This window comes from Prevotella sp. MGM2 (assembly GCF_002933955.1).
GTDB lineage: Bacteria > Bacteroidota > Bacteroidia > Bacteroidales > Bacteroidaceae > Alloprevotella.
In genome coordinates, this window is sequence record NZ_BEWW01000322.1 from 57672 (window position 1) to 115342 (window position 57671).

Here is a 57671-nt window from a genome sequence, read left to right on the forward strand (position 1 = left end):
GGTTTGGAACACCTTGCCGATAAGAGTGTTTTCGATAAGTTCCTTTCCTGCGGCCGACAACGCCGTGCCTGTCCGCAGTTCGGGCATCTGCATATCGTTGATGACTCCTGCCTGCATGAGTGCGCCCAGTGCGTGAGCTACGGCTTTCTCGTCAGCATAGTAGTCCGAGAGGCGGTCGTAACGGCTGATGTCGTTGACAATGACGTTGAACACATTGTCGGGGACAATCTTTCCGAGTTTCACGGCGGCTTCGGGCTTGCCCTGCGATTTCTTCTCCTGCGCGTTGAACCGAGCAAAGGTTGTGGCATCGTAAGGAAGAGCCTCGTCCGGCACGAACACCACGCGCGGATTCTTCATACTTGCCACCTGCTCCGGGGTAAAGCCGTATTTCTTGTGTCCGAACTGCGCGAGGTAGTCATTGTATGCCCTATCTGTGCCTTGACGCGCTGCGAGGTCGCCCGACATGGTGCGATTGTTGCCCGACAGCACCACGCCGTCCTTGCTCACTATTACTGGGTCTTGCAGGGCGCGGTTGTCATAGTTGCCTGCCATACCCTCAACTTTCTGCTGTGCGTCCTTATCACGCTGATAGTCGCGGTCGTTGACGCTTTGGCCGTTCTCATCAATCGGGAAACCCTCGGTGGGTGCATAAGCATTGTTCACATCATGGCTCGGCGAGGCGGCTCCTGCCTCGGTCAGAATGTATCTGCCGGAGATAGTAGAGCCGTCGGGCAGGGTCAGAGCGTCCTCGTTACCCTCCACCTTAGGAGCGGACTCCCAACGCTCGCGTATCTTCGGATTGACGGCATGAACGCCGATGCGCTCCTGCTCGGCCTGCTTCTCTGCCTTGATGCGCTGTTCCTCTTCAAATCGGGCGACAGCCTTATCATGGGCGATTGCGTCACGCTGACGGCGTTCCTCTTCCTGCTGACGGCGCAGCTCGGCTTTGCGCGTGTTGTGGACGGCAACAATGCCGTTCCATGCGTCAATGCGTGCCTGCGCCTCGGCAATCTGCTGATTGTACAGGGCGAGGTCGTTCTGATACTGCTCGGCTGCCTTGCGCTTGGCTTCTGCCATGGCCATGGGCGAACCTTTCAGTTTGGGGGCCTTCATTGTCGGCGGCTTCTTATTGAGAGCTTCGAGGTCGGCGGTCGCCTGCTGAACCTGCGCCAAAGCGATTTCAACGGCATCATCCTCACCGCCGACAGCCTCAACAAGACCATCCCAGGCCGTTTCCTTATCCACGGCTTCAAAACTCGGCTCTCCTTTCTCGTTGAGAGGAATGCGCGAGAGTGCGGTCTGCTGTCCGTTTTCTACACTTGGGACCGTTTCGGGCGCGGTTTCTGCGTCTGAAACTGGGTTTTCCGTAGGATTGGGAACGCTTTCGGGCATTTCGGGAACGCTCTGCGCTTCCATAGCCCTGTTCTGCTGTTCGTATTCGTAAGCCTCAAGCAGACCACGTCCGAAGTCAGTCAGACGGTTGGAATCGGCGCGGAGGTTCTCAATCTCGGCGTTTAGTTTGACATCATCGAAATTCTTTGCATCGTTCAGTCCGCTTTCATAGCCTCGGTCATACGCCTCGGTGTCGGCGGTCGCAGGTGCTTCCGCTTCGGGCTGGGCAAATGGGTCTATATCGTCCTGCTGTGGCTCTTCTCCCTCGGCAGATTCTTCGGGGGCAACGGCATTGTCGCCAAAGATATTCATCTGCTCCTGCTCGATCACCGACAAAGCGGTGTCCAGTTCGTCCTGCGGATTGACAGCCTCGGACACTTTGAAGATTTGGTCGGGGGATGTAAACTGATATTCCCCGGTCTGCGCGTCCATGACAACGACACTCTCCGAAGAGTTGTGTACGTCAACGGCTGTGCCATCGGGGAACATTACAACATCACCCTTGACAATATAGACCGGTCGGTCATCCACTTTCATGGTGGCAGGAATAATCACGCCATTGTCCTTGTGGGTGCGCTTGGCAACACTTTCCTCAACCTCGGCACGCTTGCGGTCGGCAACCTCGTTGGATGCGTCCATAACGCCGTCAAGAGCCGCCTTCGCATTGATGTAGTAGAGGACAGCGTCTTTCTGCTCAATAGTCAGTTCGGGGTCATTGACCAACGCCCACGGATTTTCATTCACATGGAACATATAGTATTCGGCTTCAGAACCGAAAGCGTCCTCAACCGCTTGGTATGCTTCCTGCATACGCAGGGCGATAGCGTCCACGTCTGCCTGCACGGTCGGGTCGCCCTCTTCAAAGCGTCCGAACAACTCACGGCCCTGCTCATATTGGCTTTGCGCCTCTGCCTGCTCCGCAGTAGGCTCTGCGGCCTGCTGACGTACCTCTTCGGGAAAGAGCCGTTCAAGATACGTCTTGACGGCATCCTGCTCCGCTTTGGTGCGCTTGCTTGGCATCTTGCGCAGGACTGCATCTACATCAATGCCAGTTTCCTCTTTCAGAGCCTCGCGGATTGCTTCGGGGCGATAGCGGTCGGCAATGTCGCGGTTGCGCTCCATAGCATCATCAAGGAACTCAACCAACTGCTTCTGTGATTCGGTCACGTCCTTGTTACCGGCCTTGACTTCGCGATAGATTCTCTTGATGGTTGCAGGGTCGGCACCGGGCGACACCTCGCTGATAGCGGCATCAAGCACCATGTCATCGGCAACGGCCTCCTTGTACCGCTCACCAACGTCCACCGAGTTGAGTTCTGCCTGACGCATGATGTTGTCGGTTTCCTGCTTGGCTTCCTGCTCGTTCTTGAACGTGCGACTGGTAACGACCTCGCCATTGGCGGCTATGGAGTTGACGGTCACACGTCCGTCAGCGTCCGTGTTGGTGGTGTAACCAGTAACGGAAGCCATCGGAAGTCTGCGCCCAGTAAGTATGTAGTAGGCTTTTGCGCGTGCGGACTGGCTCACATTGCCGTCCTGCATGAGTTCTTCCATTGAGGAATAGCCGTCAAATTCGGGATTACGGCTGATTGTTTCAGCCTCAACGCGCTCTGCTCTCAACTCAATCGCTCCCTCGGTAGGGTTTGGTTGAGATACTTCCTGCACTCGGTCACGGCTGAACAGGTCGGCGAGTTCGCCATAGCCTGCCCTGCGCAGCTCTTCGCGCTCATCGGTGGTAAACCGCATTGCCTCTGCTACACGTCCGGCATCGTCAGCCCCTGTGAGATTGTTTATGTTGGCAGGGTCAAGAGCCTTGCGGATTCTCTCCTCGAAGTCCATGCGGTTGTGGTTGCGCTCTGCCTGCGTCAGCGGTCGGCCGTTGACTGGCTTGACTGGGCGCAAACTGGCGATAACTCGCGGTGCGCTCTTGAGTCCGTGCTGTGCCTTGAAGCCTAACATCATCGCCATATTGTCAGTCCACACGTCCATTGCATCGGCATCGCCGTTTATCCATTCGGGAACGGAGAATATTGTACCCTCGGCAAGGGTCGATACTGCAACCTCGCCGAGGCGCACGCCTGCCTTGCCTGCTGTGGAGGTGGTTGCCTTGACAGTTTTGTCAGCGACATTGCCGATGACTGGCGACAATGTGCCAGTCACGCTACCGAGTATGAGGCCATGACCGCCTGCGCTCAACACCGCTCCTGCTGAATAGCCCTCGTTCTCTCCAGTTTCGGGGTTGATGTGACCGCCGTGCAGGAACTGGCTCTCGCCCTCTTTCAGCATTTCGTATGTGGCGAAGTTGCCACCGCCTGCGGCTGCCCCGGTGATGATACGACCAGTTAGCGAGGACGAGAAGAGGCGTGAGCCTACCTGCGTACTCATTGACGTGGCGGCTCTGCCTGCTACGATACGACCGCCGATGTTGATTGCTCCTTTGCCTGCGAGTGAGCCGACACCGCCCGACACCCATGTCACGGGGTCAACCGCCATGCCAGTAACGGTGCCTGCAATCTGTGCCACGTAGTGATTCTTGCCGTACTCGCCCATAGCGGCCTCGTAAGCTGCAAGGTCGCCACTCGTTCCTGCTTGGCTTCGGGCAAGACCTTTGCTGATTGAGTTAATCACGTTCATGTCGGCGACTATCCGACCGAAGTATTCCAATGTGCTTTTGGGCGTGTTCTGCTGAACGGCATACTGATACACGGCATTGTCGGTCAACTGGCGTGCCATCTGCGATGCGGTTGTCTGCAATTCCTCTTCGGATGCGTCAGGATATTGCTGACGCAGGCGGTTGTAGCAGTTGGCGGTAACCTTTGAGCCTGCACGCGCCCACGCATTGTCCATCATCTTCTGAAGGTCAAAGCGTGTCATGTGGGAAATATTATCGGCATGGCGGTTCATAGACGTTGTAACGATACGCATTTCACGTCCACCGCCCATAGCCGCATAATTGCTCCATTCGCGGTCGGCATTGCGCTCTTTGTCTGCCTTGTGCTTTTCCTCGGCTTCCTGCCAAAGTTCTGCTACGGCATCATAGGCAGGAGCCTGTGCGTCATACTGCGCCTGCATTTCAACATCTTCGGGCTTGGCAGGGTCAAGTCCATTCTGCTTCATGCGGTTCTCGAACTGGTGGCGCAGGCGATTTTTACGAGCGGTATCCTCGGCGCGGTCAGCCGCGAACTGGCTTGTGGTCAGACTGCCATCGGGCATGAGCCACTGGGTTACTGGCTTGCCGTCAACATACTCCACTCCATAAGGCTGTGGCGAACCGCCGTCATAAATTTGACCAGATGGAACATTAAGACCCAATCCTGCGGTCGTTTTAGTCCCTGCGAGTTGTGCTTGGAACTTTTTGGCGGCTCTCTTCTTCCTGCCCTCGGGTGTGAACGGCTCGGTCATGCGCTGAACCTGCGCGATGCGTGCCTTTGACTTCTGATTGAAGTCGTTGAGCATTGTGTGAATCTGATACGACATCCGTATCTTATCCTGCTCGGTGGGATGCCATGCAGCCTGTTCGGGTTGAGACTGGACCGGTGCCTGCTCTTGCTCTTCCGCAGTTGCCGAAGCAGGTACGGAAGTAGGGGCTGCGGTCGCGGCAGGTTGAGCCTGCTGTTGTGGTGTCGGGGCGGTGGGCGCAGGCGCAGGTGTAGGTGCGCCAAATCCGATATTGCTCTCAAAGTCGGCGAACGGTTCCATGTTGTAGCCGTCAGCAACAAGAGCGTCATAAGCGGCTTTGCGCTTCTTGGGGTCTTTGAGGTTCTCGCGGAACTGCGCCTCTGGCTCCATCGCATAGCCGTTCTTGACAAATGCGTTATATAGATTGGTTACTTTATCTTCTGCCATAGTGGATTATGATTATGCGGTTGGAGATTGTCTGCCGGTGGGGCTGGGTTTGCCTGCATGACCGCCTTTCGTGGTCTTGGTCGATGTACGCTTTTGAGGCTTGGATTCGGGCGTGCGCCTTGTTTCGGTTGTCGTTGTTTCCGTTTCGTCCTCTTCTTTCCATGTGCCGTGCTGTTTGGCATAGGCTTCTGCGGCTTCTCTTGTGCGAAACTTATGCTCGTTGCCATGCTCATCCCATGCAGAGAACTCATTTTGATTGGAGCGGCCGTGTGCAGCCGCAGAGGCGCGAGAGTTGGCGGCCGAAGCGTCCAAACTGCCTTTTCTCGCTTTTTCGGTGGCGATTTTAGCCCGCTGGAGTTCGGGAGCTGCCTCGGCTTCTGCTTTCGCTGTGATAGCTTCCTGCTCGGCTCGGTTGGCCTTGCCTGCCTGCTCACGCTGTTTGTCAGGTTGCAGAACAGCCGCCCAACCGTGCGCCTCAGCTTCACGCTGAGCCTTTTCGCGTGCCAGTTTCTGACGCTCCTGCTGTGCTTCCAGTTCGCGCAAGGTCTTGGCACGCTCATTTTCAAGGTCTCCGAGTTTGAGCGAGAATTGCAGATACTTGTCGGCATTCTTCTCACGCTCCGCTTTCAGACGTTCAAGGCGTGCGTCAACGGCATTAGTCATGCTCCCTTTCTCATGGTTGTACATATCGGGAGCATACTGCGATGTAAAATACAGATTGCTCAACGCCGATATGCCGTCACTGACAGCAGCGATAATACGCTTGGATTTCTCCCTGCGCTCACGCTTCTTTCGCTCTTCCTCGGTTTCGGGGCGGTTGCCCTCCGCGTCCATCCAGTCTTGAATGGTCTTGATTTGTCGGTCAGTACCTGCGGTAGCGTCCACGCGCTGTTGCTGTTCGGGAGAAACAGCAGGCGTTTGGTGTTCCGTGTCGGTTGAAGCCGCAGGGGAATCCGCAGGTGGCGGTGGTGTGGGCGTAGTGGATGCACCGCCAGTCGGAGGAGTGACGGTCTGCTGTGCTTCGTAAGCCTCTAATGTGCCGGGGGCAGGGTTGGGTGTCGGTGTCAGTTCGGGTGCGTTGTCACCGCTATTCTGCGCGGCCCAGTCCGCTGAACCTCTTGGGGGGTCAACTGGGGTGGCAGCTTGGCTCTGCTCATATTGTTCTTCAGTATATCCTGCCATATGTCACAAAGGATTAGAAAGCACCTGCTATGCCTGCGCCTGCCTGTGCCACACCCTGCACGGCTGACGAGATAGCCTCGGCCTTTTTCATTTCAAAATTGTTGAGCGCGTCATTAATCTGCGCGTCACGTTGCTGATACGTTTGCTCGATCTGGTCTTTGCGTGCCTCTGCATTGACGGCAATCTGCGATGTGGCATCGGCGAGAGCCTGATTGTTGGCGGCTTTGGCGGCCGCAACACTCTCTTCCGTTCCACCCATCACAGCCTGCGCTCCGGCGGCTTGTCGGTTGCGGTTACGGATTGATTCCTCGGTTTTGGTTAGGATACGCTGTGCGTCCGCACGCTGGGTCGCGTCCTCATTATATCGGCGGTCATACCAGTCTTGGTTCGCCTGCTTCTGCTGTTGCAGATTCTTCTTGACCTTTTTCATTGCTTTGCTTGCCGAGATACCGCCGAAAATGCTCCCGACAGCCGACAAACCTGCGCCTACTAAACTTCCTATCATGATAGCGATGTTTCAAAAGTTATAATTCGTGCGCTAATTTACAGCACTATCTTTGCAGGCAACTTTTAAGTTTTGTATCATGGCAAAAGGTAAGAAAACAGGTGGGCGACAAAAAGGTACGCCCAACAAGGAAAACCCTCTCAAAGGGTATCTTCGCGCTCATAGCCTCGCATACTTTGAGCCGCGTGTACAGACCGACCCCGTAACTGGAGGATTGCGTGAGATTCAGCGTCAACGCCTCACGCAGGACGCCGAGGGAAATGTTTACAAGGTCATCGACCTTATTCCACTTACTGACTCCAAAGGCAACCCTGTCACGATGTCAGACTTCGAGGCCGACATGATTGCGCTCAATCCCAACGAGCGTGTCAGCGCGGAACTGCGCCTGCTTGAGTTCCATACGCCGAAGATGAAAGCCGTTGAGGTGGATATGGAAGTACACTCGGCAGTCACCATTGAGGACAGATTGCGCGAACTCTGCGGAGAAACTGACGAGGAAGAGGACTGACGCGCCCGGCCGTCTATCCAATCTACTTTTAGACACAACCATAGGTTTTTGCTCATAGTGAATAACGTGAATAATTAATAAACTCGAAAGCGACCCGTCCGTGAGGATATGTCGCTTTTTTCTTCCACCGACACCGCCATTTCAATAACCGAGATAGAACCAAACGAAAACCAAAAGCAAACCAAAGTGTAACCAAACACAAACCAAAACCTAACCAAAATATAACCTATGGTTTCCACCGACACCGCCATTTCAATAACCGAGATAGAACCAAACGCATACCTTCACGCGCGCGCGTGGGAATATCCTTTATGGAATTCCTCTATGGATTAGGACGTATATATTAAGTCGAATATATACTATGGATGTAGAAGAAAAATTTAAATCAAAATTTTTCTATGGAGTAGGAGTCGGAATATAGTTCGCTTCGCTCCGACGACGCCGACATTAAAAAATTTTTTTTGAAGATTTTTTTCTTTTGGCTGACGCGCCATAACCTGCTCCGCAGAAAAGAGAAAAAGAAAAAAGTTCCGCGCAAAAAGAAAAAGAGAAAGCCCGGCTCTGCTGTGAAACAAAGTCGGGCGAAAAACAAAAGTTAAAAGGCAAGGGGGCCGGGGTGCGTGCTATCTTTGCAGGTGAAATTTCAAAATCATATAGCGATGAATAGAAACTACAACTCAATCAAGGCTCTTGTTGGCGTAACCAACATCATCATCACTTCCGAACTTAGATACTCGGAGTTGCACGCCCTCGTTGAAAAATCTGCTGTCCTCGAAAATGGCATTCTCACAATCAAGGTCAAGGAATGCACCCTCGGCACTGAAGAGATAAACGCCCTTGCAAAACTGGGAGGAAAATATGTCGCATTTGATTTGACCGAATGCTAAAACCCTTTCCCTTTCGTGCGCTCATACACCGCCTCGCGGTCAGCGTCCACGTCCTTTATGCGAAACTGCACGGCACACCCGGTCGGGATTGTGTCGGGCAACTGCCCGGCAAGCCGGGCGATGACCTCATCAACGGTCCCGAAGCCGATGTCGCTGACCTCGGAAAGAACCTCTCCGCGAAAGTAGGCACGGGCATAGACCATCCGCTTGGGAGAAAGCCTGAACAACTTGTCGGCAGGCTCATCGACCCCTCGCGCCATTCCCTGCTTGCTCTTTGCCGTGGAGAAAAAGATAAAGTCAATCACTTTGGCATTCAACTCCCAGGCCGGAGTGAAATCAATCTTGATGTAGCCTCGCGTTATCGTATGCCCATGCGAATGATTCATACCAAACGCCACCTCCGCAATGCTCGCGCCACAGTCGTTCTGCGCCACAGTACCCCAAGTGTGACGGAACGTGTATGCGCTGTACCAACGCTCCTTCGGTATCCCCATGCTCTTGCAGAGCTGCTTTATGCCATTGTTCACATTCGCGTTGAACGAGTCCGAGGACGTGAACCGCTTGTGAAAGTTCAGCAAGTAGGGGTCGTCAGCCTCGGCCAGATATTTCTCAACTAAAGGCTGAATGATAGGCTCGACACGAATCTCAAAGTAAGCGTCATCGGCGCGGAACTTCTTCGTCTTGGCTCTCTTGTAGCAGATACAGCCGTTTCGGTAATCCTCCTTGCGCAGCTCGTAGATGTCGACCGTGTTCATGCCTGCGAGACACAGCACCATCTTCGCCACATCGCGCCCCAGTTCGGGCAACGGATCGACCATGCGTGTATCCGGGAGAGGTGCGGTAAAGAACAGCCTGCAATCCTCCGGGCTAATAGCTTTCTTGACCGTGCGGTCACTCTGTGGAATCTTTACCTTTCCCCACGGATTGACCTTTATGCGCAGATTGCCGTTGTCATAGTCATTGTACTCCTCAACCGCAGCCTTGAACACCTGCCTCATACACACCGGGTACATCTCCTTTGCCCTGTGCGTATGCTCCAGCGACTGAATCCACCTCGTTATCTGCGTTGAGGTAAGTTGCGCGAACATGATTTTGTTCGTGCCATAGAACCGCTCCATGTGTCCGAGAGCCTGCCGATAGTTCTGCGCCGTGCGCAACTGGTACCGGTCCACCATGCGGTCGATATGGTGGCGTGCGTAGTCGCTGAAGCAGATGTCAGCGTCACCTTGTGTCACATACTCGATAATCTGACGTACTGTCCACTTTGCGCAATCCTTGCGGTTGAGTTTGTCAGTATAGAGCAATATCATTCTCGCACAATACTCGTTCACGAAAGGGTCATTGATATTGCCGTGCTTGTCCACCATCTGCTTGGTGACAATCTTGTCGGTCTTGATATATCCCGGCTTGGTGTTCTGTGTCACCCGAATATAGACCTGATAGAACCCGTCCTTGCGCGGAGTTCTTACAACTGCTTTGAATGTTGCCATTTACGTTTGTAATTATGTTTGTAAATTCTTGTAAGTGCCTTGCTCGAATGATATAGCCGATTTTGTAAGTTTTGCCGACACATTCTGCATGATTATCGTGCAGAATGTACGAATCTCCCAAGCGCAACTTAGGCGGTAAGCTCCTTTTTATCGGAGCGTTACCGCCTAAGTATCGGATTACGTTAAGTTACGCTTACTCTTCGATGGCAGCCTGCGCCCTTTCGATATAAACTTAACAATCAAACACTTGACTTTTTGGTGTAAGCCTACAGTAAGCGAATATTTGTTTAATGTTTATCTAATTGAAGAACTTAATCTTCGAGGGCGGCTTGGGCCGCAGTAATATGGTACTAATATACAGAAACTTACATCTTATATGTAAGCGTTTTGTAAACACCACATAACAACAAAATCCCTTTGCATCTAAGAATGAAATGACGAGTTTAGTGCTAAAAAGACCCTGCTTTTTCGTCATTAAAGCGACTCATTCATCATTCAATGGCAACATTAATTTCTAATTCTTTATCTCCTTTCTTTTAATAGTTCAATGATAGCGTCCTTATCCTTTAAGTTGGAGTCAAGACGATTTATTTGTGCATTAAGACTATCAATCTGCTCCTTCAAGAGCTTGATGGTCTCTTTTAGATTTTCTGTATTTGATTGTTCTTTCTCCAGTTGAACTGCAAGTTCTGCATTACCTATTATATTATGGGCGTTTCCCTGTAATGAGACTGCCCCCCAATTAGCGGAAATCGGTTGCGGAATAGGACAGAACAAAGAGAAGAAATTACAATCCAAAGCCTCACTCACCTTGACGAGACGGTTTGTTTCCATGGTCTCCCTCTCCAAGATGCGATTTACGTGCTGTTGTGGTACGCCAATCCTGCGCCCCAACTCGGATTTGGACAACCCAAGTTCGACACGCCGTTTCTCGATTTCTGCACCCACATGCACGTGCTTGATGCTTATTTCCATAGGTTTCAATCATTAAATAGAGATTAAACCAAAAAATATCAAATATTTATTTGGCTACCTAAACATTATTGTGTTACTTTGCAAGCGTTATACACTTGATTAGTATATGCAAAGTTAAACATTAAACATTAAACAACCAAGTATTATGGCAGAAATTATTGTAAAAATCCGTCCCGCCCTCACTGCGCTCAAAATTGGAGAGTCCATCACTTTCCCTATTTCCAAGTTGAAAAGTGTCCGCACCCAAGCCTCTGAACTGGGAGCCATTTACAACCGGCAGTACAAGACTCAGACCAACAGGGAGAATATGACTATCACCGTGAAGCGTATTGACTAGCCGGTTTAATTATATGGATATTAAAATACTCCAAGTCTTAGACCGTTTGATTCCATACGACACCTTTCTGAATGACCTCGCGGCCAGAATTGTCAAGATGATGAAGGCTGACAACAACGACCCTGAATTTGTTAGCCAAAGAAAGGCATACGAGCTGTTTGGACGACGCAATGTAGAAAGATGGAAACGGCAAGGAAAAATAGAATCCTATAAAAGACCGGGAAAGGTGGAATACAGGACTTCCGACCTCCGCCTTTTGCAGCGTACCACCCAGGATTACTTCAAGACTCCTCCTTTAAAGAACAACAGGAAGAACCCCGAAAAGTAAACACTATTATGGCTATATATAAGAAAAGCCCATATAATAATATCCATATTTGATATGGAACAATACAAATAAACTGATTGGTAAGCATATTATGAAAGAAGTAATGCCAACTTGCAATCCTAACGGTGTTTATTCGGTAAAACGAACTTGTGCCGAACTGGGCATAAGCCATAAGACCCTTCATAAATATAGGAACAATGGTTATATCAAGCCATTGAATCCCCAAAACATTTACCGTCCCAAATACTCCGGCCAATCCATCATAGATTGCTGGAACCTCATGAAAACAATATGATTAGCGACTCCACCATCAACCAGGTCAGGAATCTTACCATTGAGGATGTCCTTCGTCCATACGTCAAACTTTCAAGGAAAGGTTCGACATTGATGGGACTTTGCCCTTTTCATCAGGAAAAGACAGGCTCGTTTGCGGTTACGCCAGCCAAAAATCTATTCCATTGTTTCAGTTGCAACCGTGGTGGGGATGCCATCACTTTCATCATGGAGAAGGAGAACCTCTCCTTCATGGAAGCCGTGGAGTTCATCGCCAGGCACAATAACATTGCCATTGAATATGTCCGGGAAGAAAAGAATGAGGAGCAGATAGCCGAGGCCAGACACAGGGAATCCCTCCTTGTTATTCTCGACCACCTGCAAAACTATTTCACAGAAAACCTGAGAATGGCAGACAATGCGGAGTGCAGGATGGCACGTGACTATGCCTATGGAAGATGGCCGGAGGAGTTTTGTTCTGTAAGCGGTATCGGATATGCTCCAAAGAATGGCAGCGACTTTATAGAGTATTGCCGTAAGCTTTCGCTTAACGAGGAACTGTTATTCGAGTTGGGTATGCTCAAAAGGGCGGAAGATGGTAGCACATACGCCATGTTTCGCCAACGAGTCATGATACCCATCCGCAATCGTTGGGGACGAATAATCGCTTACACCGCAAGATACATAGGAACTAATCCCCAAGCCCCCAAGTATATCAATTCATCCACAAGCATTGTTTATTCAAAAGGAGAGACCATCTTCGGCATAGACAGAGCCAGCCGCCAAAGGAACGCCGACTATTATATAATAGTAGAAGGTGCACCGGACGTATTGAGAATGCAATCCGTTGGATTCGAGAACACCGTGGCGGCATTGGGCACCGTATGGACGGAAAGCCAGTTTGAGCAACTAAAGAAGTACACCAACTCCCTCTGCTTCATTCCGGATTCGGATATAACCGAGGGAAAAGCGTTTGGCCCGGGTTTTGAGGCCGTGATGGAGAATGGATCTGCTGCCCTCAAGAAGGGATTTCATGTGACGGTCAGGGAACTTCCATTTGCGACAGCACCCATAGAAGATGACGAAGGACTATCTGAACCGGATTCTGGTTACGAAACAGACTTAAAAGCGACAAAAGTCATCAAGAATGATGCGGACAGTTTCATTCGCTGCAAAGAAGATTACATCTCACTTGTAGAAAAACATTTCATCACTTGGCTGGCTCAAAAACGATTCTATATCGCCTCTTCATTAGTTGAAGAACGTAAATGCGTTTCAGAGATAGCCGACCTCTTGCGCTATATCAAAGACCAGTTGGTATTTGACCAGTGCATCGAACAACTGGCCAAAATCCACGGCAAGGCAAAACTATGGAGGGATGCCGTAACACAGGCACGTGGCGAGGCAAGAAAAAGGAATGACCGTATCTCCTCCATGAACGACATGCAGCGTGAAGCGGAATTATTGCGCCAGTTCGGACTCTATATCCGTGAGAACTGCTATTATTCCGTTGGTAATGAAGATGAAGACCCGTCCAGAATATCTAACTTCATCATGGAGCCATTATTCCACATTGAGGACGAGAACAACGGCACACGTATCTTCAGAATGCGTAATACTTATAATATCTGCAGAGTCATCGAACTCCGGGAATCTGAAATGTGCTCATTGAGCAACTTCCAGCAGAAGGTCGGCTCACTGGGCAACTATGTATGGCTTGCCAAGATTGATAAGCTCAACCGGGTCAAGGAATACCTGTATTCCAAAACAGACACAGCCGAGCGCATCCGCAAGCTGGGCTGGAACGGCAATGAGAATTTCTTTGCCTTCGGCAATGGGATTCTGACCGATGGAGTTTTTAAGGAAGTAAATGAATTGGGTATCGTAAAAAGCCCAAACGGAAAAGCATTTTATATTCCGGCCACCTCAAAAATATACATCCACAATCAGGAAATCTTCCAGTTCGATCGGTTGATGATACACGAGAACAGAAACGGAGTGAAGCTACACGGCTTTGCATCCAAACTGATGGACGTGTTCGGTGAGAACGCTTCCATAGCCTTGTGCTACCTCTTCTCCACTCTTTTCCGTGACATCATTTTCAGACGTACCCGGCATTTCCCGATACTCAACCTGTTCGGAGAGAAAGGAACGGGCAAGACCACCTTAGCCACTTCCCTCCAGTCCTTCTTCCTGCACGGAGTAGATCCGCCAAACCTCGGTGTGACCTCCGTGCCGGCAATGAACGACCGGGTATCACAAGCCGTAAATACGCTTGTGGTACTTGACGAGTATAAGAACGACCTCGACATACGAAAGATAGCCTACCTCAAAGGACTATGGGGAGGTGGTGGCCAGACCAAGAAGAACACCAGTACGGACGGGATGGCTACCCAAACCATCGTGACCACAGGCGTGGCACTTTGCGGGCAGGATAAGCCCACGCAAGATATGGCACTCTATACCCGTGTCATATTCCTGGCTTTCTCAAAGACCTCCTTCAATCAGACAGAGAAGAAACACTATGAGGATTTGGTATCACTCTGCAATTTAGGCCTAACACATCTGACAGTAGAGATACTGAATCACAGAGAACTCTTTGAGAAAAACTTTCCTGAAACATACGCCATCACCAAACGGGAACTGGCTACGAAGTTGGAGAACGAAACCATCCACGACCGCATCTTTGGGAACTGGGTCATACCATTGGCCACGTTCCGCACGTTGGAAACGGTAGTAGATGTACCATTCAGTTATACCGAACTCTTTGAGACCGCCATCAAGGGAATACGCAATCAGAACGAGTTAGCCCAGGAAAGTTCAGAGATAGCCGACTTCTGGAATATACTCCAAGGCTTCCAGACATCAGGGAAATGTATTGACCGGGCGCATTACCGCATCCGCTATATGAAGTCATTCCGTCCCATATCAGCCAAAGAGGACATCGAGTTTCAAGAAGCCCGACCTATCCTTTATCTGAATATGGCAGCCATATCTTCACTGTTCAACAGCCGGAACATGAATGCGACCGCCAACCGTTCCAACTGGTCCACCATCATGTCGTACTTGAAATCCCATTCTTCATACTTGGGATTGAAGCAAGACCGCTTTACTATCCTGCTGCCAACTGGCTTACCGGATTTTACCATTGAAGTGATAGGCAACAACCAAACTGTTAAGAAGGTCAAGGTCAATCGTCCAAAGGCGTTATGCTTTGATTATCTGCAACTGAAAGAGATGTTCGGATTGGATTTGGAAACAGAAATGGTAACGGATGATGTGGATTTTCAAGAGGAGAATACTGCAACTCATAATAATCCCACTTAAAAATGCCAATTCTAAGCAAAAACGCCAAACCAATAGCCACTAAACATCATATTAGCTTTGCAAATACGCATTTCTTATGTAAATATCACAATCTAATAGATGAAATACCGTTTATTTTATGTAACTTTGCCTCAAAAGTAAATGACATGATAGCTGAAATTAAGTTTAAGAACATGTACTCATTCAAGAATGAGACTATTCTAAGTTTTGAGGCCGACAAGAGTGAAGATATGGCATCCTACCACGTAGTTGAGCTAGCTCCTGACGTGAGGCTGCTCAAAGTAGCTATTGTATATGGAGCCAATGCTTCGGGCAAAAGCAATATTGTGAAGGTGTGCGATTTCATCAAATCGTTCATCACACACACACCGCTCAACAAAGCAGAGCAAGTAGGTGTAGTGCCTTTTTTGTTGAATAAGACAACTCCGTCCCAATTATCGGAGTTCTCTATCTCATTCTACATTGTCCAAGACGACAAAGCTGTACACTATGTTTACAGCGCATCGCTGGATAGAGCCCATGTAGCCAATGAATCCTTGATATTTTATCCAAGCCAGCAACCGGCTACAATTTTTGAGCGTACCACAGAAAACAATGTGTCCGCTATCAAATTTGGTCAGAAATTAAAGGTAAGCAACGCTGTTAAAGAAGAAATCACCCTAAAATGTCTGCCCAATATGTCTGTGTTCTCAGCATATATGCAGGTAAACACGAGCATCAAGGAGATTGAAACGGTGCTGAACTATCTGAATGAACGTATGATGTCAGCCGTTACTCCCATGGTATCACTAAATGCTTTTGCAGAGAAGTCTATCAAGGAAGAGGTGGCTAAGGATTATATTTTACGTTATTTGCAAGAAGCAGATTTCAATATTTCCAATATTTCCACCAAAGAGCAAGAGACAAAGAAAGGAATGATAAACTACACCCTGTTTCAGCACAAGGTTTCAGACCAGGCAGGAGAATCGAATTTTTACGATTTCCCAGAAATGTTTGAGTCCGATGGCACATTGCGCACCTTTGGCATGGCAGCGCATATCCAGCATATTTTGAGACAGAATGCGTTTTTGGCTATTGATGAAGTGGATAATTCGCTACACCCAAAATTGATAGAGTACATCATTGAGCGTTTCTTGAAAGAATCCCAACAAGCACAACTACTACTTACAACCCACTATGATGGTTTGTTGGGCGAAGAAGACCTGCTTAGAAAGGACACCATCTGGTTCACAGAGAAAGGACCTGAAGGTGTTAGCGAGCTTTACCCTCTAACCGATTTCAAGGGTCTCAACAGAATCAGCTCGCTACAGAAAGCCTATAAGTTCGGGAAATTCGGTGCGGTTCCTAACCTCTAAACTAGAATAATATGAGAACAGCAAGAAAAAATGTTGCGACCAGACAGGTCATACATATTGTTGGTGAGGGACTGACCGAGTTATTCTATTTCAGCCACCTGAAGAAACTTCTAGGTTATCGGTATGCTATATCTCCACGTCTGTTTGAGAACAACAGCATAGAGAAGATTGAGAAGAAGATAAAGGAACTTCTGAGTGAAGACGTCTTTGTCATCTGCGTATTTGATGCGGATGTAAGCCGTCGTTCCGATACCGAGAATCGAAAGATGGCAGCCTTGAAGAAGCGCTACGAAAAGAATCAGAATGTCATTCTTTGCGATAGCTTGCAATCTATAGAATACTGGTTCTTGCTTCATTACGAAGATACTTGCCGTCATTTCCAAGACTCTGCCGCCACAGAAAAGGCTCTAAAGAAATATGTTCCGTCATACGACAAATCCCGGAAGTATCTGGAAAAAGAGAAATGGGTGGCAGACATGATTTCAGATGACAAAATGAAGAATGCCTGTAATCTGGCAGAAAAATACCAAGGCAGAGATTCGTATAGTGAAATATACAAGGCAATCCGAAAAATCGAAGAATAAGACCAAATCGCCATGGTACAGAAATTTTTGCAACAATACAAAGAAGCCTTCGGGGATGCAGCCCCACTTCCAATAGTTTTCGGCTATAGCCATGCGGCAGCCACGGAAGTACACAAAGTGCCACGCTGTATGATTGGTGCCATCCGTAAGGTTTGCAACGGAGAAGCTTTGACCTTGACCGCCGACAATGTACTTTGCGGTGGTGGAAGTCTATACACAAGATTTGCCCCCATGCAGGAGCGAATACCTATGTTCGTCTCTGAAACGGAGCGCTACAAACAGACCCCCGAACAAGTAAAAGAGTACATACGGAATCTGAATATAAGCCTTGTAAAGAAGCCATACCTCAATTTCATCAGAATGGATCAGCTTGCCACTCTTGATGAAATGGAAGGCATCTTGTTTTTCGCTACCCCGGATATGCTATCCGGTTTATGCTCATGGGCATTTTATGACAACAATGCGTATGATGCCGTATGCACAAAGTTCGCATCAGGATGTTGCAGCATCGTGACCTTTGCCGTACAAGAGAATCAGAAACAAGGGCGAAGCTGCTTCATCGGAATGCTTGACCCCTCTGCTCGTCCGTTAGTCCCTGCCAATGAACTGACGTTTGTAATCCCAATCAACCGTTTCCAAGAAATGTCGGAGACTATGGAACATTCCGCATTATTCCGCAAAGCATACTCCATCGTTAAGAAACGAATAAACGGAGAGATAGGGAAATAAAAAAGCTCACCATTTTATACCTATAATAGAGGTCATCTTCCCGGATGGCCTTTATTTTTCACACCTTAATCTTGATAACAGATAACTCCATTTTCTTATCCTTATTCAGGGTTTACTATTGTTCTTCAAAAAATAATATGTACACATTTTAAAGGTGACGGCGTTGACAAGACCTAATCCTTTATGCTGCAACAATATCGTTTCAAGATGTTGCGTTGACAAACGTTGACAAAGGTAGCCACTTTTTGAAATCTCAAAAAAATTGGAGCCAACCGTTGACAAATCACGAACTTCTATATATTATTCTCTTTTTAGAAGAAAAAAGATAAAGTATTGTATTATAGAGCATTCTCACGCACCTCCTTCTTCATTTTTGGCGTTGGCTTCGTTGTCAACGCTGTCAACCTCCAAATATATGCCTTTCTTATTCTTGGGAAAATGCTATTCCACCAACAGATGTCCATCGCATAAGCCAAGTATTTGTAGCGAGTCCAACAAACTTCGATATAATCCAATGAATTACAGATTGTTCCCATATTTAACATCTTGTGGCATTATCGTTATCCGCCTACCTTTACGGAAAAACAACTATGATGAAGCACAAAGATTTCACAGGAATAATCCCGGAGCAGACCTATTCGGTGAGTGAGGCGGCACGATACTTCGGTGTTCACCGCTGTACTGTCTATGCCTATATCAACCATCCCACAAAACCTTTGCCATTCGTGAGGTTGCCCGATAAAATCAAGACTGTCTTCCGTGGGATTGATTTGATTGCTTACAAAGCAGCCGGTCTCCCGAAGAGAGGACGCAAACGACAAGGGGACACCCATTGATAAGCATCCCCGGTAACCTTCCATTCAGTTAAGTCCATTCTTGGTGAATGCTGATCGGAAGGGCTTTTTACCCGACAACTCGGACAAGTCGCAAGCCAACAGCCACGCCTTGTTTCTTATATCTTCCATATCCGCTACAGCTTGCAGATACCAGGACGAGTCCATCGCCCCGGATTTTATCATCCATTCTTTAGCACACGTGGCGGGATTGATGGCATCCACAAAAGAAACGACCTCATTCGTAAGGCTGCAAATCTTATCATCCTTGACCTCAGCGGTGAAACTGAAAGGCACACCACTGAGGGTTTTCCGATGGAAGTCATAACAGCGGATGCCGTTCTTTATACTTACAAACACATTCCAGCCATTCTTGGTTGCAATACCATAGATTTTACTTTCTACCATTAGTCTCTTCTTTAGTGGTTCATTCTTCATCAATTTCTCTGATGGCATCAAGCAAACTTTCAATGTTTCTCTCTGCCGCCTCCATATCTTCAAGCACATCCCTCATACGATATGGCGCACCATTTGTTCCGTGCCCGTTATCGTCAAGCCATAGATAGGCTTCCGAATCCACATCAAAGCCTTCATAGTATTCTTCCATATCAGCCACCAAAGAGTCAAGGCTATCATCCTTCATCCTTGCCGAAAAGGAGAAGTCTTGCCCTGCAGGAGTGTATTTGGAAAACTCAAAAACGACAATGCCTTTCTCTTGGTCGGTGTCAGAACTCACACTCCATCCGTTGCTTTCGGCACATTCAGTTATCTTATCAATGATATTATGCTTGTTCATATTCATATATATAATGGTTATGTCAGCCGTAACGGGGTAGCTACGGCTGACGAATTAGTTGTTATTCGAGGTTGGCAAGAAAGCGTTGCAACCTATTGTCCTTCAACTGGCTCAACTTGGTAGGTTGGAAATTCTCCTGTTGCCGGACTTGCAGCTTGCCGAAGCCTTGTGCCGTATAGTCAAGCTCCACCTCCGAAAGCTCGTTCAGTGAAATGTAGCCGTATTCATCTTCCATCATTCCGATAACGATACCAAAGAGAATGGTGTCCTTTCCATCTGTTTCTCCTTCAAGAATGTACCACCGGATTGAGCCGAGAGCGAATATCGCGCGACAAACTGCTTCTTTTCCTTTGCCATCCTGGGAATAAAGCGGAAAATCTTTTAAGGTTTCCGCTAATTGGGGTGTCATTAACCTGCACATCTCAATCAAATTCTATTTCGTCCTCATAAACATCTATCTCTGCGCCACTGCTGAACTGCACAGTAAAACCTTTTGCAGTCTTGGCTACTATCGTACCACGATGATAACCACGCCATGGGGTTATCAGCTCGCATTGCCGCCCGTATTCCGGAAAATCTTTCTCGTCCATATCAACCAACTTTAGGGTTAGTAAATTCGGGGTCATAGATAAGCTCACACTCAACCAAATGTCCGTATGCCTCGGATGCAAGTTTGGATGCCCACTCGTTCCGTTGGTCATAACATCCTTTTTGATAGTTGTATGCCAACTGGCGCATAAAGCCAAGGAACACCTTGAACATCTGTTGCTGAAGGTAACGGTGCGCTCTGGTCATTTCTCTGCCTGTCTGGTTGGCTGACACCATAACACCATTCGTAAAGTTCGCAAATTGCTTGGCGAACTCTTTGTCTCTCTCGGAGGTCATAGCTCCTGATAATTCTTGATAGTCCATAATCCTTTATATTTTTAAGTCTCAATTCTTTTCCCTTTTGTTTGAAGCCTTTTGGCTTCTTGGTCGGGAGAACCGTTTTTCGTGCGGTAATCCCTGCGGACAACAGGGAGGATTAGGCAAGTGTGAGGTCAGAGAGCGCGACGGAATACCCAAATTTTGGAGGCACGAGAAAATTTGTGGAAGGCTGCCGGAAAGCCCTCCGACTGAAAGCGAAGCGTCACTTGACGTTCCTCCTGTCCGCAGTACCTTTGCACGGGAAAATGGTCCTGACCAAGAAGAGCAAAACGAGCAATCGACAATAGAAAAAGATTTTTCCGTAAGGAACGGAACAGACGTTTTCAGATTAGACTACAAAGAAAAACAGTGATTCTGCTATTGCAAGTGAAACCTGCAACAGAAAAATCACCGACTAATATTCTCAGACTAACAAGTTTTCTAAAAATCCGATGTTGATGTGAAAGCCTTTGAAGTGGAACTTGTGTAGCCTCAAAGGATTTCTCTTTAACATCGGAATGGAGTTATCCACAAATAGCATGAACCTATCGGCTGAACTTACTTGGTGTAGTATACACGGAGGAAGTTAGACGGGATGTAGAACTGATTCATAGTCAGTTCATAAATAAACTATTTGTAACAAAATTATCATTGGCCTATAATTTTATATTCCTGATATTATTGCAATAAGACCAACTGAGATACTTGCCAGTATATAAATCTTCATACATGCAAAGTTATGAATTATCATTCGAATATGACAGCGGAATTTATCTTAACCTCCTTGAAAAACAGCCCCATCCAGACTTTTATAACGAAATGGGGCAATATAAGCAAAGTTCCAGTAAAAACAAAAGGAATTCCGAAAGAATATTTGTATCTTTGCAAATGAATGGTAACTGCATTAAAATGACCTAATAGAGAAAATAAAACGATACATTAAACTCCTTTGCTGTCTTTATAGGCTTGGTCAGCCTTGCAGGGACTGCTAGGAGTTTTTTTTGTTTATTATAGAATATGGCAAAGAAAAAAACAACGGACATAGTAAAGAAAACCATTGAGCAAACGCTATGGGATTCGGCAAATGAGTTGCGAGGTAATCTTGATGCTGCCGAGTATAAAAGTGTGGTGCTTGGACTGGTATTCCTAAAATACATCAACGACTGCTTCAAAGTTAAGCACGATGAACTTGTGGCTGAAGGCGAAGGCTTTGAGGAAGACCCTGACGAATATATTGGCGATAACATATTCTTTGTTCCTGTCGATGCTCGTTGGGAAAAGGTTGTCAATGCCTCTCTTACTGCCGAAATCGGAGTTGTCGTTGATGCGGCAATGGAAGCATTGGAGAAAGAGAACAAGCAACTCAAAGGCATTCTTCCCAAAAACTATGCTCGCCCGGAACTTGATAAACGCCGCTTAGGTAACGTAATTGATATTTTTGAAAACAACCTCCACTTTACAGGTTCGGAAGCTCGTGATGTGCTTGGACGTGTATATGAATATTTCCTTGGAGAATTTGCCCGTGAAGAAGGCAAGAAAGGTGGTGAGTTCTATACTCCTTCATGTGTTGTTCGCACCATAGTCGAAGTTATCCAACCCTACAAAGGAAAAATCTTTGACCCCGCTTGCGGTTCGGGTGGTATGTTTGTGCAGAGTAGTAAGTTTATAGAACGTCATCAAGGTAATATCAATAAAATATCCGTCTATGGTCAGGAACTTAACAGCAATACGTGGAAATTAGCGCAAATGAACCTTGCCATTTGTGGAATTGAAGCAAATTTTGGCGACAGCTTCGGAGATTCTTTTCACGATGACAAACATCCATTTTTGAAAGCGGATTTCGTAATGGCAAATCCACCGTTCAACATTTCCAAATGGGGCGGTGACCAATTACGTGATGACCCACGTTGGCAATATGGCATACCGCCGGAGGGAAACGCCAACTTTGCATGGATGCAACACATGTTATATCACCTGGCAGACAATGGACGCATCGGTTTGGTTCTTGCCAATGGCTCGTTATCCTCACAACAAGGCACAGAAGGGAATATTCGTGAAAACATCGTCAAAGCCGATTTGGTGGAAGGTATTATCGCCATGCCATCCCAACTGTTCTATAATGTGCAGATTCCATGCTGCTTATGGTTCTTAACAAAGAGCAAAGCACAACCGGGCAAGACGCTTTTCATAGATGCTCGTAACATGGGCTATATGAAAGACCGTACACACCGTGAACTCTCTTGTGGGGAAGAAACGGAGGATCATGGCAACGACATAGCACGTATCGCTGATACTTTCGAGCAGTTCCGTGCAGGAACGCTTGAAACCGAAAAGGGATTCTCTGCGATTGCCACGATTGAGGATATAGAGAAACAAGACTTTATCCTCACTCCAGGACGTTACGTTGGAATTGCCGAGGTTGAGGAAGACGGTGAACCTTTCCAAGAAAAGATGGAGCGTCTTACTTCCGAACTTTCTGATTTGTTCGCACAGTCACACACGCTCGAAGACGAAATACGCAAGCAATTGGCAAAGATTGGTTTTACCGTCAAGTGATATGACTTCTACTCTTCGTTAGGTTCACCATATAATAACGAAGAATATGAAAGAAAAATTAATTCAAGAAATCAGCACCGCAATGGCAGAAGTGTTAAGTTTTGAACAAGTAGCTCACCTTAATAGCGTATTGCTTCAAGTCGTAAGCCAATACACTATTACCGAAGATGGCGAGACGCTGCACGAAAATGCAGCGTCTAACGACCGTCTGCTTGACATATTCCTGTCTGCAAAACAAGTGGAGGGTTGCACAACTCCGACAATCAAATACTATGGTTCAACCATTCGGCAGTTATTCAAGAAGATGCCTAAAAAGGTCACCGACTATACTACAGAGGATATCAGAGCCTACCTTGCTGTATTTCAGCGAAAAAACAAATCAAGCAAAGTTACCATTGATAATATTCGTCGGATATTTTCTTCGTTCTTTGCTTGGCTTGAAGAGGAGGACTACATCGTCAAAAGCCCTGTCCGCAGAATACATAAGGTGAAAACAGGAACACAGGTCAAGGAGGTGTTGAGTGATGAGAATATCGAGCAACTCCGTGATAGTTGCACTAAAATCCGTGACCTTGCCATTATCGACTTGTTGGCTTCAACCGGTATGCGTGTTGGTGAATTGGTAAAACTCAATCGTGAAGACATTAACTTCACAGAGCGTGAATGTATCGTATTTGGTAAGGGCAACAAGGAACGTATAGTTTACTTCAATGCTCGCGCAAAGATTCATTTACAACAATACTTGTCTTCTCGCAAAGACCGAAACAAGGCTCTCTTTGTCTCTTTAGCTAAACCGCATAAACGCTTGGAAATTTCGGGCGTGGAAACTCGTTTGCGTAAAATTGGGCGCACTGCAAAGATTGTACGTGTTCATCCTCACAAGTTCCGCCGTACATTGGCAACAATGGCAATTGACAAAGGTATGCCTGTGGAACAAGTGCAACGCTTGCTTGGTCATGTCAAGATTGACACTACCATGCACTATGCAATGGTTAATCAAAACAATGTCAAACTCTCACACCGTAAATTCATAAATTAACATGTGGTATTGTTCGACATATAACAGTAGCTCATCTTTCCTCAAAAATAAACAAGGAAATGATAATTTAGAGCAGCAGGCGCAAGCGTTGTTCAAGTCTTGGTTTATTGAAAATGCCATATATTCAGGGGATAAAATAGCGGATTATTTTATGCCAATTAGAGGTAAAAATCTGCTAACATCAGAAGCTACGGGTGGTAACGTTCCTGTAGTTGCAGGAGGCCTAAATCCTTCAGCTTATCATAATACAGCAAACACAGATGCTCCTGTAATCACAATATCCGCTTCTGGTGCGAATGCTGGTTTCGTAAATCTTTGGGGAATTCCCGTATGGTCTGCTGATTCATCATATATAGATAGTTCCGTAACACCTTATGTGTATTTTTGGTATAATCTATTGAAATATAAGCAAAAGAATATATTTGAGGCACAAACTGGTTCTGCACAACCCCACATTTATCCTAAGCATATTGGAGATATTGAAATTCCAAACTTAGATTTATCTCAAATACAGCTATACAATAATGTCGTTTCAACTTATTACCATAAGATTGATGAGAACAATACAGAAAACTGTCGTTTGGCTACATTAAGAGATACACTTCTCCCAAAACTTATGGCAGGGAATATAAGTCTTGATTATTAATCATTTAGGCAAAACAATATGATTGAAAAGATAATAAATAGGAATATAGGAAAGAGTCAAAAATGTAGGGTGAAATATGGAAACAACTCTGAATTTGATCTTTTGATTGTCAACATCAATGATGGCGAAAGGGTACGCAAGTTCTCAATAGAAGCAAAACATCTTTCCTCTGAGAAAGATTCTATTTATTTCTATCCTGAGACAAAGAACGATGTGGTTACAATAAGATGGAATCATGAGATTGAAAACTACATAAACGAAGTACAATAGGCTACGAACATTTGTAGTCAAACTACTATATTATGTTATGAATGACTTTGAAGAATATATAAGACAAGGTGAGCCTCAAAAAAGAGAAAAAGGCTATGCTTGGCAAACAGCCATCGGATTGCAGGCGGTGGATGCCTTGAAGCCCTCGGAATATCTGATACAAACGGCACGTCAGCATATTGAGGGCGATATAACTATCGAAGAAGCCAAACAGCTTATAGATAGTTATTATCAATCAAAGACCGTTAGAGCAGACATCGAAGACAGAACAGAAGAAGCCGATAAGGTTTCAGCACGTATTGCCGAAATATTATCGGAGAAGACGTTTACATTTTCGCCCGTTGAGTATATCACCATTCATCGCCGCCTGTTCCAAGGCATCTATAAATTTGCAGGAAAGGTCAGGGATTACAATATCACCAAAAAGGAATGGGTGCTGAAAGGCGAAACTGTACTTTATGCCAGTGCCGACAGTATACGTGAAACGCTTGATTTCGATTTCATGCAGGAAAAGAATTTTAGCTATAAGGATTTGAACATCAATGATGCTATCACACACATCGCTAAGTTTATTTCCGGAGTTTGGCAGATTCACGCTTTCGGTGAGGGAAATACCCGTACAACGGCAGTGTTTACAATCAAATACCTGCGCACGTTTGGCTTCGACATCAGCAATGAAGCGTTTGCCAATCACTCTTGGTATTTTCGTAACGCTTTGGTTCGAGCAAATTATAACAACTTGAGCAAAGGTATTTACGCTACCACCGAATATATCGAAGCGTTCTTTAGAAACCTTATTCTTTCCGAGCATAACGAACTAAAGAACCGAGCAATGCTTGTGCAAGAACTTTCTGCCCAAGACATTCAAAGTGCAAACACGATAAAAGAAGTCTCTCCAAAGTGCAATATTTGCACTTTAAATTGCACTTTAGAAGAAATTGCCGTACTGAACTTCTTGCGAGAACAGCCTAAAGCCACGCAAAAAGAAATTGCAGCGCATATAGGCAAATCTGAGAGAACAGTGAAGACCATTACCGTAAATTTGACCGAAAAAGGTATCATAGAGCGCAAAAATGGTAAAAGAAATGGCTTTTGGGAGATTATAACGAATGATTTAAACAGCTAAATTCTCATTTATGGAACAGTGGAAAGAATATCAATTAAAGGATGTAACCACCATTTTAGGTGATGGTTTACATGGAACTCCAGAATATGACGAAAATGGAACTGTGTTTTTCATCAATGGTAATAATCTTGTTGATGGGAAAATTGAGATAAAAGATTCAACAAAGCGTGTTTCAGAAGAAGAAGCTAATAAGTATAGGAAAAATCTAACCCAGCGAACTATATTCGTTTCTATCAATGGAACAATCGGCAATGTTGCAAAATATAAAGGAGAAGCATGTATTTTGGGCAAAAGTGCTTGTTACTTTAATGTGGCTGAAAATTTCGACTTGAATTTTATATATTATGTTGTAGCCTCGCAACAATTTAAAGATGCAATAACACGTTTAGCTACAGGTACTACAATTAAAAATGTATCATTGGAAACAATGAGGAATTATTCATTTATGGCACCAAGCATAAATGAACAAAAACGCATCTCGTCTATCCTTTCTTCTCTCGACTCTAAAATTGAGCTGAACCGCCGGATAAATGATAATTTAGAGCAGCAGGCACAAGCGTTGTTCAAGGCTTGGTTCGTGGAATTTGAACCATTTGGAGGCACAATGCCAAGCAATTGGGAGATTTGCGAAGCTCAAAAATACTTCAATATAAATATAGGGAAAACTCCTCCACGGAATGAAATGCGATGGTTTAGCCAAAAATCAACAGATTGTAAATGGGCCTCTATTTCAGATCTTGGCAAATGTGGACTTTTCATTAACGATACGTCTGAATATCTGACTAAGGATGCGGTAGAAACTTTTAATATAATCGTTGTGCCAAAAGGTACTATCTTGTTAAGTTTCAAACTCACGCTTGGACGAGTTTCAATAACAACTTGTCCACTTACAACAAATGAAGCTATTGCTCGATTCTTGATTAATCACGATTATGAACGAGAGTATTTGTATTTGCTTCTAAAGCAATTCGATTATACGTCTCTGGGTAATACATCATCTATTGCTACTGCTGTTAATTCTAAAATAATAAGAAGTATGCCGATAATGATGCCAACAGTTGATGTTCTACAGCGATTCCATCATATTGTTAGTCCTATTTTTACAAGAATGCGTTTTTTGTCGGATGAAATAATGCAGCTTACAGATACTCGTAACACAGTTCTCCCACAACTGATGTCGGGCGGGCTAAAAATTAACAATTTAAACTGCTAAATTCTCATTTATGGAACAGTGGAAAGAATATAAAATATCTGAAATAATAGAAGAAATCGCAATGGGGCCTTTTGGCTCAAATATCAAAGTCGATAACTTTATTGACTCTGGTATTCCTGTCCTTAATGGCTCAAATTTGCAGGGTATCAAATTAAATGAGGATTCGTTTAACTACGTTTCTGAAGAAAAAGCGGATACTCTTGGTAGAGCTAATGCCTTCAGGGGAGATGTTGTTATTACCCATAGAGGTACATTGGGGCAAATAGTGTATATACCTCTTGATTCGAAGTATGAAAGATATGTTATATCGCAAAGTCAATTTAGATTGAAACTCAATAAGGATATTATAAGACCGGATTTCTTTGTATATTTTTTTCACACACGTTTGGGGCAGCATAGATTGTTGGTGAATGCTTCTCAAGTGGGAGTACCTGCATTAGCAAGGCCAACTTCCACCTTTAAGGAAGTATTTATTCCCGTCCCACCAATGGAAATGCAAAATAAAGTAATGGGCGTACTCCATTCTATCGACTCAAAAATCGAGCTGAACCGCCGTATAAATGATAATTTAATTCCAACCTATTATGCCTAAAACGTTCCATTTTACAGAAGATTCATACGAGCAGTCGATTATCTCCTTGTTCAAGGATATGGGCTATGAATATCATTATGGCCCGGAACTCGAATCCGATACCTGTCGAGAACTCACTGATGCTACCATACCGGGAGCATTACGCAAAGCAATGTTGATTATCAATGGAACAGACAAAACTGGAGCCGTTGACGAAGCTATCCGACAAATCCGTGAACTATTCAGCCAGCCTTTGGTTAGCGCAAACGTGACCCTTACCGACTGGTTACAAAATGGTTTGGACGTTACATTCAAAACCGGGCAAGGAACATTGCGCAGTGACCATATCAAAATAATAGACCCTGTTAATATAGACAACAACTCATTTGTAGTTGCCAATCAATGGACGGTTGTAAACGGTAACTCCACCAAACGTGCTGACATCGTGGTGTTCGTCAATGGTCTGCCTGTCTCAGTCATTGAGTTAAAATCTCCTTCCCGTGAAGTTACCAATTCGGAGGAAGCACACCAACAGTTGCAGAACTATATGCGTATCGTTCCACAACTCTTTACTGCTTGTCAAATGCTTGTGATAAGCGATATGGCTGATACTCGTGTGGGTACTATTACAGCCCCTCTTGACCGATATATGGAGTGGAAAACCACAGATGGAAGTTACGAAAGCACTGCATTTGCTGACTTTGAGACTTTTTTCAATGGCATCTTCACCAAACATCGCTTCATTGATATTATGTCAGATTTCACTCTTACAATGGGAGTGGATAAAAAAGTCCGTATACTTGCAGGCTACCATCAATATTTTGCCGTTAAGAAAGCTCTTGACTGCACAAAACAAGCCTTACAACGTAATGACGGTAAAATTGGTGTATTTTGGCACACACAAGGTTCTGGCAAGAGTCTTTCAATGGTATTCTATGCCCATCAACTTTTGAAAAATCTGCTGAGTGCCACCTTACTTGTATTGACCGACCGCCTCGATTTGAACGACCAACTGCATAACACTTTTGCGGCTTGTAGCGATTACTTACGCCAAACGCCTATAAAGGCTACTGATGGCGAACACTTGTATGAACTGCTTGAAAAGCGTAAAAGTCATGGTATCATCTTTGCCAACATCCAAAAATTCAAAGACCGTGACAAACTGATTACCAATCGTTCTGATGTAATTGTGATTAGTGATGAAGCCCATCGTACACAATCAAACACAAGAACAAAGGTAGATACAGAAACCGGTGAACTAAAACTTGGCTTTGCGGCTATCGTACGTAAACTTTTGCCTCATGCTGCGTTCATCGGTTTTACAGGTACACCTATCGAGCAAGACGATAACGATACAAGAGAAGTATTCGGCAACTATATTGACATCTACGACATGACCCAAGCCGTGGAAGACGGTGCCACTGTTCCTGTCTATTATGAAAGTCGCTTGTTAAAATTGGATTTGGATGCCGATACGCTTAAATTGCTGGATAACGAGTATGAAAAGCTTGCGGAAGAAGGAGCAGAGGAACAGGACATCAAACGCTCCAAGGATGAAAACGCACGTATTCATGCCCTACTCTCAGCACCACAAACTATCGATACCCTGTGTAAAGACATCATAGGTCACTACGAGAACAACCGTGCCGATTTGCTTACGGGCAAGGCTTTGATTGTGGCGATAGACCGTGCTACCGGAATTGATATTTACAAAAAGCTGATAGAACTTCGTCCTCAGTGGAAAGACATTATTTGTGTTGTCATGACACAAGGAAACCAAGATCCAGTGGAATGGAATGACATTATTGGCTCTGGCGCACGAAAAGAGGAACTGGCTCGTCAGTTCAAAGACAACAATTCACCATTGAAAATCGCTATTGTCGTGGATATGTGGCTCACAGGTTTTGATGTACCTTCGCTTGCCACGATGTACGTTTACAAGCCCATGAAGGGGCATAATCTGATGCAGGCTATTGCCAGGGTAAATCGTGTTTTCCCGGAAAAGAGCGGTGGTTTGGTGGTAGATTATATTGGCATAGCCAAGGCTCTTAAAAAAGCCATGCACGACTATACAGGACGTGACAAGAAACGCTTTGGTGACCCGAATATCAAGACTACCGCTTATCAGCAATTTGTTGCTGCACTAAAGCGTTGCCGTGAATGTATGGATGACTACGACTATTCAGCGTTTGCAGACTGTTCCAACTTGCAACGAGCCAATCTTATAAGAGGTGGTGTAAACGTGCTGCTTGACAAGAACAATCTTGTTTCCTCTCAACCTACCACCCAGACTGATGAAAACGGCAACATTATTTTAGTGGACTCCGTTCCTGCCGAAGCACAAAAGGTATTTATGGAAGAAAGCAAACGTCTGGCACAAGCTGCATCGCTTTGTCGTAGCCTGCTGACTCCAGCGGAACGTTATGAAGAAGCATACTTTGAAGCGGTTAGGACATTGCTTTTGCGCCTTACGGGAAACAAAAATATTACTCGAAAAATTATAGACGAGCGTATTACACAGTTGCTCAAAGTGGCTATCAAGGCTGACGGCGTGGTGGAAATACTCAGCACCAAAGGGACTGAATTTTCTCTTTTTGACGAGAATTTTTTGAAAGAGATTGCCGAGATGAAAGAGAAAAATTTTGCGCTCGAACTTCTCAAACGTTTACTTGAAGAACATATCAGGAAACATGCTAAAAAGAGAATGGTAGAAGCCGAAAAGTTTAGTGAAATGCTTGATGCCCGACTTGCCGAATACTTGCGTGGCTTGATTTCCAACGAGGAGGTGATAAAAGAGTTGCTAAAAATGGCGCAGGAGCTGAAAGCGAATGCAGAGCAAGCATCAGAATTGGGACTGACAGAAGAAGAACAAGCATTTTACGATGCTTTGACAAAACCACAAGCCGTAAGGGATTTCTACGAAAACGACCAACTTGTTGCGATGGCAAAGGAACTGACCGAAGCCTTACGCAGTAGCAAAACGATTGACTGGCGGCAGAAAGAGTCGGCTCGTGCCAAGATGCGCTCTATGGTGAAACGATTGCTCAAAAAGTACAAATACCCACCAGAAGAACAAGAAGCTGCACTTGAAACAGTTATTCGTCAGTGTGAACTCTATGCAGATTCAGACGAAGTATAATCAAAATAGAATGGTATGGAAGCTAAAGATAGAGAACAATTATATAACGATTTTCAAAAGGCATTCCCTCTAGAGAAATTGAAGGACATGACTTTGGAGCAATATACAAATTTGAACAGGGAAGATTCATTTTGCTATTGGCTTGAATCAAAGACATCCGAATTAGGGTCAATATGGGGAGGTGCCGCCTATAAATTTGGTATATTCAAGTTCGACAAATTTCCTAAGCAGGATAATGGGAAATATACACATGATGATAACTATTCTTGGAGTAGTCGTTTAGGCAGTACATCAGAAGAGGCATTTAACAATGTCAAGAATGCAATAGTGAAGATAGCTGAACACGCCAGTAATGCACAATGGAACGAAATTGAAAAGATAAACGAGTTGTGGCCTGTAACTACATGGAAGATTGCTTTCTTATATTCCAATATGTCCCTTGTCCCCATTTATAAACGGGATATGTTGGACACATTGGCAAGATATTTTAAGATAAACACCCTTAAAGGGAAAAAGACATCTGACATACAGCAGTTCTTGATGAAGCAAAAAGGAGACAAAAACCTCTTTGTCTTCTATGGGGAACTTCTGAGTATTCTGGAAGCTGAAAATAAAAAGAAAACAGAAACAAAGCAGGAAATCAAATACTGGATTTGCGCACCGGGTGACCGTGCAAGTAAATGGGATTTATGCCAACAAGATAACATCATCAGTATCGGATGGGACGAAATGGGCGATTATCGTCAATACCCATCTCTTGATGATGTAAAGAAACGTATGCAGACAATCTATGATAAGCCTGACGCATCATTTAAGAATGACAGTTTGGCCATTTGGCAATTCTGCAACGAAATGACCCCGGGAGATATAATATATGCCAAAGCCGGACAAAAGAAATTTGTCGGTCGTGGCATTGTGATGTCTGAATATATCTATAACGAAGATTATTCAGACTACATGAATGTCAGAAGGGTTAAATGGACGCATATTGGAGAATGGGAAGCTCCGCATAATACAGTTCAAAAGACCCTGACTGACGTTACTCAATACACCAATTACGTTAGAACCTTGGAGGATATGTTTGAGGGTAAAGAATCCAGACGATATTGGTGGCTTGTGGCCAGTCCCAAAATATGGAGCTTTGACAAAATGAAAGTTGGTGAAGAACAAGATTATACGCTATATAATGATAATGGCAACCAACGACGGATATTTCAAAACTTTCTGGATGCTAAAGAAGGTGATTTGATAATAGGATATGAAGCCACTCCTACAAAGAAAATTGTAGCCTTAGCAGAAGTGTCAAAGGATACGGATGACAAGTATTTCTATTTCAAAAAGACAGAAACATTGCTTTCTGCCATTGATTTCCTATCTATTAAGGAGAATCCTGTTTTTGCGGGGATGGAATTTTTCAAGAATATGAATGGTTCTTTATTCAAACTTTCCACAGATGAATACAAGGAACTGATGGATGTCATTCGGGAACAGAATCCAATTCGTACGGATGTAAAGTCGCAAAAGTATGAAAAAGAGAATTTCTTGTCTGACGTGTTCATGAACGAAGAGGAATACGACAAATTAACTATGCTTCTCAAAATGAAGAAGAATGTAATTCTTCAAGGAGCACCCGGTGTGGGCAAGACTTATTCTGCCAAACGATTGGCTTATGCCCTAATGGGAGAAAAGGATGATTCCCGAATAGAATTTGTCCAGTTTCATCAGAACTACAGTTATGAAGATTTTATCATGGGCTACAAACCAAATGCAGAAGGAGGTTTTGAGTTGCGTAATGGTATTTTCTATAACTTCTGTAAGGTTGCTCAGAACAATCCAGAAAAGCAACATTTCTTTATTATTGATGAGATTAACCGTGGTAATCTGAGTAAAATCTTCGGAGAATTACTGATGCTGATAGAAAGTGATTATCGCGATACAGAAATCAAATTGGCTTATAAGGACGAACTGTTTTCTGTCCCCAAAAATCTATACATCATCGGAATGATGAATACAGCTGATAGGAGTTTGGCTATGATAGACTACGCACTTCGTCGTCGTTTTAGCTTTTTCGAGATGAAACCCGGATTCGATTCTATAGGATTCATAAAGTACCAAAAAGAAGTTATAGGAGATACTTCTTTTGTTAAAGTCATAGATGGGATTAAGAACCTCAACGACACAATAGAAAAAGAGTTCGGAAGAGGATTCTGTATCGGGCACAGTTTTTTCTGTAAGCCTAATACAGAAACATATACCATTGCATGGCTGAAGAATGTGATAGAGTTTGACATTAAACCCATGATTCTTGAATATTGGTTCGACAATGAAAAGAAAGCCCAACAGGAGATTGACAAACTAACTCTTTTACTTCAATGAGTGTGAATAAGAACATATTCATCAAGAATATCTACTATATGTTGGCATACGCTTTCCAAGAGTTGCAACGTAATCAGTATGAAGATATTCAGAGTGAGGATTTCGACGAGATACATCAATTGCTTGCCGAAATTCTCATTCATGGTGTATCGTTTCAGTTAAAAAAAGGTCTGCACAAGGAGTACATTTCTAAAACTGAATCTATAGCATCAGTGAAAGGGAAAATAGATATACCGGGCACTGTGCAGCACCTTATGCAGAGAAAAATGCGTATATCATGCCAGTATGATGAATTGTCAGAAAATTGTCTATTTAACCAAATCATTAAAACAACATGTGAGATACTTTTATCACATCCATCTGTAAAGACTAGCCAGAAATTTACGATTAAACGTCTAATGCTTTTCTTTTCAGAAGTGAATGAAATACCCCCTCTTTCTATTAAGTGGAACTTGTTGCGTTATGATAGAAACAGTAGAACATATCAAATGTTGCATTATATCTGCTTCTTCATTATTGACAATATGATACTGACAAGCCAAGAAGGGAAATTCAAAATGAGTCGCTTTTCTGATGAGCATATGTGCAGATTATATGAAAAGTTTGTCTTAGAGTATTATCGAAAGGAACATCCCGAAACAAAAGCCCGTGCAGCTCAAATCAAATGGAATATTGACGAACAGCTATCAACAACGGATATATTACCCATACTCCAAACAGACATCTATCTTACACTAAAAGATAGAACACTTATAATTGATACGAAGTATTATAGTCAAACTATGCAGGAGCATTTTGATAAGGTAAGTATTCACAGTGCTAACCTTAACCAAATACTTGTCTATGTTTTAAATGAAGATGATAATATGCAGGGGAAAGTAGATGGAATGCTGCTATATGCAAAGACAGATGAAGATATTGTACCTGATGGTCAATTAAAATGGAAGACTGGTAGCACTATATATTTCAGGACACTTGACTTAGGTGTTGATTTTAAGTATATTCGCAAACAACTGGATGATTTTTTAATCACTAAATCATAGTTTTAGATGAAACCAACAATCCATAATGAAGAATAAAATGTCAAGAGCACCCATCTTTACCATCAGCAGGCTCCGTATGGGGACAGACGGACATGGAGTAACCACGCTTGTCGCTTTCATGGGGTGCCCACTCAAATGCAAGTATTGCCTGAATGAGAAATGCCATGAGCCGATATACGAAGATGATGGAAAGACTCTGAGGAATGGTATTATGCTGCTTACTCCAAGTGAGTTGTATGATTTGGTAAAGATTGACAACATCTATTTTCAAGCAACAGACGGAGGCATTTGTTTTGGAGGTGGAGAACCGACATTATATCCAGAGTTTATTGAGGAATTCTGTGACCTTTGTAACGAAAAATGGAAGATTACAATAGAAACTTCGTTGCGCTGTTCCGGTGAAACTATCAGGAAATTAAGCAAGGCAATAGATTACTGGATTGTGGATGTCAAATCTTTAGATTCGGATACATATTCTTCATACACACGTGTATCATCTATGATAGAACAGCATTTGACGATACTGAAACGATGCGTTACGGATAAACAAGCAACGATTAAAGTGCCTATCATTCCCGGATTCAATAACGAAAGTGAAGCAGATAGAACCGCCGAAGACATCAAAAAAAGGTTTAGGTTTACCAATGTAGTTAAGATTAGATATATAACAAAATATTGTTGTCCAACAAAAATTGATTAATGAAATAACTCCAGTTGCAACATAGGTTTACAAAATAATAGAAATATGACATCAAGAAAGAATAGCGATGAACACTATGTCATCGATTTATGCGATGAAGTTCTTGGTTTAAAAGCATCAAGGCAGCAGACTTTTGACTTTCTGCGTGGCGATGGGAATCCCGGAAAGAAACTTCCTGTTGATGCGTATTATCCCCAATTAAAACTCGTTGTAGAATATAAGGAGCGGCAACACACAGAATCGGTGGCTTTCTTCAACAAGAAAACCACTGTGAGTGGTGTATGTCGCGACGAACAGCGACGTATTTATGACCAGCGACGCAGGGACGTTCTGCCCAAGCACGGTATTAAACTGATTGAAATATCATACACTGACTTTAAGTATGACAACCATAAACGCCTCATTCGTAATCGACAAGCAGACATGGCTGAAATACGAAGAATACTTTCAAAGACTCAAAATGAAAATCAAAAAGTTGAACATAAAAATACAGATAAGCAGACAAAAAAAGATGAAAGAAACAATCTAAGGAGTAAAACACCTGTAAAAGATGGAAGACATACTTGGGTTTACTCTGCATATAGTAAGTTTGGCTGCCTGTTTATATTGGCAGTTGTCTTTTGTACACTATTGATTTCATCTTATCTCACTATATCTGTTTTCGATTTTAACGAAGGTTTATCATTAATAATTATGTTTTTCTCTTTATTTGTAGTATCATTCATTTTTCATCACTACACAACAGGGGTGGATGAAAAGTTGGATAAGGAAAAATATAAAAGAAAAGAAGTATCTTCTATTTATAGTAGTACGAACCATAATCCTGTCTGCTGTCCCCAATGTGGAAGTCATACTATAGGTCTGTCAGATAATGGAGGATTCGTCTGTATAGACTGTGGGGTGCAGTGGTATCAAACATATTAACTATCATAGAAGAACTGTTTCGGGATTGTGGAGGGAGTCCGTTCCTTATCCAATTATGCCTCAAAATCATAAATTTTCCACAAAAAAGTTTACCAGACAGCGATAATTACAGAACATTATAAAAATAAGGTCATGAGTACAGGAAAAGAAAAATGCGAAATGCTAAAAGCAATCAGAAAACAGATTGCAGAACGATACAACTTAGAGTACACACCATCAGAATGCACTCACAAAGGAAATTGCCTTGGTACATGCCCTAAATGCGATGCCGAACTCCGTGACCTTCAAGAACAGTTAGAACGAAGAGGAATAACGGATATTGATTGGAATGTGGAAATTCCCGAAGAGGAAAGTAGTGTAGATCCAGAGGATTCTGCCCGCTCTATTCTGCAAGGTGATGTTGAATCACCGAAAGAGCCTGAATTGATAAAAGTAACAATGGGGATGCCCGCTCCTCCATACCTATATAGAGATAAAAAACGCGTTCTCTACAAGGAGTGTCAGGTAGCAGGTATTACGTTCCATAACCTTGAAGAAGTTTGGGATGAGTTATATGAGGGGGCTGAACTTGCATTAGTCAGAGAAAAAGACAACAAGCACGACAAATATGCTATTGCCGTAGCCTTGGCCGATGATTATGATGGGGAACCGGATGACTTTGATTTTGACTACATCTTGGGATATGTACCTCGGTCGGATAATAAGGATTTGGCTGACATGATGGATATGGGTTGGGCAGAAGCTTTTGAATGTGAGCTTAGTCAGGTCAACGGTTCTAACCCCTATAAGGGAAGTCTGTGGATGAAGATATACATCGTCAGCAAAGACGAGGAAGAATATGAGAATACAGAACACCTGTTGCATGCCATGGAACTGGATGATGAAGCATACGAAGAGTTTACCACTTGCATAGAAAATCATGGCTGTGCTTATTTTAGGTGGGGAGGTTTCCAACCGTGTGAATACCACAATTTCCCAAAGAAAGGCGATAAAGTTGTATTCATACACAAAGGAGAAAATATCTCAGAATTATATCTAATGTATTGCATAGCTGTAGGCGATGATAATGCAGCCTACTTCGTAGAGGACAAAACCTCATTACATGCTATTGATGACAGTTGCTATTATGTGTTCACTACCATTCACGGCCCACTAAAGGTAAGCAATAATCAAATTTCTTTTCTTGAAGATGAGATTGTTTGCGATATTCAAGCTGATGAATACCTTTCAGAAAATGCTTCGACCAAACTACAACTATTATTTGATAGCAGGAAATAAATATGATAGGCACAATTATTGGTGATTTGGCGGCTTGGACGTATGAGAATGAGAGAGAAACATTTTGGAATCAACTCATATCATACAACTATGATAAAGTTGAGTTGTCCCTATATGCTCATGCTTATTTGCAAGCAGTCAGCATAAATGTACTTAGTGTACCCAATCAAAATGTCAACATAGTAAGGAATACAGAATGGTCACCCGAAGAATGGCTAAGAGTTGGCGGACAGTGGTTGATGTGGCAACTTATGTGTGCTTGGAATGACAACTTGGTTTACCCGAATGGTAACGAGAAACTTCCTTCTGTAGAAAAGGAGGAATACTATGCTCGAATGTTTATGGTAGGACTTATCAGAAAACTCCGACATGGCTACACTAAAAGCGATGCTTATCACTCTGACGAAATGTTTGTAGATTTTAGCAAACATTGGAAATGGAAACCTTGGCAAGAATCTATTTCAGAAAAAGATAATTATAGCATCCTTACCTGTGTGTTTCGTGCTTGGGACTCTTTCTATAGAGGCTTTGATTTCACCTCCTCCATTCATAACGCAATGAAATGGGAAGGAAATAGACATCTTATAGCTATGCTTACCGCTTCGTTTGCAAGTGCCATGTATGGTTGCCAATACAATCTTATCAAGAAGAAATTTGCGAAGAACGGACAAATAAGCCACTTGTTTGAATTGTATTGCTTAGGCGAACATTTTGGCTATCATCATGCCTTATGTCACGAAATGATGGACGAAAACAACGGATTCAGGACATTTTACCCCAAGAATAGAGCTTTAACAAACGTGGAACGTCATTTTTGGCAAAGTGTAGCAAACCCTTTTGACCGTCTTATATTTTCAGAATCAGATTATAAAAACATAATGAAGTGCTCACCGACGGGATGGGATAACAGATATGGCTTATATTTGGATGATGGATGGTTCTATGTATATAGGAGTGGATGCCTAATAGGACGTTTCATGTTAATAGAAGAAGATGGCTATTGGCTGATAAAGAACGTACAATTATCGGGCGAACAACCATGGAGAGAGTTTTGTAATGCCTTATTCTGTGCGTTGACAGAAAGCTGCAACTTACGTGGATTTTCAGGAAAATATGAAGATTATGCTTCAATATTCAAGTATTATCAAGGAGAACTGACCTGTCCAGAAAAGTGGAAAAATAACGTATCAGGAAAGTTTTGGCACGGAGAAATGATGTTCTGCACTAATCATATCAGCATTGAAGAGTGGACGAAAAAAGCCGAGAATGCTCTCAAAAATATGGAACCCGATAAACAGAAATACGCAAAATCCATGTCTCTTCGTCAGTTTGGTGTGATATTATTTATTGAAACCCTATATAGTAAATGGTGTTCTTACGATAATATGGATTGGATATATGAGTATTAGATTGATTCTATTCAAATAGATTTCGCTATAAATCACAAAATCACATTCTTAAAAGGCTTATATTTGCAGATTATAAGGAATTAGTTGATAGCATATGCAAAAGCTCCGTTGTGTAGTAGAACGAATCACCTACCAAAATCCCGAAAACGGGTATTCGGTGATGAGGGTCAAGGTCAAAGGATACAATGACCTTGTAACCCTTGTCGGCAATCTGTTGGAAGTGCCGGCAGGGAGTGTTCTGCTGTGCGAAGGGGATTGGAAAGTGGATAAGCGATACGGCAACCAGTTTGTAGCGGAGAGTTGGGAAGAGGTCATGCCCGCCACCATCTATGGCATAGAGAAGTACCTGGGCAGCGGACTGGTGAAAGGCATCGGCCCGAAATTCGCCCAACTTATCGTCAGTCGTTTCGGACTGGAAACCATCGATGTGATTGAAACCGATATTGAACGGCTCCACGAAGTGCCCGGCATCGGCAAGAAACGTGTGGAGAAGATTGCCGAGAGTTGGGAGAAGCAGAAGGACATCAAGAACGTGATGCTCTTCCTGCAAGGTTATGGAGTCAGTACCGCATACGCTGCCAAAATCTATCGTCAATACGGAAAAGAAAGCATTGATACCGTCAAGGCCAATCCCTATAAACTGGCAGATGACATCTGGGGCATCGGTTTCAAGACAGCCGACGGCATAGCCGCCAAGATGGGTTATGAGAAGAACGACCTTCGTCGTTGCAAGAGCGGCATCACCTACACACTCAGCCACCTTTCCGAAGAAGGACACGTCTATGCCGAAGAGGAACAACTCCTGAATGCGGCCATCGAACTCTTGAAGGCGGACGAAGAACCCATCCGTCAGGCTATGTCAGAAATGTTGCAGAGTGAAGACCTGATACAAGACGGTGACGCACTCTATATGCCACCCTTCTATTATGCAGAAGTAGGAACAGCCAACCGTCTGAGCGGATTATTGAATAATGCGGACGGAAATCTCTTCCAAAAAGCATTAGACATCGCTGCCATCTCCAAAGCCTCCGGCATAGAGTATGACGAAGTGCAGGTGGAAGCCATCCGTGAAGCAGTCGCCTCCAAGGTTATGGTGCTGACAGGTGGTCCCGGAACGGGAAAGACCACCACCACACAAGGAATCATCGCAGCCTTGAAGAGCATGGGACTGAGCATCCTGCTTGCCGCACCTACCGGACGAGCCGCCAAACGAATGAGTGAAGCGACAGGGATGGAGGCAAAGACCATCCACCGCCTATTGGAATACAATCCGAAAGACGGTTACAAACGCAATGACGAGAACCCGTTGGAAGGGGATGCCCTTATCGTGGACGAATGTTCCATGATAGACATCATTCTGATGAACAACCTGATGAAAGCCTTACCAACGAATATGCGCCTGGTATTGGTGGGCGACATCGACCAGTTGCCCAGCGTAGGTGCCGGAAACGTACTTCGTAACATCATCGACTCTGAGAGAATACCGGTCATCCGCCTGACACGCATCTTCCGACAGGCACAGACCAGCCGTATCGTCATGAGTGCCCATGCCATCAACAAGGGACAGTTCCCCGACACCAGCAACGGCAAGCAGACCGATTTCTTCTTCATGCAGATAGAAGAACCGGAACAGGTGGCGGAAACCATCGTCAAGTTGGTAAAGGAACGATTGCCCAAAGCATACAACCGCCCGGCAAGCGACATCCAAGTCCTCACACCTATGCAACGAGGGGTGGTAGGTGCAGCCAATCTGAATATAGCCCTACAAGCCGTTCTGAACACCTCCCAGTTGGTACTGACCAGAAGTGGTTATTCCTTCCGTCAAGGCGACAGAGTGATGCAACTCCGCAACAATTATGACAAGGATGTGTTCAACGGTGACCTGGGATATGTAGAGAAAGTGAACTTGGAAGATAGAACCCTGCAAGTGGACTTCGATGGCAAGTTAGTGGAATACGAAGTTTCGGAACTGGACGAGCTGACCTTAGCCTACGCAACAACCATCCACAAGTCGCAAGGCTCGGAATATCCCATCGTGGTGATGCCTGTCCTGATGACGCACTACGTGATGCTCCAACGCAACCTTATCTATACAGGTATCACCCGTGCTAAGAAGATTTGTGTACTGGTAGGAACAAAGAAAGCATTGTCTTTCGCCATCCGCAATATGTCGGTGCTGAAACGCAACACGAAATTGAAAGAACGGCTGAATCCGGCATTAACACAACCCGGCAAAGCCACGTCCCCCAAAGAATATATGCTTCCGACACAAACGGAGTACGGCATGGTAGCAGAAGAGAAAACTGAATACGGAAAGAAATAGTATCATCATATTATATTTGCCCCAAAAGTAGATTATGAAACACGCTGAATTTAAGGCTATAGCCAGACAACATCAAATAGATTTCAAGGTCAATGACCCGGAGATTAACATTGCCGCTGATAGATTTCCTATCCGTACTATTCGGAAGAACGGCAAGAAATATAAGATAGAGGTAAAAAGTTCTTTAACTTGGAAGGATTGCCGTGATGAGCATAACCTTTATCGCATTTTCTTCAGCGGATTCCGAAAAGAGATAACGGAAGAAGTTGACAAAGAAGCTTCTTTGACAAAAGGGCAAATGGTTACAAATCTTTTGCGCAGCGAACACATCCCATACAACGTATTCTTTCCCATGCGACATGACCTGGATGGGACAGCCCGCCTGTTCAATCGTATTCTCGGAGAGGAACGAATAGCTACCATCAGCCAGATACTTGTTGAGCATAACCCCGGAGGGCTTAAAGATGGCACATCCTTTGATGTTTACATCGAATATGCTCCCATGGGAGCAAATCCCGGTGAGAAGGGCGGCATTGGCATTGAGGTGAAATACACGGAAAAGGAGTATCTTATCAAGCATGGCACGAAAGAATGGGAAGAAACACATAATGCTTCCGGCATTCATCTTGCAGACAATTACAGCAACCCAAGCAATGCCTGCGGCTGGTTCAAACCGGAGTTTATAGCAGACGTACCGTTTGAAGACAAAGAGAGGATGACATCCCATGTGACAGCCAACCGTTACCGCCAGATATGGCGCAACCACATTCTTGGTGCATCCATGATACTCGGATTGTGCGAGAACCAAGATGATAAACTTACGGAGTTTACAAGTCTCACGGTTTATCCCAAAGGAAACGGGCATTTCTCGGAAATCTGGGGCGAATACGAATCCAAGCTGACTCCGGCCGGATTGCAAACATTCAAGCACATCACCTACGAAGATCTGTTCCCCTTGATGCAGGAGTGTCTGAATGAAGCCAACATTCCTAATCTCAATGAGTGGATGGATTACCTTAACAGACGATATATCATAAAATGAGAATTTTACACCTATCAGATACTCACGGTTGCCATCATCGGCTATACGACTTGCCCGAAGCGGACATTCTTGTCCATTCTGGTGATTTCACTATGTCAGGAAGCGAGAAGGAAGCCCTTGACTTCTTGAACTGGTTTTGTGACCTCCCATATCCGCACAAGATATTCATCTGTGGTAACCATGATGAATGTCTGTATGGGGCAAACATCAGTGGCCTTAACAACAATGTCCATTATCTATGCAATTCCGGTTTGGAAATTGAAGGTTTGAAGTTCTATGGTGTACCCATGTTCATGAGTGACTGCATCAGTGACCGACAAAACCGGAACTATGCCGAAATACCTTCCGATACCGATGTGTTGATAACGCATTGTCCGCCATACGGCATATTAGACTTTGATGATAACATAAACTACGGCTCGGAAGAATTGTTGCAACGGATTACACAGATTCATCCACGGCTGCACTTGTTTGGGCATATACATATACAACATGGAATTACCCATAATGGCGCAACCACATTTTCCAACGGTGCCATTATGAACGTAGATTATTCTCAACTCAATGATGCTAATCTGATAGAGCTATAACTCTCTTTATATATGTTCAAACTCCGACCCACGCCTCACGGCGGAAGTCGGAGTTTGAACATATATAAAGGAACTTATGCTGTTGCCCTTTTTGCCTCCAAGAAGCGGTGGGCATTATCATTCACCAACTTGATAATCCTATCGTGGTATTCAGTGTTGCTGTTGCAAACTCCACGACTTTGTACTACTTTCCCTTGGCTCAAACTGAACTCCACGGTCTCGATGCGGTTTCCTTGATGGTCGTGAGCCGATAGAATAACAGAGTCAGTCTTGGCATAGTATTCGCATTGGAAAACACAATGCTTCATCTTGTTACCCTCTTCCTTGTAAGCCTCCAGCGAATCCAATACGGAAATTTCTATATCTTCATCGCTGATGACAATGCCGAAGAAGCAGGACTTGTTCCTGTAAAACTCGGCTTCGTGTGCCTTGGCTTTTGCCATCCGCTCCATATCCCTACGCTTTTGCTCAATGGCATCCGCTTTCTTCAACCAATGGTCATGCCCGGTTTTCAAGTTTATCGGACAGATATACTTGACATTACGGATGTCCTTACCGCACTTGTCAAGCAAGCGGATGATGTCGCACCAAGTACCGAAGTCCTCAATCCGATAATGATGCCGTGAAGCTACTTTGTACGACTGCCAACAGTTATTAAGGTCGAAAGCGTGATAGACAAAATACTCAACCGCCTTGTAGTCTCTCGTTTTCATCATTGTTTCCATCCGGTGGTCAGATAAGAGAGATTTCATCAGTTTGAGCGGATGGCAATCGGGCAATTTGCCTTTCATTCCGTTCCGTCTCAATTCGGGAAGGGCAGAATAATAAGGATAGATATAAGTATCGGATATGACCATATAGATATCAGACAATCTCCTCAACTCTATCGGACTGGCAAAACTAAAGCGGTCTTGATAATAACCTCTGGTTTTCATTCTTGAAGTAACCGCCACTTGTCCTTTGGCATTGAGCCACAAACGGCATATTTCATAATTATAGAAATCCATCGGTTTCCCTTTGTGGTAAATGACCGTCAAAAGGAATACTCGCTGCACTTGCAATCCGTCAATCGCTTCAAGGGTAGAAAAGTAGCTCCTCTCCTGGTACTTGCGCTTCAACGTATCGGTTACTTGCAAGCGGTGTCCGCAATGAGGACAACGTACAAACTTACCTTTTCCCTCATAATCAAACTTTTCTCCGCAATCGCCACACGTACATTTACGGTTTGATGTACGGAACGCAATGTGTTTCACGACGTTTCTTATTGCCCACTCCACGGCTTTAGAGCCGATGGCGGTCAGCTTCTCATTGGAAGCTGCCACCAATTTCTCAAACTTGTTTCTTGGTTTCATACGCTTAAAAATCAAATAGTGATAACTCGGTTTGTTGGGGAACTTTGGGTTTGCTTGGCTTGGGTCGGGAGTTTCTGACTTGTATCTTGCGAAACTCCTCCTCTTGATAGCGTTTGAGGGCGATGTCCCTTTGTTCAGCCTTTTCCTCCTCTGTCAAGTCTATATGGTGGTTCACTACAACATTACAAGATAATGGCTCGCCAATTATCAATGTTGGCTCTTCTGCTGCATGGACTGCCATAGAGAACACCTCCATATCGGAAAAACCGCAACAACCTGAATGTTGAACTTCATTGAAAATATAAGTTACAATATCATCAATGCTACGTGCTGTAGCTTCATACTTGGCACGAAAAAGTTCATCCTCCTTTGCTCGGTTATCAAGGTAGTTTTTGATAATCTCTTTAAATTGCTCTGTTCCTTTCATATATGTTCGTTTTAAGTTGTTATACATTTACTATCCTATCGGCAACCTCTCTAAAAGTTCCTCCAATGGGATGGTATTGATGTCCTCACTGCGGAACAACACTTTCCACTCCGGCTTAACCAACAAGCGATGGAAACACTCAACCGAAAAGCCTTTATTATTAGAGTAGCACTCTATCAAAGCGAAGTTCTTGCCATCCTTGCGGATATGAGCATAATCGGGAGCCATACCGAAAGCGCATCTGCGGATGTCCTCTCTGTTCCACAACAAGGTCAGTTCGTAAACATTCCCTTTGAGGTTTATCTTTTCCTCTCTGTCTTTAAGTGTGATTGCCATATGTTCTAATTTTTTCCCTTTTGTTTGAAGCCTTTTGGCTTCTCGCTTCCGGGTGATTTTTACGATGCCATCACACGGAGGAACAAGGGGCGTAAGGCAAATGTGGCAAGCGGAAAGAAAGAGACGGAATACCCAATTTGGCACAAATTGCGGAAGGCTGCCGTCTGCTTTCCGTGCAGACAAGAGCAGCGGCATTTGCTGTCGGCACCGCCCTCCGTTACTTTGTATCGGGAAATAGAACCGGGAGCGCGGATGACCGAATGAAGATAACAGGCACAAAAATCCCCGACACCCTTGAACCTTGCGGTTCCCGGATGCCGGGGCAACACATTATGAAAGAGGAAAAATATATTTTCTACATCAAAGGAATCTCAAAAGACTTGATGACACAATGAGCCTCTTTGTCTAATATGAACCAGTATTCGGAATGATAAGGCTTGCCATTGGCATCAACATTTTTGTATTCAATCTTGACTTTCCAACCGGTAAATGATTTTTTGACATTATCATTTGACTGTGGAGTCATAGAACGAATTACCGACATCGCCTCCATCTGACGCTCCATCAGTCCGGCAATCTCCTTGTCGTCAGGATTGAAGTTCTCCAACCCGTCAGTCAGTATCATCACCTTCTCGTTGATTTTCATCATCGCCATAGAGAGAATCATCTTCTCGTCCATCGTAATATACTCCCTGCCAAACACGGAATCCGGCTGGCTGATACCGATAATCTTGACAGCTTTCGGATTATCCACCGAAGCCTTCAATGCCAGTTCAGCCACCTCGACGGCACGCTTCTTCGGATTATAACCACGGAAAACGAGATAACCCACAACGCCCCAAAACAGAATAATCGAAGCCAATATAATGGCTAATCTTGTACCCGGTCTCATATCTTCACAATTTGGAGTTTGTCAGGAGAGACACCCAGACGCTTGCGGTACACCGAACCGTCCTCACGATACATCTCCAGTTCATTAGAAGTGATGCCTTTCTCACAAAGTTCCTTGGCTTCAGCCAAAGTTACCTGATGCCCACCGATATTTCGCCAGATGGCAAACGAACAGGGAGATTCCTGATTGCCATAGTTGGAACAGTTGAAGGCACGACTTCCCACACGGATTTCACCGCCACAATGAGGACATTTACCGATAACCGCCTGCATATTGATGTTCCCGTCATCAGCCAGTTCAAGTACGGTAGGAAAGGCTTTTCCTTCCTTGCTGGTGAAGCCATCCAATAGAACGGAACGATTGGTAAGCAGTTCTGCTATCTCATTATCCGCCATTTTACGGTTGCCAAGAATGGCATTGATGTTCAGCACACACGAGGGATGTTCTCCCATATTATTCTCGCAGCGATAACCCTTGCAGGTCTTCACTACGTTGCCGCCACAAAAGGGGCAACGACCAATGATTTTCTTTTCTGTTGTCATTGTCATACTATTTGAATGTTGATTATACGTTATTTGATTATTATTCTAATTGAGTTCTAAATCCATTCGATTTACCATTTAAGCAAGTAGCCTTGATTCCATTCCGACACAATGCCGTCAATGATATTTTTGCCAGACATCACACTTGCCCAACCCTCCGGGTCAAGAGAGAACCAGAGGTCATTCCAGGATAAGGTACGAACCTGCCATGCCAATATGAATAAATCCGTGTTGATGGCTTCCAGTCGGGTCACCACCTCATTGGCGATATAGTACCGCTCGGAGGAGTTGAGCAAGTTCACCTTGTGCTTCTCGTTCTTCCCGTCCCCACCGGGCACGTTGTAACTGCCCGAAGTCACTAACTGTTTCATGAACGGATAGAGAGCCGCCATCTGTGTTGCCGCATCCGTCAGCTCGTCCGACACGATGGCAGCGATAGCCGTACCTTTCAGATTATGCCCGACAGATTTGGTCAACAGGCTGCAGTTCTTTGGTATCTCAGTCGTAACCAATTCCCCTGCACGTTTAATCTGGTAGAGGTTCTGCATCGCACCCTGCGCATTGGAGAGGTATTCCAGCATCTTGTTCTCCACAGAGTGAATACGGTCAAGGGCCAAGGTCACGGCTGTCTCGGCAGCGATAATCTGTTCCTGTCTTTTCTTACGTTGCTTGTGGATATTCTTCAATTCCACCGTCTGGGCAATCACCGCACCCGTCAATGCCGGGTCGGTCTGCTGGGCAAATGTAGGCAAGCCGTTCATCAGGGAAACTGATAGAATGGCCAATGCCGCCACTTTTGATTTTATTCTTATCATATACTTCACATTTTAAGACCTGCATTTCTGCGTTCAGTCAAGTTGTGTTCACGTTCCTCTTTATGCGGAGAGATTATCGGCATCATCGACTTGTTCATCAGACAGTCGTTCCAATCCTTGAAAGCCTTGGGTGGTAGCCATTGACCCATCTTGTAACGAATGGATAGTTTCTCGCTGACCTGTGCCGTTAAAGAGCGTTCCGTATTCAATTCAAAGGACTTTCCTTTGGCTTCAATAGAAAGAACATCATCCTTTTTACTGATTTTCATTGGAATATCCTCCAGTATCGCCATCATACGCAATCCATAGATACGTCCGGCTAAATCATTGTCGAAACAGTCAAACGCCCTCGCATTAGGGAAACGTGCCATAGTCTCGGTTATCTGCTTGTCAGAGAACGTACCACCCAATGAGACCAAAGCCACATCCGTACCTAACAGTATCTTGTTCATTTGATAGAAAGCCATTGCATCGAAAGCTGACTCACAGAAGAACACGCTTCGTACAGCCTCACGATTGCCACCTGTCAGGTCTGCTACCCAAGCCGAAGAGGACGAATCCGTACCTGCCGCCTTTGATTTGTAACCGCCATAGCCACGAATCTCGTAGCCGTTGGCTTCGTCACTATGTCCGTTGGTATAAGGAAAACCGATGTTGTAACCGTCAAATTTTCCGTTCCGCTTATCTCTGACAAGAAAAATAAAAGATGAAAGTTCTTTCACGGTATCATCCGAAATGCCCCGTTGGGAGAATAGTACCGGTATTTTGTTGGTATCAATCGGCTTTACTTCATAGCGTGATTCATCAAATACGGCATCGTGTCTGACAGATTTGATATACTCTCTATCTTCCCGGTATTCGGGTTCGGGCATATTGGCAAAGCGTGCCATTACTTTGGCAATCTTCTGCCAATCGTCCTTACCCGATACCAAGAATGAATTGAGATTCTCACGGATGAGAGTGACCACATCACCTTTGGAGCCATCCCTGCGGAAGAAAGTCTGAGCCGCCTTGTTATGCGGATGGCTTACAATGAGGGTGTCACGTCTGTTGTTGCCTTCGCCCAATACCAGCTCGATATATTTGCCGACACCGGCTTTTCGGTCCAGACGGTAGCCCAACGTATAAGCTACGTCATCCACACCCACACGGGATTTCATGTCTTTGAAGTTTACTTTGTAATCACTCATAATCGCTAAGATTTACAGAATGATTACAAGCTAATCCCGGAACTTACCTTCTGACTTCTCCGCATAACTGTCAACTCCGGCTCGTATGTCTTACGTGCCGTCATATTCAGAAATGCCGACTTATCTTTTTGGTCAGTAAGCTGAAAGAACGTTTTTGCCGTGTCCTTGGTAACTTTCTTCAATCCCAACTCCACACCATTGTAAGAAGCACGGATGGCATAGTCACCGGAACGGGTCTTGATAATGGCGGCATTCTTGAAGGGAATTTCCTCATCAGCACCCAAGGGAGCAAAAGGGTCGTTCTTGGCAAGGTAAGGCTGTTCGCCCAATGCCAACCGTTGCTTGTCCACGTGGTCAAGTATCAAGTCTGATGCCTTGTTCACATCCGCCATGATGGAAACGATGAATTTCGGTTCCTTCTTCAGGACACCAATCCACGAATCCAGATAGGCTGCTGAGTTGTCCGTTATCTTGGAATCAAATCCCATCGAATGGCTGATCATGGCAGCCGTCAGTTCCGCCACCAATTCCTCCTTCGCATATTTCGGGTCTCCGAACTTGCCACCCATTTCTCGGTTCAGTCGTTCAGCCGTCATGGTCGAGTGCGTCATTTCGTGGAGCATGGTGGAATAATACTCCATACCTCCGCGATAGATTTCCTCCGGTGTATTACCGATGTTGAACTGCTCCTTCAAGGGAACAACAATCCGGTCTGCCAAGGGAGAATAATAAGCACCGTCCACCCGCTTGTCCGCCTGTATCGGGCAGAGCCACCCTTGGGTCTGTACCATACGGTCAAGAGCGGCATGGGCATACATACCTTCGGTATCTCGAAGCTCCGGTACTTTGAATTTATCCAGCAGCTTTTGCATACGTTCCGGCTGTACCTCTGCCAGATTGGTCTGCGCCACGTTATAAACCGGGAAAGCCTTGATAAAAGGTATCGCTTCCAAATCTTTCCGTTCCTCGCGGCTCATGGCACGGTATTCATCCGAACTGATTTTCTGTCCGTTCTTGTCCTTCACCAGCATATCCCAATAGACCACCGGAAAGGCGTGTTCTCCTTTCAGTACATGGGCTTTGAGGTTATGCGCCTGCTTGAAGGTCAGGTAAACAGGGAGGTCATAACCATTCGCTGCCGTATGAAGTTGGAGGAACAACGAGTTGGAGCCGGAATAGTTCCTGCCGCCCACGTTCTGCGGCAAGCCGGCATAACCCGATGCACCGCCAATCCAGCCTTTCTTCCAGTCGGAGGCTTTCATCTGCTCCATACGGTCAATCATCATCGCCGCAAACTTATCCAAAGCGACCTGACCGGCATTGCCCGAAGCTGATGGATTGTAATTAGTTCCAGATGCCATAGTCCTCGTCGTCCATTACCTGACGGTCCATCTGTTCGATGTCCGTCTGCTCGATATAAAACTCTGCGGATTCATCCGAGGGGTCTGTGCCGTGGGTACGGCACCACTCTAAATAATCCTGTTCGTTCTCACTCTCCATGACAAAACGGAGATAACCGATTTTACCCTCCTGAAGGAGTTCCACCAACTCCTCGTGCTTCATTTTTTCACTCATATCTTGTTTTTCTTTTATCATTAAATTGTTGTCTGATTGCGTTACCTTTTCATGGATGTAGATTTCTCCACCTTGACACTTTTTGCCGCAAGCATACCTGTGATTTCCGTATTGAGATACTTGGCTGCAATCTGTTCCCGGGTGGCGGTCTTTGCCTTGAAAAGGGAATAGCCGTCATCGAAGGAGATTTCATGCTTGGTGGTGCGGCCTTTGTCGCCCATATCCACGGACACCTTCCACTTGTTGTCACCTCGGTCTTTCGCCACACGCACACCTTTCGGGTCTATGCCTTCGGGAAGCTGGTACTTCTCGTAGGCTGATTTCAGATGCAGACGCTCACCGAAGTTCTTTTCCACCAACTGGGCCGGAGTCATTACCCGGTCGAAGTAGGCATTCAAGTCCTGTCTTGAAGCGACTGCCGACATCTTGGAATCACCGATTTGCGCGTAGAACTTATACTTGCCATAGTCGGCACGCTGCTCATCCTTCTCCTTATAAACATTGAACTTCTCCACGGAGATATTACCTTCCGGTCCGGCAATGGACTTCGGCATCTTGAAGGCTTCCTCCGAAACCTTGGGCATCAGCTTGGTGGGATAATAGCGTTCCATCAACTGAGGCACGGTCATTTCCTTCTTCTGGTAGGCGGCAAGGTCGGCAGCATCCATCCGCTGGGGCTTCAACTGCTTGCCGTCCATCTTGGCGGTGAAGTACCACTCTTCAGGATTGGCTTTGCTTTGGTAGGCATGGCCGTGGGTCACTTTCTCACCGGCGGCAGTTACCATTTGAGGCTCGCGCGGTTTGCGTTCCTGTTTCGCCTCGGCTTTCTGTTCACTCTTGGCTTCCACTTGTGTTTCCACCTTCTTTTCCTTGGCAGGTTTCTTCCCGGCTGCGTTCTTCACAGTCTTGGCAGGCTCTTCCTGCACAACCTTCTCTTTACTCTTCTTTGTCATATCGATATTGTTTGATAGGATTGGCTCCTCATTCTTCCTTATTTTCTCTACAACTTCAAGCCTGTCACAGATGGCGACACGTGCTCCGGCACGGATGAGTTTGGGCAGATAGGTGTCCAATACGGTTCTTGGAAACTCGGCGGTCTTTATCTTCTTCTCAATGCCCGAAGTCAGTTTGTCCATCGTGGCTATACCGAGAATCAAGGCGGCTTTTACGGCATCTTCTTTGTAGAGTTTATAGAAGTCACCCTCCCGAAAAAGGAGCATCGCATCTGGATGCTTTGCCTTCAGATTGCTGAACTCTTTGGGTAGTCCGGCTTCCAGCTCTTTATCTGATTGCTTTGCCATAACCGTCAGCGTTTAAATGTATGGCTTGTTTTTTCTTCACGGGAGGGTTTAAGGTGGATGGCCCGTTCCTTGGACTGGGCATCCACGACTTTTTGATATTCCCAACGGTTCTTGTCCGTCATTACCAGCCCCAGGTATTCAGGATGCTGCTCGTCATAACGGAGTTTTTGCTGCCGTTCCCACTCCTTCATATCGCCTTGGATAACTTTGAAGCCTTGTGGCTCTTTCAAGTCCACGCCCACGGAAACTTTCTCACCGCCTACATTGAGTTCGATGGGCTTGCCTTCGCGTACCTGTTGCTTCTGCTGGGTGCCCAATTCAATGTCATTGACCTTTTCCATATCTTTGAGCTTCTGCTCCAGTTGGATGTCGGTTACTTTGCGGTGGATGACCGATTGGGTTTCCGGGTCTAATTGAAGATACTGCTGCGTTTTCTCACCGTTTACTTCCACGGCTTTTTGAAGCACCTCGCCATTCCGTAACCGTGCGGCTTCCTGCTCGGTCAAGCGGAGAACCTTGTTACGTTCCACTTCAAGTTCCGCTCTGACCGGATAGGCGATAAGAGCCGGATTACCGTTCTTGTCAGCCGTAAGCTGCAACTTCACAGGCAAGGTGATGATGTCGCCATTGCGGGCATGGATAGAGACCTGCATCAGCGGAGTAACCTCGCCTGACACCAGTCGCTCCTTTACCTCTTTGGGCAACAAATCCGCTTTCTCCTTGTCGATGCCCAATACTGCCAGCTTCTCGTAAGGCAGCATTTCGGATAGATTTCTGTTGTGTAATTCCATTTGAATGATGTTGAACTGTTAATTTTGCGGTGTCGTTACCGCTTGGATGTCACAAAATTATCTACATCAAATCCCAAAGAAGAAATGCGCAACACTATTCTGACTGCAATGATTCTGATGCTGATGCCGGAAATGGCATCGGCACAATTCTATACGATAACGAAAGAAGCTGAAATAAAGCAAATTCGAGCAAACGATAATGCAAATAACATTGATATTAAGGATAATACAGCACGAACAGAGCCTAATAAAGAACTGGAAGGCACATTAAAAGCTCAACCTGATATTAGAACAAACAAGCGTCTATGCACCCGAAAAGTGGACGGTAAAACGTCCCAAAAATTCAAGCGAGTTAAAGCAAACGAGCTTCTCCCTGAATTAACCATCCCCAATCTTTATGCAGAAATCAAACGGAACGGCATCCTATATCCGAAAGTAGTATTGGCACAAGCCATTTTGGAAACGGGCTGGTTCACCTCTCCGCTGTGCAGGAATAGGCACAACCTCTTTGGATTGACCAATCCGCGTACCGGGAAGTATTATGAGTTTGACCATTGGTCGGAAAGTGTACGTGCTTATTATACCAAGGTACAGTACAAGTACAAACGAGAAGATGGGAACTATCTGCTTTGGCTCAAAAAGATTGGGTATGCGGAAGCTCCCGATTATGTTCCGGCAGTTATCAGTGTGCTAAAAATGTTATAACGCACCATATTAGCAGCAAGTGTACCGGATAGAAAGCATAAAATCCATACTTTGCGACATTGCCCTTGATAAATCCTCTTGCGCCATCGTATAAGAATATGGTCATACAAGCCAGCAAAGCACCGATGCTGCCATAGTGCATCATCAATGGAAAAGCACAAAGAAGCTGCATCATTCGACCATAGGGAAAAGGAAGATTATCGTTTTGATTTCGTAACAGATTGAAAACTAAAATCATCAATATCCCTCGCCACTCATAATCCACTCCTGACCAAGTGGCAAGATAAGCAATAGAGAGAATAGCAATCCCACAAAGGACGCTATTCTCTTTCAGTTTCTCCAGTACAGCCAAAGCCACCACACCCAAAGCCAACGTGAACATCACATTGTGCGTACCGTCCGCTCCATTCAACAGATACCAAGAGACTTCGCTGATAACGGCAAATACCAATAGCCGTGTAAAGTACCTCTTTCTGTTATGCGTATAAGCGAAGCCTTCCGCTATCAAGAAGGCAAACACCGGGAAAGCGATACGACCAACACAGCGCATGGCCTCGTAAAGTGTAGAATTGTTATCCATCAGAAAATAAGCACAATGGTCTATTACCATAGATACAATGGCGATAATCTTTAGTACACTACCGCTAAAAGTGGGTATCTTCGCAAGTCTTTCCATAATCAACTCATTCCAAGCAGTTCCTTGACCATATCCTCGACCTCCTGATTAACACGTTTGAAATTGCGGTTCAGCATTATCTCTTTCTCACGGTCATTCTTAAACTCATAGATTTTAGGGAGAACCACATAGTGGTCTTCCTCCATCTTAATCTTCTTCATATCGAAGTGGGTCTTGCAGAAATACTTCGTGGTCTTGAACTCCTCCGACTGCTCAATGTCGAAGCTGTTAAGCATCTTGTCATCGGTAGCGGTAAAGTCACGTGCCGCCTGACCTGCCAGCCAACCGGTAGCCATGTCCGCTATCTTGGCTGCCGGAACAAGGTAGTCCATCTTCTCCGAGATGGTGGTAGATACCTTTTGGTCGTTGATGGAGATTGAGCGTGAGGTCTGCTTCGCCTTGCCGAACACGTCATTCTGTGCCCATTCCAATGTTTCCTTGTTACGAGCCGCCCCCATGAAGATATTACCGCAAGTGGTGATAATCTTCTGCATACCCACCTTGCCATAGTCCGCTTCCAACTGAGGCAACTCTTGGAAACCCAATGTGACGGCTACCTTGTTGGAGCGTGCCGTACCAATCAGCCGGTCTATCTTATGGAAATACAGAGTGGGCAGCTCGTCCACGATGATGCTTACCGGGATGTTCCCCTTAGAGTTCACTCTTGTAATCAGTCGGTTCAATACCAGAGCGTTCAGCGAACCGATTACCTGTTCCTTTTCCGGGTCGTTGGCTATGACTAAATAGCTCGGATGCTCCTTGTCAGAAATCTTCAAGTCGAAGTCATCACCCGTAAATACCCAATAGGCTTCAGGAGATACCAATCTTGCGGCATTGACACGAAGCGTACCAACCATACCTTCCAACTGGTCATTCGCCTTGTTCTCAAAAGCACTCTTGAAGGGAGCCATTAGTGAGGCTATCTTGTCATCCTGCATCAGGATGTTGAACACCTGGTCGTAAGACCTACCAAGGAAGGACAATACGTGCGGCATATCAGAAAACTCGCCCGTAATGGTGTCCGGCTCAACCTCATTGCCGTGTTCATCCTCATACCAGCAGCGTTCAATCTTAATCAACCTTTTGGTTCTGTCCTTATAAGAAAAGCCGTTCAAGTCCACAAACATCCTATCCTCATCCGTAGAAACATCATTGCCGTTCTCATCAACAAAGTCTAACACCACGTTTCCCTTATCGTCTATGGCATTGAAGTCATCCCAATTCCGAATAACAATCTCCAGTTTCTTTCCCTCCAGTAGAATATAGCGTTTCAACTTCTTTCCGTTCCTGAACCCGACAGGGTGGAAGTTTACAAAGAAATAGATAATCGCTGCCAGGAAGTTCTCTGCCGAATTGGTGAAGAAGGCTTCCGAGCCGCCTTTCTTCTCGCCACCTCCCTTGTTCAAGGATGCCAGCAAAGTAGCAGCCGTTTCAGAAGCCGCCGCCAAGTCCGGGATATACTTCCGTTGAATAGGATTGATTCGGTCTGAGTATTCCACATCCGTAAAGTTGATGGTACGGAAACCACAATTAGCTGGAAGCCTTCCGGCTTTCCGATTCTTGCAGAACTGATAGAAAAGCGTCTTTGCCAATGTCGGGTACTTGAAATCGTACACCATCATGGCAAACCCTTTTGCGGCGTGTTGTCTTATGAACGGGTCAATGATACCGAAAGACTTACCCGAACCAGGAGTACCGAGAACAATCGTGCCACGGAACGGGTTGATGATATTGATCCAACCCTTGTGCATCTTCCGTTTCCAATAGTATATCATCGGTATGTTTACCGAGTAGTCGTTATTGGCAAGCACTTCCGACTGTTGGAAGGACTCATTCTCGAAATTGAAACGGTCATCACCAACCTTATAGTTGTAATACTTGGCGATGCCATCCAATCCCTGATGCACCAGCATGGTACCTACCACAGAACATACGGCATAGAGAATACGATTGGCAGGGAATCCCATCCAACTCATTCCGAAGTCCATCTTGTGAAAGAGGAAACAAAGTCCGACAAGGGTCAATCCGACTAATACAGGGTAGATGACCATTGTCTTCACATTGAACTTCAATGCCTTCTTCGCCTTTGTGCCAATACACACCACACAGATGCAGACCAGTTCCACCATCTTGCAACCCGAAACGGACGTGAACACGGGGAATCTGCCTAACAGGTCAAGAATAAACTGCGTAATACGGTTATCTGCCGCAATGGGCAGATTCATAATTATCTCAATGATGAGAAAGATGTAGATGCAGCTACGGAAGTAGTTATACATCTGCTGCTGTTCCCTTGTTTCTTCAAATGCCATACGTTACTTTGTTTAATCTAAAATTATCACTCGGTTAAAATGGTATCTTTATGCCCAATAGCAATCCGTTACGAAAAGTGTCCCCATGCAGAAAGTTCACGTTATTTTTTTGGGTTATTACAAACTCGCATCCGTTTCTGAAAACGTAGCTGTATTCAAAGCCCGCTTCCAGTCCGAGAAAGAATTTCCTTTCCACCGCACCGAATTGAGGGCCGAAACGGAAGCGAAGCATACCGTTCTTATATCGGGCAAGCCGTTGTTTGTAAACAATACCACCATCCCAGAAGTAACCTTTCCAAAAGTCATCTTTCCTCCAGTGGTTGCCCACCTCGCCATACAACTCCACGGCATTGCCGTAGGACAGCGGATGTTCATAGCCGACCGTGGCGTTCAACGTGGAGGGGAACTGGAAGCCTGCATTTATCGTGAGTTTGGCATCTTGTGCTTGTGCGGATGTTCCTATGGTCATAACCGCACAAAGTAGAATAAATAATAGTTTTTTCATTGTACGTCAGAGTATTTAATGTAGTGATACGGATAATAATCGCAGTTCTTCAAGATGTCCGAGTCAAAGCCGTCGGCATTGAGGATGTCCTCGTATTCGATGGTCAGCACGATGACGCGGCCGCTGATTTGGTTCTCTGAAATCTCCAGTCGCAGCACTTTCTCGTCCGGGAATGTCAGCTTGGGGAGCACCAACACATTGCGATAGTTCTTCTGGAACTTCTTGGCATAGTTAAGCGAGAATACCGGAGTCAGTTCGATGGTCTGTGAGTTGGTTGCCTTGCTCTGCTTCTTGTCGGTCAGCTTCACTCGCAGTTCTTCTATGTCGTAAGGAATCTTTGTCTTGTTTTGCAACGAGTAATCAATGAAGAAGTAATCCCCGATGGCATAGATGTTATTGACTACAGCCTTCATACCGTGCGCCTTTGACACCACCTGATTGAACTTGCGGTCGCTGCCATAAACCGCCCACGCATAGCGGGCCATTTCCGACATGGGCATAGACACCTCCGGGTTGATATAAGATTGCGTATCGCTGTATGGCACTTGGAAGATGGATGCCGCCAATGTGGGGGATTGTGTATAGACAATATCATACTGCGCGATATGCCGTTCACCTATCAAAGTAAGCGTACCTAACAGTTCATCTTCCTTATAATCGCATACCGAAATGAAATCGCTCTCTTGAAAAGGTCTGATACGCACAATGTTGTCGGCACACTGGTTGCCGATAATCTTGGGAGTGGATATATCCACTAACTTGATATTCTCCGGCATGACGATGTGGGTGGTCACTCCGCTATTGACATAGATTCTTTCGTTGGCAGATGCGTTGCCCACGACAAAGAAGACACTGAGAATGAAAAGAAAAATCTTGGATTTCATACGAATTGAATTATAATTTTAATGATTCTTGTTTTAATAATCTCTACCTTGCTTCATCCGAATTTATCAGATACACAATGGTATTGTACTTGATTTTCGCCTTGTTCTTTCGGATATTGGAGGATATGGCCGACGATGCCGAGTTATACATATTCTGCAAGGTCTGCAAGGCGATGGCTTCAGCCGATATGCCGGTTTCATATCCGCTTCCCGAATCAAAGCTGATATTCTGCTGCGCCGCACTGGAACCGGCATCCTTTACGAAGTCACGGAACTGAGATTCGGGAACATAGAAGCCTTCCATACCATCATTGTCAAAAACGGACAGATTGACCTTTACGAACTTGTCCCCAACCAGGATGCTGGTGATGGCCGCACGTACACGCTGCTGCCCGAAACCTGTCACCGTTCCATAAAGGTAAGTGCCTTTCTTCAAGTTGATGTCGCTAACCGTCACATCGTCCAATAGTTTGAATCGAAGACGGGTACCTTCACGCGCCTTGGTGGTCTGGTCAATCATCGCACGGATCAGTTTGGCATCCACCGCATCGTCCGAAGAAGATACCGTGTGGAACTTGTCCGCATTGGTATCGGAGGATTTGATAACCAGCTTGGGACGGTTGTGTTCTTTCTCTTCCTGCCTGACTTTGGCTATGGAATCCGCACGTTGCCTTTGCAAAGCCTCTTCCTGCTCCGGGTTGGTTATGCCCAACCCGCTCTCGATGGCTTTCTGCCGTTCATAACTCCTGCGTTGGATTTCCTCCAAATCTTGGGCAAACTCGTCTTTAGATGAGTAACTTTCACCATTCTGTGAAGGGTCGCCATAGGCATATTCATTGATATGCTTTCGGGATTCTGCAAGGGAACGCT

The 57671-nt window shown here is 45.1% G+C and carries 55 protein-coding genes (2 of these 55 cut by a window edge); 29 read left to right on the forward strand and 26 right to left on the reverse strand.

The features are described 5' to 3' along the window. The 3 genes in view from C5S62_RS12470 to C5S62_RS12480 are tightly spaced (at most 13 nt apart) and all read right to left on the reverse strand, a layout consistent with a single transcriptional unit that may run on beyond the window. Window positions 1-5238 carry the start of an LPD38 domain-containing protein gene (locus tag C5S62_RS12470; protein ID WP_190311594.1) on the reverse strand. It extends 14604 nt beyond the left edge of the window, so the window shows 5238 of its 19842 coding nt (coding positions 1-5238); it begins with the start codon at window positions 5236-5238; the stop codon falls past the left edge of the window. 12 nt (window positions 5239-5250) lie between these two features. Continuing rightward, window positions 5251-6420 (reverse strand): hypothetical protein, encoded by a 1170-nt coding sequence (locus tag C5S62_RS12475; RefSeq protein ID WP_104405704.1) that lies wholly within the window; start codon window positions 6418-6420, stop codon window positions 5251-5253. A gap of 13 nt (window positions 6421-6433) precedes the next feature. Further along, a complete protein-coding gene (locus C5S62_RS12480) occupies window positions 6434-6925 on the reverse strand; it encodes a hypothetical protein (protein ID WP_104405705.1) in 492 nt (163 codons plus the stop codon). A gap of 79 nt (window positions 6926-7004) precedes the next feature. Here C5S62_RS12480 and C5S62_RS12485 point away from each other — a divergent pair, with 79 nt between their 5' ends. Together C5S62_RS12485 and C5S62_RS12490 are read left to right on the forward strand one after the other, a co-directional pair. Continuing rightward, entirely contained in the window at window positions 7005-7433 is a 429-nt protein-coding gene (locus C5S62_RS12485) for a hypothetical protein (protein ID WP_133159592.1), read from the forward strand. A 659-nt stretch (window positions 7434-8092) separates the two neighbouring features. Continuing rightward, on the forward strand, window positions 8093-8320 hold the full coding sequence (locus C5S62_RS12490; RefSeq protein WP_104405707.1) for a hypothetical protein: 228 nt from the start codon (window positions 8093-8095) through the stop codon (window positions 8318-8320). Here C5S62_RS12490 and C5S62_RS12495 read toward each other — a convergent pair. Beyond that, a complete protein-coding gene (locus tag C5S62_RS12495) occupies window positions 8317-9810 on the reverse strand; it encodes a phage integrase SAM-like domain-containing protein (RefSeq protein WP_104405708.1) in 1494 nt (497 codons plus the stop codon). The genes C5S62_RS12490 and C5S62_RS12495 overlap by 4 nt on opposite strands. Window positions 9811-10332: 522 nt before the next feature. Continuing rightward, window positions 10333-10785, reverse strand: coding sequence for a helix-turn-helix transcriptional regulator (locus C5S62_RS12500; RefSeq protein WP_016212981.1), 453 nt, complete (start codon window positions 10783-10785; stop codon window positions 10333-10335). Between the two features lie 145 nt (window positions 10786-10930). Between C5S62_RS12500 and C5S62_RS12505 the strand changes: the two genes are divergently transcribed. From C5S62_RS12505 to C5S62_RS12540, 8 genes are all read left to right on the forward strand, one after another. Then, the gene (locus C5S62_RS12505; protein ID WP_016212980.1) at window positions 10931-11122 is read left to right on the forward strand and encodes a hypothetical protein; all 192 of its coding nucleotides are present in this window, start codon (window positions 10931-10933) and stop codon (window positions 11120-11122) included. Between the two features lie 13 nt (window positions 11123-11135). Continuing rightward, a complete protein-coding gene (locus C5S62_RS12510) occupies window positions 11136-11450 on the forward strand; it encodes a hypothetical protein (protein ID WP_016212979.1) in 315 nt (104 codons plus the stop codon). Window positions 11451-11541: 91 nt separating this feature from the next. Beyond that, window positions 11542-11745 carry a DNA-binding protein gene (locus tag C5S62_RS12515; protein ID WP_044214618.1) on the forward strand — a complete coding sequence of 68 codons (204 nt, stop codon included), beginning with the start codon at window positions 11542-11544 and terminating at the stop codon, window positions 11743-11745. After that, window positions 11742-15050 (forward strand): DNA primase, encoded by a 3309-nt coding sequence (locus tag C5S62_RS12520; protein ID WP_016212978.1) that lies wholly within the window; start codon window positions 11742-11744, stop codon window positions 15048-15050. Before C5S62_RS12515 ends, C5S62_RS12520 begins: the two co-directional genes overlap by 4 nt. A gap of 146 nt (window positions 15051-15196) precedes the next feature. Beyond that, entirely contained in the window at window positions 15197-16405 is a 1209-nt protein-coding gene (locus C5S62_RS12525) for an ATP/GTP-binding protein (RefSeq protein WP_044214617.1), read from the forward strand. Between the two features lie 11 nt (window positions 16406-16416). Beyond that, the gene (locus C5S62_RS12530) at window positions 16417-16989 is read left to right on the forward strand and encodes an RloB domain-containing protein (RefSeq protein ID WP_016212976.1); all 573 of its coding nucleotides are present in this window, start codon (window positions 16417-16419) and stop codon (window positions 16987-16989) included. A 12-nt stretch (window positions 16990-17001) separates the two neighbouring features. Next, the gene (locus tag C5S62_RS12535) at window positions 17002-17718 is read left to right on the forward strand and encodes a DUF169 domain-containing protein (protein WP_016212975.1); all 717 of its coding nucleotides are present in this window, start codon (window positions 17002-17004) and stop codon (window positions 17716-17718) included. A gap of 590 nt (window positions 17719-18308) precedes the next feature. Further along, the gene (locus C5S62_RS12540) at window positions 18309-18554 is read left to right on the forward strand and encodes a helix-turn-helix domain-containing protein (protein ID WP_016212974.1); all 246 of its coding nucleotides are present in this window, start codon (window positions 18309-18311) and stop codon (window positions 18552-18554) included. A gap of 24 nt (window positions 18555-18578) precedes the next feature. On the opposite strand, the gene C5S62_RS12545 is transcribed toward C5S62_RS12540, so the two are convergent. From C5S62_RS12545 to C5S62_RS12565, 5 genes are all read right to left on the reverse strand, one after another. Continuing rightward, entirely contained in the window at window positions 18579-18959 is a 381-nt protein-coding gene (locus C5S62_RS12545) for a hypothetical protein (RefSeq protein ID WP_016212973.1), read from the reverse strand. A gap of 19 nt (window positions 18960-18978) precedes the next feature. Next, window positions 18979-19347 (reverse strand): hypothetical protein, encoded by a 369-nt coding sequence (locus C5S62_RS12550; protein ID WP_044214616.1) that lies wholly within the window; start codon window positions 19345-19347, stop codon window positions 18979-18981. Window positions 19348-19408: 61 nt separating this feature from the next. Next, window positions 19409-19768 carry a hypothetical protein gene (locus C5S62_RS12555; protein WP_104368674.1) on the reverse strand — a complete coding sequence of 120 codons (360 nt, stop codon included), beginning with the start codon at window positions 19766-19768 and terminating at the stop codon, window positions 19409-19411. A 1-nt stretch (window position 19769) separates the two neighbouring features. Further along, window positions 19770-19937, reverse strand: coding sequence for a hypothetical protein (locus C5S62_RS12560; RefSeq protein ID WP_016212970.1), 168 nt, complete (start codon window positions 19935-19937; stop codon window positions 19770-19772). Window position 19938: 1 nt separating this feature from the next. Beyond that, complete coding sequence (locus C5S62_RS12565) at window positions 19939-20259, reverse strand: hypothetical protein (protein WP_016212969.1); 321 nt, start codon at window positions 20257-20259, stop codon at window positions 19939-19941. Between the two features lie 37 nt (window positions 20260-20296). On the opposite strand from C5S62_RS12565, the gene C5S62_RS13685 reads away from it, so the two are divergent. The 18 genes from C5S62_RS13685 to C5S62_RS12660 all read left to right on the forward strand — a co-directional run bounded on the left by C5S62_RS13685 (window position 20297) and on the right by C5S62_RS12660 (window position 42498). Beyond that, a complete protein-coding gene (locus C5S62_RS13685; protein WP_190311595.1) occupies window positions 20297-20626 on the forward strand; it encodes a hypothetical protein in 330 nt (109 codons plus the stop codon). 644 nt (window positions 20627-21270) lie between these two features. Further along, window positions 21271-22809 (forward strand): class I SAM-dependent DNA methyltransferase, encoded by a 1539-nt coding sequence (locus tag C5S62_RS12580; protein WP_016212967.1) that lies wholly within the window; start codon window positions 21271-21273, stop codon window positions 22807-22809. 46 nt (window positions 22810-22855) lie between these two features. Beyond that, window positions 22856-23848, forward strand: coding sequence for a site-specific tyrosine recombinase/integron integrase (gene xerA / locus C5S62_RS12585; RefSeq protein WP_016212966.1), 993 nt, complete (start codon window positions 22856-22858; stop codon window positions 23846-23848). A gap of 1 nt (window position 23849) precedes the next feature. Then, window positions 23850-24494, forward strand: a complete 645-nt coding sequence (locus C5S62_RS12590; RefSeq protein WP_223301241.1) for a hypothetical protein — start codon at window positions 23850-23852, stop codon at window positions 24492-24494. A gap of 18 nt (window positions 24495-24512) precedes the next feature. After that, a complete protein-coding gene (locus C5S62_RS12595; RefSeq protein WP_016212963.1) occupies window positions 24513-24764 on the forward strand; it encodes a hypothetical protein in 252 nt (83 codons plus the stop codon). 37 nt (window positions 24765-24801) lie between these two features. After that, window positions 24802-25890, forward strand: a complete 1089-nt coding sequence (locus tag C5S62_RS12600; protein WP_016212962.1) for a Fic family protein — start codon at window positions 24802-24804, stop codon at window positions 25888-25890. A 10-nt stretch (window positions 25891-25900) separates the two neighbouring features. Next, entirely contained in the window at window positions 25901-27103 is a 1203-nt protein-coding gene (locus C5S62_RS12605; protein WP_104405709.1) for a restriction endonuclease subunit S, read from the forward strand. A gap of 10 nt (window positions 27104-27113) precedes the next feature. Beyond that, window positions 27114-27695: a restriction endonuclease subunit S gene (locus C5S62_RS12610; RefSeq protein ID WP_104405710.1), complete on the forward strand. Its 582-nt coding sequence runs from the start codon at window positions 27114-27116 to the stop codon at window positions 27693-27695. Next, window positions 27688-30813 carry a type I restriction endonuclease subunit R gene (locus C5S62_RS12615; RefSeq protein WP_104368788.1) on the forward strand — a complete coding sequence of 1042 codons (3126 nt, stop codon included), beginning with the start codon at window positions 27688-27690 and terminating at the stop codon, window positions 30811-30813. Before C5S62_RS12610 ends, C5S62_RS12615 begins: the two co-directional genes overlap by 8 nt. 15 nt (window positions 30814-30828) lie before the next feature. Further along, window positions 30829-33189 carry an AAA family ATPase gene (locus C5S62_RS12620; RefSeq protein WP_190311596.1) on the forward strand — a complete coding sequence of 787 codons (2361 nt, stop codon included), beginning with the start codon at window positions 30829-30831 and terminating at the stop codon, window positions 33187-33189. After that, window positions 33186-34232, forward strand: a complete 1047-nt coding sequence (gene mcrC / locus C5S62_RS12625; protein ID WP_016212958.1) for a 5-methylcytosine-specific restriction endonuclease system specificity protein McrC — start codon at window positions 33186-33188, stop codon at window positions 34230-34232. The genes C5S62_RS12620 and mcrC overlap by 4 nt, the downstream gene beginning before the upstream one ends. A 37-nt stretch (window positions 34233-34269) precedes the next feature. After that, complete coding sequence (locus C5S62_RS12630; RefSeq protein ID WP_016212957.1) at window positions 34270-34932, forward strand: radical SAM protein; 663 nt, start codon at window positions 34270-34272, stop codon at window positions 34930-34932. 45 nt (window positions 34933-34977) lie between these two features. Beyond that, on the forward strand, window positions 34978-35856 hold the full coding sequence (locus tag C5S62_RS13995) for a hypothetical protein (protein WP_016212956.1): 879 nt from the start codon (window positions 34978-34980) through the stop codon (window positions 35854-35856). Between the two features lie 132 nt (window positions 35857-35988). Beyond that, window positions 35989-37134 (forward strand): HIRAN domain-containing protein, encoded by a 1146-nt coding sequence (locus C5S62_RS12640; RefSeq protein ID WP_016212955.1) that lies wholly within the window; start codon window positions 35989-35991, stop codon window positions 37132-37134. 2 nt (window positions 37135-37136) lie between these two features. Then, the gene (locus tag C5S62_RS12645) at window positions 37137-38543 is read left to right on the forward strand and encodes a hypothetical protein (RefSeq protein WP_016212954.1); all 1407 of its coding nucleotides are present in this window, start codon (window positions 37137-37139) and stop codon (window positions 38541-38543) included. Between the two features lie 94 nt (window positions 38544-38637). Further along, complete coding sequence (locus C5S62_RS12650) at window positions 38638-40866, forward strand: ATP-dependent RecD-like DNA helicase (protein ID WP_104368789.1); 2229 nt, start codon at window positions 38638-38640, stop codon at window positions 40864-40866. A 34-nt stretch (window positions 40867-40900) separates the two neighbouring features. Then, a complete protein-coding gene (locus tag C5S62_RS12655; RefSeq protein ID WP_104368790.1) occupies window positions 40901-41908 on the forward strand; it encodes a hypothetical protein in 1008 nt (335 codons plus the stop codon). Then, on the forward strand, window positions 41905-42498 hold the full coding sequence (locus C5S62_RS12660; RefSeq protein WP_016212951.1) for a metallophosphatase domain-containing protein: 594 nt from the start codon (window positions 41905-41907) through the stop codon (window positions 42496-42498). The genes C5S62_RS12655 and C5S62_RS12660 overlap by 4 nt, the downstream gene beginning before the upstream one ends. A gap of 74 nt (window positions 42499-42572) precedes the next feature. Here C5S62_RS12660 and C5S62_RS12665 read toward each other — a convergent pair whose 3' ends face one another. The 11 genes from C5S62_RS12665 to C5S62_RS12715 all read right to left on the reverse strand — a co-directional run bounded on the left by C5S62_RS12665 (window position 42573) and on the right by C5S62_RS12715 (window position 51719). Further along, window positions 42573-43850, reverse strand: coding sequence for a PcfJ domain-containing protein (locus C5S62_RS12665; RefSeq protein ID WP_016212950.1), 1278 nt, complete (start codon window positions 43848-43850; stop codon window positions 42573-42575). 4 nt (window positions 43851-43854) lie between these two features. Further along, window positions 43855-44277 (reverse strand): PcfK-like family protein, encoded by a 423-nt coding sequence (locus C5S62_RS12670; RefSeq protein ID WP_016212949.1) that lies wholly within the window; start codon window positions 44275-44277, stop codon window positions 43855-43857. A gap of 30 nt (window positions 44278-44307) precedes the next feature. Continuing rightward, window positions 44308-44613: a hypothetical protein gene (locus C5S62_RS12675; protein ID WP_016212948.1), complete on the reverse strand. Its 306-nt coding sequence runs from the start codon at window positions 44611-44613 to the stop codon at window positions 44308-44310. A gap of 355 nt (window positions 44614-44968) precedes the next feature. Next, window positions 44969-45505 carry a hypothetical protein gene (locus tag C5S62_RS12680; protein WP_016212947.1) on the reverse strand — a complete coding sequence of 179 codons (537 nt, stop codon included), beginning with the start codon at window positions 45503-45505 and terminating at the stop codon, window positions 44969-44971. After that, window positions 45502-46047: a topoisomerase C-terminal repeat-containing protein gene (locus C5S62_RS12685; protein WP_016212946.1), complete on the reverse strand. Its 546-nt coding sequence runs from the start codon at window positions 46045-46047 to the stop codon at window positions 45502-45504. Before C5S62_RS12685 ends, C5S62_RS12680 begins: the two co-directional genes overlap by 4 nt. 71 nt (window positions 46048-46118) lie before the next feature. Next, window positions 46119-46862, reverse strand: coding sequence for a hypothetical protein (locus tag C5S62_RS12690; RefSeq protein ID WP_104368791.1), 744 nt, complete (start codon window positions 46860-46862; stop codon window positions 46119-46121). Window positions 46863-46867: 5 nt separating this feature from the next. After that, window positions 46868-48052, reverse strand: coding sequence for a toprim domain-containing protein (locus C5S62_RS12695; RefSeq protein ID WP_104368792.1), 1185 nt, complete (start codon window positions 48050-48052; stop codon window positions 46868-46870). Window positions 48053-48075: 23 nt separating this feature from the next. After that, window positions 48076-49413, reverse strand: a complete 1338-nt coding sequence (locus tag C5S62_RS12700) for an ArdC family protein (RefSeq protein WP_016212943.1) — start codon at window positions 49411-49413, stop codon at window positions 48076-48078. Next, window positions 49397-49627, reverse strand: a complete 231-nt coding sequence (locus C5S62_RS12705) for a hypothetical protein (protein WP_016212942.1) — start codon at window positions 49625-49627, stop codon at window positions 49397-49399. Before C5S62_RS12705 ends, C5S62_RS12700 begins: the two co-directional genes overlap by 17 nt. A 41-nt stretch (window positions 49628-49668) precedes the next feature. After that, entirely contained in the window at window positions 49669-50928 is a 1260-nt protein-coding gene (locus C5S62_RS12710) for a hypothetical protein (protein ID WP_016212941.1), read from the reverse strand. A gap of 5 nt (window positions 50929-50933) precedes the next feature. Then, the gene (locus C5S62_RS12715; protein WP_044214436.1) at window positions 50934-51719 is read right to left on the reverse strand and encodes a DUF4099 domain-containing protein; all 786 of its coding nucleotides are present in this window, start codon (window positions 51717-51719) and stop codon (window positions 50934-50936) included. Window positions 51720-51803: 84 nt separating this feature from the next. On the opposite strand from C5S62_RS12715, the gene C5S62_RS12720 reads away from it, so the two are divergent. Further along, window positions 51804-52424 (forward strand): glucosaminidase domain-containing protein, encoded by a 621-nt coding sequence (locus C5S62_RS12720; protein WP_016212939.1) that lies wholly within the window; start codon window positions 51804-51806, stop codon window positions 52422-52424. Here the strand turns inward: C5S62_RS12720 and C5S62_RS12725 are convergent. The 5 genes in view from C5S62_RS12725 to traM are tightly spaced (at most 43 nt apart) and all read right to left on the reverse strand, a layout consistent with a single transcriptional unit that may run on beyond the window. Next, on the reverse strand, window positions 52402-53100 hold the full coding sequence (locus C5S62_RS12725) for a TraX family protein (protein ID WP_016212938.1): 699 nt from the start codon (window positions 53098-53100) through the stop codon (window positions 52402-52404). The genes C5S62_RS12720 and C5S62_RS12725 overlap by 23 nt on opposite strands. A 2-nt stretch (window positions 53101-53102) precedes the next feature. Further along, window positions 53103-55412 carry a type IV secretory system conjugative DNA transfer family protein gene (locus tag C5S62_RS12730; RefSeq protein ID WP_016212937.1) on the reverse strand — a complete coding sequence of 770 codons (2310 nt, stop codon included), beginning with the start codon at window positions 55410-55412 and terminating at the stop codon, window positions 53103-53105. 34 nt (window positions 55413-55446) lie between these two features. Then, window positions 55447-55917, reverse strand: coding sequence for a hypothetical protein (locus C5S62_RS12735; RefSeq protein ID WP_104368793.1), 471 nt, complete (start codon window positions 55915-55917; stop codon window positions 55447-55449). Beyond that, entirely contained in the window at window positions 55914-56801 is an 888-nt protein-coding gene (traN, locus tag C5S62_RS12740; protein WP_104368794.1) for a conjugative transposon protein TraN, read from the reverse strand. Before traN ends, C5S62_RS12735 begins: the two co-directional genes overlap by 4 nt. A 43-nt stretch (window positions 56802-56844) precedes the next feature. Next, window positions 56845-57671 carry the 3' portion of a conjugative transposon protein TraM gene (traM, locus tag C5S62_RS12745; RefSeq protein ID WP_016212934.1) on the reverse strand. The gene runs 364 nt beyond the window's last position, so only the last 827 of its 1191 coding nucleotides appear in the window; its start codon lies beyond the right edge, outside the window — the gene reads right to left on this strand; the stop codon is at window positions 56845-56847.

What these genes read in the sequence shown, in the direction of transcription:
- C5S62_RS12560 (WP_016212970.1), bottom strand. Translation starts at nt 19,937, where the DNA reads ATGGACGAGAAAGATTTTCCGGAATACGGGCGGCAATGCGAGCTGATA.
- C5S62_RS12515 (WP_044214618.1), top strand. Translation starts at nt 11,542, where the DNA reads ATGAAAGAAGTAATGCCAACTTGCAATCCTAACGGTGTTTATTCGGTA.
- C5S62_RS12730 (WP_016212937.1), bottom strand. Translation starts at nt 55,412, where the DNA reads ATGGCATTTGAAGAAACAAGGGAACAGCAGCAGATGTATAACTACTTC.
- C5S62_RS13995 (WP_016212956.1), top strand. Translation starts at nt 34,978, where the DNA reads ATGACATCAAGAAAGAATAGCGATGAACACTATGTCATCGATTTATGC.
- C5S62_RS12510 (WP_016212979.1), top strand. Translation starts at nt 11,136, where the DNA reads ATGGATATTAAAATACTCCAAGTCTTAGACCGTTTGATTCCATACGAC.
- C5S62_RS12720 (WP_016212939.1), top strand. Translation starts at nt 51,804, where the DNA reads ATGCGCAACACTATTCTGACTGCAATGATTCTGATGCTGATGCCGGAA.
- traN (WP_104368794.1), bottom strand. Translation starts at nt 56,801, where the DNA reads ATGAAATCCAAGATTTTTCTTTTCATTCTCAGTGTCTTCTTTGTCGTG.
- C5S62_RS12610 (WP_104405710.1), top strand. Translation starts at nt 27,114, where the DNA reads ATGGAACAGTGGAAAGAATATAAAATATCTGAAATAATAGAAGAAATC.
- C5S62_RS12535 (WP_016212975.1), top strand. Translation starts at nt 17,002, where the DNA reads ATGGTACAGAAATTTTTGCAACAATACAAAGAAGCCTTCGGGGATGCA.
- C5S62_RS12520 (WP_016212978.1), top strand. Translation starts at nt 11,742, where the DNA reads ATGATTAGCGACTCCACCATCAACCAGGTCAGGAATCTTACCATTGAG.
- C5S62_RS12545 (WP_016212973.1), bottom strand. Translation starts at nt 18,959, where the DNA reads ATGGTAGAAAGTAAAATCTATGGTATTGCAACCAAGAATGGCTGGAAT.
- C5S62_RS12495 (WP_104405708.1), bottom strand. Translation starts at nt 9,810, where the DNA reads ATGGCAACATTCAAAGCAGTTGTAAGAACTCCGCGCAAGGACGGGTTC.
- C5S62_RS12700 (WP_016212943.1), bottom strand. Translation starts at nt 49,413, where the DNA reads ATGGCATCTGGAACTAATTACAATCCATCAGCTTCGGGCAATGCCGGT.
- C5S62_RS12670 (WP_016212949.1), bottom strand. Translation starts at nt 44,277, where the DNA reads ATGAAAGGAACAGAGCAATTTAAAGAGATTATCAAAAACTACCTTGAT.
- C5S62_RS12640 (WP_016212955.1), top strand. Translation starts at nt 35,989, where the DNA reads ATGAGTACAGGAAAAGAAAAATGCGAAATGCTAAAAGCAATCAGAAAA.
- C5S62_RS12695 (WP_104368792.1), bottom strand. Translation starts at nt 48,052, where the DNA reads ATGAGTGATTACAAAGTAAACTTCAAAGACATGAAATCCCGTGTGGGT.
- C5S62_RS12600 (WP_016212962.1), top strand. Translation starts at nt 24,802, where the DNA reads ATGAATGACTTTGAAGAATATATAAGACAAGGTGAGCCTCAAAAAAGA.
- mcrC (WP_016212958.1), top strand. Translation starts at nt 33,186, where the DNA reads ATGAGTGTGAATAAGAACATATTCATCAAGAATATCTACTATATGTTG.
- C5S62_RS12525 (WP_044214617.1), top strand. Translation starts at nt 15,197, where the DNA reads ATGATAGCTGAAATTAAGTTTAAGAACATGTACTCATTCAAGAATGAG.
- C5S62_RS12490 (WP_104405707.1), top strand. Translation starts at nt 8,093, where the DNA reads ATGAATAGAAACTACAACTCAATCAAGGCTCTTGTTGGCGTAACCAAC.
- C5S62_RS12550 (WP_044214616.1), bottom strand. Translation starts at nt 19,347, where the DNA reads ATGAACAAGCATAATATCATTGATAAGATAACTGAATGTGCCGAAAGC.
- C5S62_RS12565 (WP_016212969.1), bottom strand. Translation starts at nt 20,259, where the DNA reads ATGGACTATCAAGAATTATCAGGAGCTATGACCTCCGAGAGAGACAAA.
- C5S62_RS12555 (WP_104368674.1), bottom strand. Translation starts at nt 19,768, where the DNA reads ATGTGCAGGTTAATGACACCCCAATTAGCGGAAACCTTAAAAGATTTT.
- C5S62_RS12705 (WP_016212942.1), bottom strand. Translation starts at nt 49,627, where the DNA reads ATGAGTGAAAAAATGAAGCACGAGGAGTTGGTGGAACTCCTTCAGGAG.
- C5S62_RS12500 (WP_016212981.1), bottom strand. Translation starts at nt 10,785, where the DNA reads ATGGAAATAAGCATCAAGCACGTGCATGTGGGTGCAGAAATCGAGAAA.
- C5S62_RS12650 (WP_104368789.1), top strand. Translation starts at nt 38,638, where the DNA reads ATGCAAAAGCTCCGTTGTGTAGTAGAACGAATCACCTACCAAAATCCC.
- C5S62_RS12615 (WP_104368788.1), top strand. Translation starts at nt 27,688, where the DNA reads ATGCCTAAAACGTTCCATTTTACAGAAGATTCATACGAGCAGTCGATT.
- C5S62_RS12475 (WP_104405704.1), bottom strand. Translation starts at nt 6,420, where the DNA reads ATGGCAGGATATACTGAAGAACAATATGAGCAGAGCCAAGCTGCCACC.
- C5S62_RS12580 (WP_016212967.1), top strand. Translation starts at nt 21,271, where the DNA reads ATGGCAAAGAAAAAAACAACGGACATAGTAAAGAAAACCATTGAGCAA.
- C5S62_RS12690 (WP_104368791.1), bottom strand. Translation starts at nt 46,862, where the DNA reads ATGATAAGAATAAAATCAAAAGTGGCGGCATTGGCCATTCTATCAGTT.
- C5S62_RS12480 (WP_104405705.1), bottom strand. Translation starts at nt 6,925, where the DNA reads ATGATAGGAAGTTTAGTAGGCGCAGGTTTGTCGGCTGTCGGGAGCATT.
- C5S62_RS12685 (WP_016212946.1), bottom strand. Translation starts at nt 46,047, where the DNA reads ATGACAACAGAAAAGAAAATCATTGGTCGTTGCCCCTTTTGTGGCGGC.
- C5S62_RS12660 (WP_016212951.1), top strand. Translation starts at nt 41,905, where the DNA reads ATGAGAATTTTACACCTATCAGATACTCACGGTTGCCATCATCGGCTA.
- C5S62_RS12595 (WP_016212963.1), top strand. Translation starts at nt 24,513, where the DNA reads ATGATTGAAAAGATAATAAATAGGAATATAGGAAAGAGTCAAAAATGT.
- C5S62_RS12715 (WP_044214436.1), bottom strand. Translation starts at nt 51,719, where the DNA reads ATGGAATTACACAACAGAAATCTATCCGAAATGCTGCCTTACGAGAAG.
- C5S62_RS12710 (WP_016212941.1), bottom strand. Translation starts at nt 50,928, where the DNA reads ATGGCAAAGCAATCAGATAAAGAGCTGGAAGCCGGACTACCCAAAGAG.
- C5S62_RS12485 (WP_133159592.1), top strand. Translation starts at nt 7,005, where the DNA reads ATGGCAAAAGGTAAGAAAACAGGTGGGCGACAAAAAGGTACGCCCAAC.
- C5S62_RS12530 (WP_016212976.1), top strand. Translation starts at nt 16,417, where the DNA reads ATGAGAACAGCAAGAAAAAATGTTGCGACCAGACAGGTCATACATATT.
- C5S62_RS12680 (WP_016212947.1), bottom strand. Translation starts at nt 45,505, where the DNA reads ATGAGACCGGGTACAAGATTAGCCATTATATTGGCTTCGATTATTCTG.
- C5S62_RS12675 (WP_016212948.1), bottom strand. Translation starts at nt 44,613, where the DNA reads ATGGCAATCACACTTAAAGACAGAGAGGAAAAGATAAACCTCAAAGGG.
- C5S62_RS12725 (WP_016212938.1), bottom strand. Translation starts at nt 53,100, where the DNA reads ATGGAAAGACTTGCGAAGATACCCACTTTTAGCGGTAGTGTACTAAAG.
- C5S62_RS12605 (WP_104405709.1), top strand. Translation starts at nt 25,901, where the DNA reads ATGGAACAGTGGAAAGAATATCAATTAAAGGATGTAACCACCATTTTA.
- C5S62_RS12665 (WP_016212950.1), bottom strand. Translation starts at nt 43,850, where the DNA reads ATGAAACCAAGAAACAAGTTTGAGAAATTGGTGGCAGCTTCCAATGAG.
- xerA (WP_016212966.1), top strand. Translation starts at nt 22,856, where the DNA reads ATGAAAGAAAAATTAATTCAAGAAATCAGCACCGCAATGGCAGAAGTG.
- C5S62_RS12505 (WP_016212980.1), top strand. Translation starts at nt 10,931, where the DNA reads ATGGCAGAAATTATTGTAAAAATCCGTCCCGCCCTCACTGCGCTCAAA.
- C5S62_RS12655 (WP_104368790.1), top strand. Translation starts at nt 40,901, where the DNA reads ATGAAACACGCTGAATTTAAGGCTATAGCCAGACAACATCAAATAGAT.
- C5S62_RS12590 (WP_223301241.1), top strand. Translation starts at nt 23,850, where the DNA reads ATGTGGTATTGTTCGACATATAACAGTAGCTCATCTTTCCTCAAAAAT.
- C5S62_RS12540 (WP_016212974.1), top strand. Translation starts at nt 18,309, where the DNA reads ATGATGAAGCACAAAGATTTCACAGGAATAATCCCGGAGCAGACCTAT.
- C5S62_RS12735 (WP_104368793.1), bottom strand. Translation starts at nt 55,917, where the DNA reads ATGAAAAAACTATTATTTATTCTACTTTGTGCGGTTATGACCATAGGA.
- C5S62_RS12645 (WP_016212954.1), top strand. Translation starts at nt 37,137, where the DNA reads ATGATAGGCACAATTATTGGTGATTTGGCGGCTTGGACGTATGAGAAT.
- C5S62_RS12630 (WP_016212957.1), top strand. Translation starts at nt 34,270, where the DNA reads ATGTCAAGAGCACCCATCTTTACCATCAGCAGGCTCCGTATGGGGACA.
- C5S62_RS12620 (WP_190311596.1), top strand. Translation starts at nt 30,829, where the DNA reads ATGGAAGCTAAAGATAGAGAACAATTATATAACGATTTTCAAAAGGCA.